This is a genomic window from Streptomyces sp. NBC_01264, from assembly GCF_026340675.1.
Classification (GTDB): Bacteria; Actinomycetota; Actinomycetes; order Streptomycetales; family Streptomycetaceae; genus Streptomyces.
The window spans coordinates 170920-227377 of the sequence record NZ_JAPEOX010000004.1 but is presented as its reverse complement, the minus strand read 5'-3'; the positions used below and the strand labels follow the sequence as shown (position 1 = coordinate 227377).

Below are 56458 nucleotides of genomic sequence, written 5' to 3'. Positions count from 1 at the left end.
TTCGGGCCGGCCGGTTCGGCATCGGCCGCCGACTGCGAGGACACCGGCCCCGGCACCTCCGACGCGTCCGCCGGCGGCGGTACCGCCACCGGCACGCTGCACGAGCAGCAGGTCAAGTACGCCAAGGACATCGACGAGGCCGCGAAGAAGGCGAAACTGCCCGGCCGGGCCACCCTCGTCGGGCTCATGACCGCGATGCAGGAATCGACGATGCAGAACCTCGACCACGGTGACCGCGACTCGCTGGGCCTCTTCCAGCAGCGCCCCTCCATGGACTGGGGCACCAAGGCGCAGATCATGACGCCCAGCTACGCCGCCGAGTCGTTCTTCCTGGGGCGCGGAACCAACGACGGCCTCGTCGACATCAAGGGCTGGGAGAAGCTCGCCCTGGGCGACGCGGCTCAGAAGGTCCAGAAGTCCGGCCACCCCACGCTCTACGCCGGGCACGAGACCGCGATGCGCAAGCTCGCCAAGGACGCCGGCCTCGACCTCGAGCGCGGTGGCTCCGCCACCGGAACCGGAGGTACCGACACCGAGCCGGTCACCAGCGAGAACGACAACTGCGGTACCACCAAACCCACCCCGGGCGGCAGCGCCGGCGGAAAGTTCACCGACGGCAAGCAGACCTGGAACCTCAACAACCCGCGCTCCGTCGAGGATGCCATCGCCTGGGCCAAGAGGAACGCCGGCCCCTACTCCAGCAAGACCTGGTACCAGCGCTGCCTGGCCTACACCTCCATCGTGTACGGCTGGAGCTTCTCCGGCGTCAATTACGCGATTGATCATTACCAGGTCGTGCCCGCCTCCATGCGGCACGACGGCGACCGCAACCCCCCGGCCGGGGCCCTCATGTACTGGGACACCGGACACCGGGCCGGACACATCGCGGTCTACCTCGGCGACGGCAAGGTCGCCTCCAACGACATCCTGCGGCCCGGCTACATCGACATCGTCGACGCCGAGCTCTTCGAGACCAAATGGGGCGCCAGGTACATCGGCTGGACCCCGCCGACCTTCCCCCGGGCCGGATAGCTGCAACGAGGCGCCGTAGTCGGCACCTCAGACGAGACGGATGCCCCAGGCGGCATCTCACCTGGTCAGCGTCGTGCAGCAGTGCCAACTACGACGCCTCGTCACAGCGCCTCTGCCCGGCCGCCCGCACCGCGGCCGGGCACCAGTCTCACTCGCCCCCACCCCTCACCGCCGTTGCTGTGCAGCGGCACGCACCAAAGCAAGGACCGGCCATGCCCACCAGCGCCGCACCCGCCACCCGCACCCCCGACACCAAAACCACCACCTACGGCGACGTCCTGCGCACGGCGTACGTGCTTCGGCTCCTGACCGGCGCCGTCGTCGGTCACCTTCCGGTCGCCATGGCACCCCTGGCCATCCTGCTCGCCGTCCGTGCCGCTGGCGGTTCGATGCAGCAAGCCGGACTCCTGGCCGCCACGTACGGACTCACCGCCGCCATCGGGCAGCCCCTGTGGGGCCGGATGCTAGACCGCCGCGGACACCTCCTCACCCTCACCCTCACCGTCACCGTCTCCACAGCCGCCTTCGCCGCGCTGGCCGGCATGAACTCGGTCACCTCCCCGGTTGCCGCCGCCGCCATCACTGCCCTGGCCGGCCTGTTCACCCCGCCGCTGGAAGCCGCCCTGCGCGTGCTGTGGCCGGCCGTCGTCCCTCGGCCCGAGCAGCAGCGCGCTGCCCTCGCCCTGGATGCCTGCGCGCAAGAGGTCGTCTTCATCGCCGGCCCGCTGCTGGTTCTCGCCCTCGACGCCGCCAGCGGATCCGGACTCGTCATGGGCGCCACGACGTTCCTCGGCCTGTTCGGAACCGTGTGGTTCGCCACCGCCCGCCCCTCCAGAGAGCATCGGCCCGCACCCACCACGCACGCCGACTGGCTCGGTCCGCTGCGCGCCCCCGGGCCGCGCATCCTGGCCGCCGCACTCCTGGGCGCCGGCGTCGCCATCGGGGCCCTCAGCGTCACGGCCCTGGCCCTGGCCGAACGACACCACACCCCGGCGCTGTCCACCCTCATCCCCGCCGCACTCGCCGTCGGCAGCCTCACCGGCGGACTCCTCTACGGCCGCCGCACCTGGCCCGGCTCCCCTGCCGGCCACCTTCTCGGCGCCGCCACGGGCCTGTTCGTCGGACTGCTGCCCACCCTCACCGTTTCCGGCCCGAGCGGCGCCGTGTTCAGCGCGCTGCTGCCCGGGGTGTTCCTCGCCCCGCTCCTCGTCGCCTGCTTCGCCAGCCTCGACCACCTCGCCCCCCGAGGCACCCTCGGTGAAGCCTCCGCATGGCTGATCGCCTGCCTCGGCCTCGGGCAGGCCGCCGGAACCGCGCTGGCCGGAGCCGCCGGAGATGGCGGCCCGCTCGGCCCGGCCACCGTCACAGTCACCGGCGCCGCGTTCGCGTCCCTCGTCCTTGCCGTCACCCGGCGCCGCCTCGCCCAGCACGCCCACACCCCCGCCCCGGCCACCACCGCCGAGGCCAGCGGCCGGGAGTGCGTGCGTGCCCGCTGATCGCAGTCCCGCCCATCCCGACGCACAACCCCCGACCGAAAGACCGAGCACGAGGTGACCGTGACCGACCGCACCCCCACGACCTACAGCGCCGTCCTGGGTACCCGGCACGTCGCCCGCCTTCTGATCGGCACCCTCGTAGGCCGGCTCCCCAATGCGATGGCCCCGATCGCCATCGTGCTGCTTGTCACGACCGGAGCGGACGGAAGTCTGGCCTTCGCCGGAGCCCTGAGCGCGCTGTACGTCCTGAACTCGGCCCTCTCCCAGCCGGTGAAGGCGAGCTTGCTGGCCCGCTACGGCCAAACTCGCATCTCCAGCCCCGCTGCCTGCATCAACGCCGGCTGCCTGCTCGCCCTCACCGCCACCGGCACTGGCGCGCACCCCGCGCTCGTGACGGCCCTCGTCGCCGGGGCCGGACTGTGCACCCCGCCGCTGGAGGCCGGCCTGCGCGCCCTATGGCCGACCATCTTGCGCACCCCCGACCAGCGACGAGCAGCCCTCGCCCTCGACACCGGCGCCCAGGGAAGCCTCTTCGTCGCTGGCCCGCTGATCGCGGCGTACCTCGCCAGCGCGTACGGCCCGCCCACCGCCCTCATCGCCACCGCGGTCCTGGGACTCGCCGGCTCGGCGGTCGTCCTGACCGCCGCCCCCTCCCGCATCTGGCGGGCAGAGCCGCCGAACGGGACCTCCGGCACCCGCAGCCCTCTGCGCGACGGGGGTCTGCGCCTGCTCTTCCTCGGCTTGGCCGGCATCGGCTTCGGCGTGGGCGCCATGAACGTATGGGCCGTCACGATGGCCGACACCCACCACATGGATCTGCTCACCGGCTTGATCCCCGGCGCCTTCTTCACCGGATCCTTCCTCGGCGGACTCGCCTACGGGCGCCTCACCTGGCCCGGCTCGACCACAGCCCAACTCCTCACCGGAGCAGCCGCCTTCACCAGCGCGTGGCTGCCGATCCTGATGCTGCCCGGGCCGTACGCGGCCAGCGCCCTGGCCGTGCTGCCCGGCCTGTTCCTCCCCGTCGTCATCGCCTCCTCCTACATGACCGCGGACACCCTTGTCCCGGCGGGCGCCCGCCCGGGCACCTACGCCTGGCTCATCCTCAGCTACGGCGTAGGGACCTCCGCTGGTACCGCGACCGCAGGACTACTTGCCGGCCAGCCCCTCGCCGGGGCTGCACTGCCCGCCATCGCATCGGCAGCCGCGGTCGTGGTCCTGGCCACCGCCCGATCGCGCCTCCGCCCCGGCGCACCGGTCATCCCCGGCCACACGACGTCTCGGTACGGCCCCGTGCCCAGTGAGCGATGACCACCCCCAGCCGCCGCGGTCCGAATGCCCAGGGCCCGTCACGCCAGAAGAGCGTGGCGGGACAACCCCTGTCACGGAAGCCGTACCGGCCGCTCGGCACTGTCCTCCAGGGAATCCAGCCCCACTCAGCCGCCCCCACCATCAGGCGGACGAACCTGGCCGTTGGCCCACGCCCCTGCCGCCGACGCGGCTACGGTGAGAACAGAGAGCCCGGCGCGCATCCCCCCGTGTGTGCGCCGGGCTCCGCCGTCTCCCCGCCCCGAACGGTGAGCTCGCACGCCCAAACCCGACAGGCTGCGCAGACTCCTGCACTATGCTCGAACGAGCCCTGTGCACCGGCGGATTCGCCGACCGGGGCGTGGCAGGTGCCGGCAGGCCCCTGAGGATCGCAACGTGACAGTCAGGCCGCTGCGCGCACCCCTGGACGGGTGGGCGTACCGGCCAGTCCGCGTACACGCATCCGCGCATCGGGAGCACATCCATGGCCTTCCTCGCCTTCTTCCTCGCCCCCCACGACTACGACGACCTGCCTGCTCTGCTGAGGGACGCGACGATCCGACGTCAGCGACGGGAGGACCCCGGGGCGTGGAGCCTGGACCGGCTCGCCCTGGAGCACCACGTGCGCGTCGCCGCCGTCCGCGAGGCGCTCGCGCAGGGCGACCACCCGATCCTCGACCGGATCACCCCGGGCTGCCTCCTTGGCCGCTACATCGGCATCTCCGCGTGGGTGGACGGCCGCCTCGTGGACGGCACCACCGGGAAAGCGACGGACATGGCCCTGTCTCCCGGCTTCTCGTGGCCGCCGCTCGCCGTCATCGACTGGATGCAGCGCCTGCAGCGGGACATCCGACGGCTGCGACCGGCGCAGCAGGGTGTGGTTCGCGCGGCCCTGCGGTCCACGCACGCTCTGATGGACGGCGCGGACCTCCTCAACCGAACGTTCCGCCAAGAGGAGTTCAGCCGCGCCGTGCACGCGGACGCCGTGCAGCGCAGTGCGCTGGACCGTGCCGGGTCGGCGGAGAGCGTCCGTACGTCGGAGCGCAGTGTCCCGCTGGTGACGCGGACCTCCGAGGCAATGATCCGGGCGACCGGATGGGACTCCGAGCGGCTGAGCCGACTCGCCGTGCGGGACATCGCGCTGCTGGGCGGCGGACAGACCGTGGAGCTGAGCCACGCCCACGGCGGTTCCTCCACGCATCAGGTGGGATGGCGGACTGGGGCCCTCGTGTCAGCCCTCACCGCCGACCGGGCGGGGGATGAGCTGCTGCTGGACAACACCTTCGACCTCAAGGTGGGGACGGCTTCCTAGACCGCGTCCGGGGACGGCGCCGGTCAGGCCCGACCGCGCGGTCGGCGCAACTCGGCACCCTGGGACGCCGAGGCAGCGCCCGGCCAGGATGCCAGCGCGATCCGGCGCTCCGGAGCAGTGTGATCCGGCGCCGAAGCCTGCGCCCGGGAGCTGCAAGGCTGCGGCGCGAGACGGACGCGCCGGTGGCCAGGGCGAACGTAGGGTTGCGATCATGAACCGTTCGGCGGAATGGAGTTGACCAGCCGTGATGCCCCCGTACTGCGTGATCTGCAGCGCGTCCCATAATGACCACGACTACGAGACCTTCACGCTCGTACGATTCCGTGCGATAGCGCCGCCCAGCGGCCGTGAAGGACATCCCGAAAACGCCCGCTGGTTCTGCAGAGAACACGTCCGGTACACGGAGGGCAAGACCCACATGAGCGCCATCGTGGCCATGGTCCACATACGTGCGGCGATCCGGATCAACGCCCCAAACCCCTGGCCGCTGCCCAGCATGCCCTGACAGTTCGTCGAGCCGCGGTCGAACTGGAGCGCCGCCCACATCGCAGCAGGGCCCGGGCGAACAGCCTCGGCCCGTTCGCTGCGTGTCCAATTGCCCTGTTTGCCGGACATGGCGTTCCCCCACCAGGAGCCGGAGCATCGGCAGAATGCCGGGATGAGCGAAGGCACCACTCTGTGGGCAGAGGACCTGGGGATCCACCGGCACAGCGACGTCTACGACGTGCTGACCGATCGTGAGGGAGACCGCGGCAGCCCGGCGAGCATTCTGGGCGCCGGCGAGGTGTGGAATTACGCCGGCGTCACCGAGGGGTGGCTCCGTCACGTACGCGACCAGCTGGCATCGCACGGAATCCGCTACGACGTCGACGACGACGCAGTAGCCGTCCCTGCCTCGGTGTCGGCGCGCGAAGCCGCCCTGCTGTGCGCGACCGTCGTCGACGGCTTCCCTGCCTGGATCGATCAGCTGATCAGCGAGGTGAGGGCCGGAAAGCCGGACCCAGCGCAGTGGGACGTGCGAGGTGACGCGGACTCGGGTGCGCTGTGGATCGCGATGTCACAGGAGTAGGCGCTCTCGAGCGCGTTCGTCGGCCGGTAGCAAGAGGCGTCGGTGAGCGCGTGGGCGATGTGGGGTGCGGCCTTGGTGCCGGCCGTAAAACCGGCCCCTCGGGGGCCGACCGCGGACCCCACGGCCGAAGGTGTGAACCCCCTTTGACGGCAGAGCCATCGGGTACGGCCGCGTAACCCAGCAGACAGAGTAGCCGAGCCCCGTCAGCCTGCAGGTAGTTCGCGAAAGGTCCGTCACGGGCGGCCCCGCGCTGCCGTTGCGGGCGCCCGCAACGGATTCAGCAAGTCCGCAGATCGTCCTGCCCTGAACGAGCTGGTGTGCTCAGGGCGAATGGGTTCACCGCTCACGCGCGCATCACCTGCCGAGAGCCCCTCGCGCTGTTCGGTAAGGCGTGTACCTGCCCGTCGCCGGGCCCACGGCCTTCCCGCTGGCTTCCGTACGGCCAGCCGATGTGCATGCTTTTGCCCCACTGCGCCCCGTTGTCTGATGAGGCGGGGTGCAGCTCTCGCGGCGGCAGACCGGCGTCGTCGCCCACAGCGGTCGGAAATCGCCGGACTCTATCCACAGGTCCACCCTCCCAAGATCGATTCACCAGCAGGTTTTCGCCCCGGCGCACCACGCGCTGACCGGCCGACCTGCCGTGCATCAGTGGAGGCTGATCTCACCCATGCGTAAGACCCGTACACGCGTGCTGCGGAGCGTCATGGCGACCGCCGCGCTCGTCGCTGCTTCGGGGGCGCTGGCCGCGCCCGCTCTCGCCGCGACCGACACCCCCGGGCCGAAGGTCTCCGCTACGGCCGCGGACACCGCCTCGCCGAGCCCGGAGACGGCGACCCCCCCGGCCGCCGAGAAGCCGAGCCCTGGACCGACTGGTGAGCCGGGCACGGACCCGACCAAGCCCCCGACGACCGATCCGACGGGGCCGCCGACCACCGACCCGACCGAGCCGGGCACCGACCCGACGACCCCGCCGACGACGGACCCGACGACCCCGCCCACGACCGATCCGACGGACCCGCCGACGACCGACCCCACCGACCCGCCGACCACCGACCCCACCGACCCGCCGACCACCGATCCGACGGACCCGCCGACGACGGACCCGACCGATCCGCCGACCACGGACCCCACGACCCCGCCTACGACGGACCCCACGAAGCCGCCGACCACCGATCCCACGACCCCGCCCACGACGGACCCGACGAAGCCGCCCACCACCGACCCGGGGGCGGACCCGTCTACCGGAAGCGGCGGCTCGCAGTCCGGGGGTTCGGGCTCGGGCGGTTCGGGCTCCGGAGGATCCGAGGGCAAGCCGGACGGGGCGAACCAGTCCGGTGCCAAGGGCGGCTCGGTCGAGCAGATCAGCGCGAGCGACACCGTCACGCCGGCCGGGAGCCTCGCGCACACCGGAGCCGACGGCAACTCGCAGCTCGCTCTCGCCGCCGGCGGACTGCTCGCGGCCGGCCTGGCGACGGTGGGCGCCGTCGGGTACGGCAAGCGCCGCGCCGGCCGCCACTCCGCCGGCCAGGCCTGACAGCCCCACGCACACCGGGACGCCGTGAAGCGCCCCGACCCGGTGGCCCGCGTACCTGCGGGCCACCGGGTCCTACCCGAAGGGACCTCGAACGCCATGGCCGCACTGAAGAAACTCGCCACCGTCGCCCTGTCCGTCTCCCTCCTGACCGGCGGCGCCGCCGTCCTGGCGCCGGCCGCGTCCGCCGCAGGCAGCGACTGCTCCACCTACGACCAGGGCGCCGAAGTCGACGGCAACGGCATCAACTTCCGCAGCGGACCGTCGACTTCGTACGCGAGCAAGGGACTCGTCTACAACAAGGACCAGCTGGCCCTCTACTGCAAGAGCGGGTCCTGGTACAAGGCCAAGCTCACCAAGCGCTCCAAGGGCGGGCTGAAGGCCGGCACCACGGGCTGGATCCGCCAGGACATGATCAAGTTCCACCTCGCCGGATAGCTCCGGCTCGGCTCCGGCCGCCGCCCGTCGGCGGCCGGACCCCCGGCGGCCCCCTCCTGTCTCCGCGCAGGGTTCACCCACCGCGGGATCGCGGCCCCCCACACCACCCCTCGCCCTGCGAAAGGCGCGCCCTGCCATGACTTCCCTGACCCCTGCCGCGACCGCGTTGACGGCCCTGCTCGCCCACCGTCACCGCCCCGCGCTCGGCGCCTTCCTGCCGGCCGGGTTCCCCAACTGGACGGGCGGCCTCGACACCCTGCGCGCGTTCACCCGCAACGGTGCCGACTTCCTGGAAGTCGGCGTCCCGCACCACACGCCGACGCTCGACGGGCCGGACATCAAAGAGGCGTACGCCCAGGCCCTGGGCCAGGGCGCCCGCATGGCCCACGTCTTCTCCACCATCCGCCTCGCCGCATCCACCACCAGCGCACCCGTCGTCGCCATGAGCTACTGGTCCCCGGTCCTGGACTTCGGTGTCGAACGGTTCGCCCAGGACCTGGCCCAGGCCGGCGCCGCAGGCGCGATGATCCCCGACCTCCCCGTCTCCGAGGCGGACGGCTGGCTCGCGGCCGCCCACGCAGCAGGCATCCACACCCCGCAGTTCGCCCCCCGCAGTGCCGACGACACACAGCTGGCCCGCATCGCGGACGCCGCCTCGGGGTGGGTGTACGCCCCCGCTGCGGTCGCGCCCACCGGCTTCCAGGGCGAACTTGACCTGGCCGCCCTGGACGGCTTCACCCGCCGGCTGCGGTCGATCAGCTCCCTGCCCGTGGTCGGAGGCATCGGCATCAGTACCCCCGAGCGAGCCGCGATCGTCGCTCCGTACGTCGACGCCGTAGTGATCGGGTCCCCGCTCATCCGCCCGCTCCTGCAGGCCAGCGGAGCCGCCGGCCTTGACGGGGCGCTCGGCGTGCTCAGGGCCTTCGCGAAGGCTCTGCGCACGCCGACCGCCGCGCGCACCCTCACCGCGTGACCGACACCAGCGGCGCGGCTCTCTCACACCGGGCCGCCGCACGAACCTGACAGAGGGACAGCCGAGTTGAACCACCGCATCCGAGGCGCCGGCCCCGCCGTCGCCACCCTCCTCCTCGCCGTTACCCTGAGCGGCTGCTCCGCCCTCGCCGGAATCGAGGCCGCCGACGACGCCAAGGCGCCGGCCCTGGCCTCCGGGCCGGACGGCAGCGCCCGGGCCGCGCTCATCCGCCTGGCCGTGCGTGCCCCCGCACCGATGGCCGGCTACGACCGCGAAGCCGGGTTCGGCCCGGCCTGGTCGGACGACACCAGCGCTCCCGGATCGGGAAACCACTGCGACACCCGCAACGACGTACTCCGCCGCGACCTGCACGAGCTCACCTTCAAGGGGACCTCGACGTGCGTGGTCGCTACCGGAACGCTCAAGGACCCCTACACCGGGCGGCAACTGCGCTTCGTGCGCGGCCCGCAGAGCGCAAGGGTTCAGATCGATCACGCCGTGGCGCTGGGCGCGAGCTGGCGCGCGGGCGCCCGACAGCTCACCCAGCCCCAGCGTGAAGCCCTCAGCAACGACCCGCTGAACCTGCTGGCCGTGGACGGGCCGTCGAACGCCTCCAAGTCCGACAGGGACGCCGACACCTGGCTGCCGCCGGACCGCGCCTTCCACTGCCGGTACGTGGCCCGCCAGATCGCCGTCAAGACCAAGTACCAGCTGTCGGTCACCGCGCCCGAGAGGAACGCGATGAGTCAGGTGCTCGCCACCTGCCCCGACGAACCGTTGCCCGCCGCCACCACGCAGGGCGTCGCCCTGCCGAACCTCCCGTAGAGAAAGGGGACCGCCGTGCACCCGCAGCAGCGCCGCATCCCGCCCGGCCGGAGCGAGCCGCCCGTCCGCCGCCCCCGTCCCGCGCCCCTGTCGCCCAAGCCCGAGTGGAAGAACCTGTTCGTCGAGCCCGACGAGCGAGCGTCTGCTCCGGTCGGTGAGGACCCCGACGACGAGCCGGGCCCGGGTGAGTTCCCACGCCGCCCCGGCGGCGCCTGACCCGCCCGCGCACCCGCAGAGGGAGCCGCAGCCGCGGTGGCGGCTCCCACCCCGATACACCGACCTCTGGAGTCTCACCGCGCCCAACCCCCATGGGAGCCGCATGTCCAGCCTCTCCGTCCCGCCCCGCAACCCCTCCTCTCCGGCGTGGTCGCCGCCCACCGTTCCCCAGGTGCTCGCCGCCGTGGCGGACGGCCGTCAGCCGCCGCAGTCCGCTGGCCGCGGCTTCCGTGTCCTTCGCGCGCTGCTGAGCCTCGGCGCCCACACCGAGCACCAGCTCGCCGACATCGCCCGCGTCGCCGAACTGCAGCCGTCGCACGCCGCGAAGCTCCTCAAGGCCGCAGCCCTGGAGGACCTCGTCGAACACGGCACCCGCCGCGGCACCTACCGGCTCACCCCTGATCCGGCCCTGCTCACCGCGCCGGTCACCACCGCGTCGACCACGCCCCGCGTCCGCGGCGTCCTGCAGCACCTCCAGGCGGAAACCGGCCTCGCCGTGGCATGGCACGAACCCCGCTGCCGCCCGGGCCTGGGCCTCCACCTCGACCTCGTCGACCTGCTGTGCCCACAACCGGAGCTCCGCGCGGCCGCCGCCCAGCAGACCGACCCCCGCCACACGGCTGCCGGGCGCACAGCCCTGGCCTACCTCCCCGCAGACCTCGCCATCGACGCCGAGGACCGATCCCTGATCCTGCCGGCGGCCACCCGCGAAGCCATCCACTCCAACCGGATCGCGCTGCGCCGCTGTCCGGGCATCTGCACGCTGGCCACCCCCGTACTCCACGGCCGCCACCTCACCGCCGTCCTCAGCATCACCGGCCCCGACCACCTCTTCCAGGACCCCCTGCGCACCCAGGAGTTCGCCGTCCTGCTGCGCCGCGCGGCCACCCCCACCGCGCCCTCCCGCCGCACGGCCTGAACCTTCCACTCCCCGAGCGCCCGAAGGACTGCAGCGATGACCACCTGCCCCACTACCGCGCCCCTCGCGAACGGCACCAGCACCGACCACCCCGTGCCGGGCCTTCCCTTCGTCGCCGACACCGACCTCCGTGGCATCCTGTCGGACCCGCACGCCGTCTCCGCAGGACCGTTGGAACTGTCCGACCAGCACCGCGACGACGTCACGTGGATCGTGCGCGTCCATCCGCAGTTCGGCCGGACGGTGCTCCTCTACGAGAACGGCAGCGGATCCGGGTGGATCGACTGGGAGGACGACCCGCCGCTGCTCACCCGCGCAGGTGGCTACGCATGGGACGGCACCGCCTGGTTCAGGCCCGCTCAGCTCTGGGACGACACCGCCGGCGCCTTCGAACGGCACCGTGTCCCCCAAGCGGTCACCGTCTCCGCCGCCGACCTGCTCCGCGAGACCGGACCGGACGCCGCTCTCGGCCGCGAGTACACCACCGTCTCCCTCTCAGCAGAACGGCCCGACCCGGCGAACTGGGCGCACGACCTGGCCCGCTGGGCAGCCGGGCGCAGCCGGTCACCCCGCAGGCCGGACCTGGGGGACTGCGTCGTGACGCTCACCGCGCCGGAACTGGCCGGCGGCCAACTCGTCGGCACCCCCGGCTTCGCGGCCATCGCCGGCATCAGCTCCTCCACGCTGCGCGCCTACAACTCCCGCGGTCTGTGCCGGGTTCCGCAGCCCCAGGCCGTCGTCGGCGGGCGGCCGTTGTGGTCCCGCCCCGTCGCCCACGACTGGGCCGCACAGCGTCTGCGGCCCGCCCCCGGCGACCACGGCGCCGGCCGGACGCGGCGGGCCGACACCCTGCCGGCCGGAGCGGAGGGACTGCGGGCCCACCTCGACCAGCTCTTTTTCGCCGCCCTGTGGCGCCACCCCGGCCGCCGTAGCCGGTGGGTGCTGCGACACCGTTCCCCCGACGCCGTCCACGAGGTGGCTGCCGACCTCGCTCACCTCGCCGCGATCCGCCTGCACGACACGGTCCCCACCCAGGCCCTGGCCGCGCTGGTCACCGACGCAGCCCGCGCCGACCTCGCCGCCGGCAACGGGCTTTCCGAGCCCGTCGAGCAGCTTCTCGGCTGGCTCACCGCCCACCATCCCGACGTCGGACGGCAGACCGCGGCCGGCATCGCGGAGCAGGCCCGCAGCAGCCCGGGCGGCGCCGGCAGGCACGCCGAGCAGGCACCGTACGCCGCCCTTCCAGGCGACGGGGAGAAGCCCGCGTCCTGCGGAGCGGAACGGGCGTGACCCGGTCGCCAGGCCCGGCGGCCGCGGCTCCCGTGGGCGAACCACGCACCCCGGACATAGTTGAATGCCGGACCTTGTCCGGGGTGCACCGAAACGACGCCCGCGCCTCTGACCTGCACCTACCGTCAGTTTCAGCCCGTCACCCCGGGGTGACGGCACCACCGAAGAGGAGAAGCCCATGCGCCCCTGCCGCAACAGCTCCGACCGACCGCACCGCCAGCGTCCCCACCGTTCGCGCCCCGCGTAAGCGCGAACAACCTCACACCGAAGGCGGCCGCGCCCCTGGGACGGCCGCCTTCGGGCTGTCCCCCCCCACACGACGACCGCAGGCCGGGCCTGCAGGGAGACGCTGCATGGCCACCGCACACGCACCCGCAACCGACGCCGTCCCATCCGTGCGTACCGCCCGCTCAGTCGTATGGATCCTGATCGGGAGCTCCCTGGTCGTGAAGGCCGGTGGATTCTGCTGGGACTTCCTCGGCTACTACGTCGCCACCGGGGTGTCCGGCTCCGGCCACGGCACCACCGCCGCCGGCGCCGCGCTGACCGTCTTCGGCGTCGGCTGGTGCCTCGGTCAGGCCTCCGCCGGCGTACTCACCGACCGCCTGGGACAGCGCACCGCCCTGACGGCCCTGATGATCGTGTCGGCTCTCGCCTGCTTCGCTCTCACCCTGGCCACCTCACTGCCCGCACTCCTTGCCGTCGCCCTGTGCCTGGGGCTGACCATGGAGGCCCACCGGCCCGCGGTATCGGCCGCCATCAACGACACCATCTCCTCGGAGGCCGGGCGCACCCGGGCCCAGGCCTGGCTCTACTGGTCGGCCAACGTCGGCATCGCCGTGTGCGGCGGCGTCGGCGGCTACCTCGCCCACCATCACGGCTACCGGCTCCTGTTCGTCGTCAACGGCATCGTCTGCCTCGGCTTCGCCGTCGTCGCCCGTCGCACTCTGGCACCGCGGGCCAAGAAGGAAGACGAGGAACAGGCGGTCAGCTACCGGCAGATCCTGGCCGACCCCACCCTGCGCTGGATCACCGTGGTCGCCGTCTGCTCGATGATCTGCGCCTGGGGCCTGGTCTCGGTCCTCCCGCTCCTGATGACGAGCGATCATCTCCCGACGACGAGCTACGGCGTCGCCATGGTCGCCAACACGGTCGCGGTCCTGGTCCTGACACCGCCCCTGATGCGGCTGCTGGTCGGGCGCGGCGACACCATCCGGTTCCCGTTCGTCCCCGTCCTCGCGACCGGCTCGGCGATCCTCGGACTCGGCATGACCGTGGCCGCCTTCCAGCACACCGTGATCGGCTACGCCGTCGCGGCCGTTCTCTTGGTCCCGGGGGAGATCTGCTACAGCGTCGCGCTCGGCGCCTACATCTCCAGCGCCGCACCGCCCGGAGCGACCGGCCGCTACCAGGCGATCGTCAGCGGAGCCACCGCACTTGCCTCCCTGCCGCCCCTCGGGATCGCGCTCGCGCTCGATGCCGGCGGGCGCCCGCTGGTCGCCTCGATCCTCGCAGCCAGCGCGGTGACCGCCGTCGCCGCTTGCTACCCCCTCGCCCGGACCATGCGCCCCCATCCCGCCCCGACCACAACCGAGCCCCTGGAGGAACCCGTGACCGCGAACTTCGCCAACGTGCCCTGGCCGGCCCCCGCCCCGACGCCGCCCGCCACCGGAGCCGGGACCCGCGAGACCCCGCAGCCCGCCGACGAGCCGACCCGCCGCACGGAAGCCGTCGCACCGAGCGAGTGATCGGCGCGACGCCGGCACGCACCCCGATGGCCCCGACCACACCCCATGTGGCCGGGGCCATCTTCGTTTCCGGCCCCCTCACCTCAACAACGACCATCCCGGACCCGCCCTCACCACGACAGGACAAGGGGACACGATGACCACCCAGCACCCGATCCTCTGCCCGCAGTGCGCCCTCGACCGGATCGAGCCGCACTTCACCGGGCCGATCCACTCGCCGGCCGCCCTCACCGCCTTCACCTGCACCCGCTGCGGCCACCTCTGGCAGGCCTTCGAAACACCGGAGTTCCCCGCCCCGGACTACCACCAGGCCTACGGCACTGCCCCCGACCTCGCCGAGGAGGAGCTCGTCCTGGGCCTGTGGGCCGAGGGCATCAACACGCGCGCACGAGCCGCCAAGGCGAACAGCGGCCGCGCCGTCGACAGCGGCGGCTACCGGCTGTTCTACCTGCGCCAGGCCGCCTACCTCGATCGAGCGGCCCGGGAGATGGAACTCGCCCTGTACTGCAACCTGGTCACCCCCAAGGAGGCGGAGGCCGCGACATCCGCTGCTGTGGAGAGCGCGGCCCTGCTTCTCCACCTCGATCTCGACCTCGGCCAGGTCCACGTCGAGGGGCCCTTCAGCCCCTCCTGCTCGGAGTGGCAGGCACCCGGCGGATGGCGGGCGTACGTACGACAGGAGTACACGGCCTGGCAGGAGTGGGAAGCGGGCGCCCGCCGGCGCCGGGCGTGAGGGACTGGCCGCCCGCCTCCACCCGGCGTGGGACCATGCCCGCGAACAGCGGCCGGCGTTCCGACCCCGACAGCCACGGTCAGCGCCGTCTCCCCTGCCGCCGGACACGGAGGAGACGAACATGCTCATCTGGATCAACGGGCCCTTCGGCGGCGGCAAGAGCACCAATGCCGCGTTGCTCCACCAGCAGCTCGAGGGCAGCGTCATGATCGACCCGGAAGACGTCGGCTTCCTGCTGCGCAAGAGCCTCGCCGACCACCCCAGCCGACAGAGGGACTTCCAGGACTACCCGATGTGGCGCACCCTGGTCGCCGGCGTCTGTACCGAGATGGACCGCCACACGGCGGGGGGCCCGGTCATCGCGCCGATGACGCTGCTGCGTCGCGAGTACGCCGACGAGATCTTCGGGCTACTCCAGCGGGCGGGCGTCAACATGCACCACCTTCTCCTGCACGCCCACTCCGACACCGTCAGGGCCAGGATCGAGACGAGCATGGAGTTCCCCGACAGCGAGGAGCGCAGCGAGCGGGTCCGCGCGTTCCGGCGCCGCAAACTCGCTGACTACGAGCAGGCGTATGCGGCCTGGCTGAGGAGGAGCGCCGAGGTGATCGACACCAGTGCGCTCAGCCCCGGCCAGGTCGCCGACCAGGCGCTCGCCATCCTGCGCCGCCCGTGAGCAGCGGCGGGGAATCCCGTCTGGTCCGCGATGCCGCCGATGCGGACTCGTTCGGGCCGCAACGGTCTGGACAAGCCGTCCCGCCCGGCCGCACGAATTCTCGTCGCTGGTCGCCGGTGGCGCCGGGAGTCTGCTGCACACGCTGCTGCAGTTCGGGATCCAGGGCGCGGCGCCGTCGCCGCCCCTGACGATCACCGCGGGGATGGCACACTGTCGGGCTCAACTAGCTGACCGTGCACGGGAGATGAACTGATGAACGCCACCCCCGACGTCGTCGCCGCAGTCCAGGAGCGCGCGGGCGGATGCCTGTGCGGGCGGGTCCGCTTCACCGTCAAGGGCGAGGCTGTCTACCCGCACACCTGCAGCTGCCGGCACTGCAAGAAGCTCGGCGGCGGGCCGATGATGTGGTGGGCCGGCTTCGTCCCCGAGGACGTCACCTGGACCAACGGCGTCGAACCGACCTGGTTCACCACGTTCGAGGGCGAGGCCCATCGGGGCTTCTGCCCGAGCTGCGGCAGCCGTCTCGCGGCGATCGACAGCGACGTCCCCGAGCTCGGCATCGTCGTCACGGCCCTGGACGACACCAGCGGAGCCGACCTCGTCCCCGTCAACCAGTCCTTCCGCGGCGACGCCGTGCACTGGCTGGCCCAGGTCCCCGACACCCAGAACAGCCCCGTGTGCTGACCCCGCGAGGCCGCCGTCAGAACAGAGCCTGCTGCCTCTCGCGCGCCTTCGGGGCGTCGGCGTCCAACGCGGCCTCGGGGGCCGGCGCGAGGCCCGCGGCGTCGTCCGGCTCGCGCACCGGGCCCGCTGACGGCTGCGCGGCGGGCGCCGCGGCGTTCTTGGAGCAGGGGCAGCGGCACCACCAGACGCACGGCTCACCACCGGGCCGGACGATGACCTTGGCGACGCAGCGGCCCCGGAGGCCGTGAACCCAGTCGGTGTTGTTGTCGACGTGCGGTCCGCCCCGCTGCCGGTGGACGCACCGGTCGCACCTGCCGGCCAGGCAGTTCCAACAGGTACCCCGCTCGCACATGGCCCAGCGCGCGAATCCGAAAGCGTACTTGCGTTCGATCTCGTGGAAATAGCCGGGCCACGCATGCTCGCGCACCCACGCGCCTTCCTCCTCGGTCATCGCGGAGGGGTTCGGCACCGGATCGGTGATGCCCATGATCAGGGCGCCGTGCAGGTTCAGTAGCGCCATGTCCCACACGCGACGCTTCTCTTCGGCGGTGAGCGTGCGCTGCGGACGGCGGATAACGGAAGGGGAGACGGCGCTCCGGTCCCGCTGCCCAGCGTCAGCCCGCGCGCGGGGTCGGGGGCGAGGGAGGGTCCGTTCGGCCTCCGGTACCCGCGCGTCCGGCAGTTCCGCGGTGGCCGCCGCGGGCGCGGGATCGACGAGGAACCCGTCCGCCGAATCGGGGCCGGGAACGATGGAGGCCGGGCGAGGCGTGGGGACGCCGGGGCACGGGCCTCCATCGTCCTCCCACCGGCCGTCCGCCTCCGTCTGCGCGCGGGCCTCCTGCTCAGCCAGCGTCACCGGCCGCCGGTACGCCCGCAGCGCACTGAGGTCGAGGGGCGGAAGGTGCCGTGCGGCGTCCTTCTTCCCGTCGCTGGACATCCACGACCGGGCGCAGCGGGCGTACCGGGCCTCGTACGCGCTCCGGTCGTCGGCGTACAGACCCTGCGGGTACAGGCGGGCCAGCTCCAGAGCGACCCGTCCCTGCGGGCTGAGGATGAGCAGACGGGCGCCGCTTTCCCGGCGGACGGCGGTGAGGAAGCGGGCGGCGTGCAGAGCCCGTGTCCGCACGCGGCTGAGTCGGCGGCCGCCGTCCAGAACATCCTGCTTCGGGGCCTGGCGGGCCTGGCCGTTGCGCCAGTACAGGCGGCCGGTCGCGGCGGACTCCATCACCCGTACGTGCCCGGCTGTCCACCCGAGTTCCGAGACGTACTGCTCGGCGAAATGGCGGTTCATGAAGGTCTGATTGCGGTTGTCGGCGTCCATGCCGGTGGCGGCCCGGGCCTCATCCTCCTCGCAAGCCTTCTCCCGCCGGGCGGCGCGTTCCTTCTCAGCGCGCTCCTGCTCGGTGAGTGGGCGCTCCAGCTCCGCTCGCAGCGGCGCCGCGGTCGTCTCGGTGCCCGCCGCGGCCTGGGCGCGTACGGCCGCGTCGACCGCTCGCGCGGCGTAGTTCGCAAGGGTGGCCACCGATATTCCGTCGGCCTCCCATTCGCCGGCCCACCGGGCGAACCGCTCGGCCTCCTGCGCCTCGTGGTGGGCCGCGTGCATCGCGACCTCCAGCTGCGAGGCCTCGCGTGCCACCGCGCGGGACACGGCGTGCATCGCGGTGTCGGCCGCAGCGACCGCGAGGCCGGCGGCCCGCGCGGCGGCCTCGACGTACACCTGCGCCGGCAGGGTCCTGCGACCCGCGGTGACGCTGTTCTCGGACATGGGATCCCTCCAACGGTCGAAGTGGTTCACTACGTGCTGCCCGGGTGCGTAGGTGAGGGCGCCCCCAGGCCGGGTGCGGGGCCGGTCAGCTGCCGGAGCGCGCGTAGTTGTGGAAGTCGTCGCTGACTGCGAACGTGAACGGCTTCGTGACGGGCGAGCACACCCAGGTGCTCACTGCTCCGGGCACCTCCTGCTCCCCACTGAGCCAGCGGTGGATGTCCGGCGTGACCTCGAAGAAGTTCCCGGCGTCGTCCTCGGCGAAGAACTCGGAGTTACCGCCGAACCCGAATTCGTCGGCGTAGTCCCAGAGGCAGACCAGGTACGGTCCGCCCGCGTCGCTGATCCGCCCGAAGACAGCCCGCACGTCCTCGGCGGTGTAGCCGTCCTCGAACCGTCCTCGCAGGTCTGCGAGTTCGCGAACGAGGGAGTCCGGGTCCGTCGCGGCCTGCCCGGTGTGGGGGGCATCGGACTGGGAAGCCGCTTCGGCTGTGCCGTCGGCGGTGAGGCGAGGGCGGGTGGTCGTCCGGCAGGTTGCGGTCGTCGTACGGCTGCCGGATCGCGGTGTGCTGGTCATCAGGTATCTCCTTCGTGGTCCGCGGGCCGAGGCGGGAGGCAGGTCCGGACCCTGCGGTCGTGCAGGTGGGGGGAGGCCGACGGGGTCAGTGCGTAGGGCGGAGGACCAGTGCGGGAAGGTGCGCGGGGATCGTTCCGTCCTCGTCGGAGTCGATCGGGCCGCCGAAGGCCTCGCCGGACGAGGCACGGGCCGGGTCCGGCCGGTAGTAACCGGCCTCCACGCGAGGGGAAGCGGGCGATCCGGCGCCCTGGCGGGGGAATTCGGCCGAACGGATCGCGACGATCGCCTCGTCGGGGAGGTCGATATTCGCGAGCGCCGCGCGGAGTTCGCCCAGGCTGAGACCGACCACCAGGGCGGGAAATGCGCAGGTCCAGTCCTGGGCCAGGCGGGCATCGTGGATCGGGGCCCCGTCGACGACGAGCTCGGCCGCCTCTTCGTCCGTCACCGGTGCCAGGTCGCGCAGGCGGCCCTGGCGGGCGCCCAGGGTGTACGTCCCGCCGTCGGTGTACCACAGGCCGGCCTTCATCCCGAGGGTGTCCTCCTCCAGGTGCAGCAGCTCTTCGGCGGCCACGTCGGCGAAGGTGGTGTGACCGCCGACCACGAGCGCCCGGACATCGACAGCCACCGTGTTCTTCTCGTCGTACATCTCGCGGGGTTCTCCTTCGATCGTTGGAAACGGGTCACGGGGAGGGCGGTCTTCAAAGTCGCCTCCGGCGCAGGAAGCGGGGTCGGAAGGTGGTGATCACGACTGGGCCCGGCTGGTTGATGGCGGCCGGTGAGGCGTCTGCCCCGCACGCCAACAATCACTAATTTACCCGCATAGGGACATGATGTCAAGTTTTACGCGTCATGCTCGCCAGGGTGGGCGCTCCGGCCACACCTGGGCGCAGCAGACGCGGCTATCTCGGCGGCGCCCCCTTCGACCTCGACGGCCGCGGACGCCCCCATCGGCTCGACCGGAACCTCCTGGGCGACCTACGTCCCTGCCACGGCGGACGCACGGCTTGGTGGGGGTCTGGGTGCGGGACGCAGGAGGCGGGGAGAGGGTCAGACCGGGCCGCGCGAGCCCGGGGGAGCTGCCGCAACAGCGCGCAGCGCGACGGCGGTACGGGGGCGGACCAGTTGCTGGACCACTTCGGCGGCCCAGGCGGAGAACGCGGCGGGCGGCTGGTACCCGCTCGCCGCCATCAGGGACCACAGCTCAGCGGTGGCCATCAGGACCTTGGGGACAGCGGAAGCCGTGGGCGGCGGGCGGAAGCCGACGGCGGAGCCGACGTCGCGGACGAACCACAGCACCTGGCCGTCCTTCACCCGTACGCGCAGATGGGCGCTTCCGAAGCGCACCGTGGTCGTACGCCGGCGCCCGCGCGCACCCCAGGCGGGTGGCACCGGCCGGGCGGAAGGGGAGGGCTGCGCGGGGAGGTGTGCCGTCACTGGAGGACGGTTCCGGTGCGCAGGTCGACGGTCAGGCGGTCGCCGTGGTCAGGCCGGTCGGTCCCGGCAAGGTCGGCGAGCAGCCCGGAGACGTCGTCGTAGCCGAGGTCGACGCGGCTGACCGTCCCGTCCAGGTGCCGGAGCGCGACCTCGTACTCCTTCCAGAAGATGCCGTTGTCCCAGTCCCAGGTGCCGAAGGTGACGGCCACGACCGGCCAGCGCGAGTCGGTCTCTCCCTCGGCGACGATCTGGCGGGCGCGCCGGCGCAGCACGGTGAGCAGCCGTGCCGTGTACTTCGCGCTCTGGCGCCGGAGGCACATCGACTCGACGGCGAACAGCTGCGCCGCGTCGAGCGTGTCGAGGAGCCGGCCCAGTTCGGCGTCGAAGTCCGAGGTGCCGACGAGCGGGAGCAGGGCGCCCGGCGTGGGGGCCGGTGCGGGGGCGAGGGCGAGGGTCATTCACGAGCCTTCCGGCAGGGGGCATGGGTGCGGGGTGACTTGAGGCGGCGGGGCGGGTCAGCGGGACGTGGTGCGGCCCTTGCGTCGCACCGTCATGCGCTGCTTGACCTGCTGCTGGGTGGGCTGGGTCCACTGGTGCCAGCCAGCGGCGCTGGTCCACCGCTGCATGTGCTCGTGGTGGTCGATGCCGCAGTGCCGGCAGGCGCTCGGGGGCGTCGTGCTGGGCATGGTGGACTCCTTCGGATGCGCCCTTCAGGCGGCGAGTGCCAGATGCGTCAGGTAGGCGGTGGCGGCGTCGTCCCCGAGGTAGTGACGGATCGCGTCGCCCCGGCGCCAGATCAGGGGGCCTTCGGCCTGCTCGCGACGGGCGGCTTCCTCAACGACCTCGGCGAGGCTGAACTTGTCCTTGAAGCGGTGGCCGATCCGGGACTCGAGGTCGAGGTACGTCTGGGGCGTGGGGAGGCCGAGAACCCAGCACAGCCGTACGGCCCGTACGAGGACGTCGAATCCCGCCAGGACGCAGAAGATGCAGCTGAGGCGGGGGATAAGGGTGTCGTAGACGGGGTGGTAGGCGAGCGCGGCGTCCGTGATCTCCTGCCAGATTTCGGTTTCCGAGAGGTGGAACACCGGGTGCCATGTCAGAACGAGACGCCGCCCGTTGCTGGCACGGTGATCGATGGCCAGCTCGTGCTTCTTGCGGCGTGAGGGCGACTCGGCGGCCCGGATCCCCAAGCAGTTGAGGATGACCGCCTGCTCGCTGAGGCCGAGTTCGTCGACGATCTGGGTGAAGAACTTGGCGGCCTCGTCGCGCTTGAGGGTGGAGGTGCACAGCCGGTTCTGGGCGTCGGGCCACAGCCCGCGCCGCTCGACCATCCCGAGGAACCCGATGTCGGCCTTGACGACGACGAAGCGCAGTCCGTAGCGCTCGGCCTGCTGCTGCGCGAGCTCCCGGACGCCGGGCCACTCCGCTTCCTCACCGATGTCGGCGTGCACGACGACAACCTTGTCCAGACAGCCGGCTGCCTTCGCCCACTGCACCACGCGGTGCAGCATGACCACCGAGTCCTTGCCAGCGCTGCTCTGCACGAGGATGGCGTGGGCCGTCTCGACGAGCTCCAGTGGCATGGCGAGGAACTCGCCCAGGATGTCGGCGGCCAGCCGGGCGCGCCCGGCCCTCCTGCGCGGCTCAGCCGATCCGTGCCGGCCGGCACGGCAGGCCACCTGCTCGCCGAGCCGGGCGTCGGCCCGACGGGTTCCCGTGAACGTGCGCTGCCACTTCGCCGCGCCGGCGCTCCTGCGCCTCTCGCACTGCTCGACGGCGTCCTCGGCATCGCGAAGGGCCCGTTCGGTGTCCGTGCGCTCGGCGGCGTCGTCGTCGAGCTGGCGGCGCCGGCGGCGCAGTTCGGCCAGGGCGCGGCGCCGTTCGGCGGTGGCCTTGCGCACGGCGTTGCCGGCAGAGCGGTGCGCGGCGTCGGCGGCTTCGCCGAGCCGGATGAGCTCCAGCAGGTGCAGGCGGGTGGTGATGTCCACGGCAGGTCCTCGAGAGGTGGATGGGGCCGGCGGCGGCGCCCGGTGGGGGTCAGGACTGGGGGGCGGGATTCTCGTCCACCTCGGGCAGACCGACGAGCCGGCGGCCGAGGTTGGTGATGTAGGCGTGCTGTTCCTCGCCCGTGGCCTGCGTGCCGCCCTCGGGGAGCATCGTGACGAGGCCTTCGCGCACGAGGGAGCTCATCGTCCGCGCCGAGGTGTTGGCGTCGATCCGGCCCTCTTCGGGAGAGGTCAGCACGCTCATCAGGGCGTTGGCCTTGGGAATGCTCAGCAGGGCGAGGTTGCCCCGGCTGGTGAGCCGGTCCCAGGGGCCGGACGTGCCGGGCCTGACCGGGAGGGGCTCGATCCACTTGCGCTCACGCATGAGGACCAGCGAGCGGGAGCTGACCCCTGCGGGGAGCTCCCGGTCGGGATGGCGCAGCGCGGTGAGCATCCATTCGCGCTGGTGACTGGTCGGCGCCGGCACGCGGGGGCCGGCCGTCGTGGAGGTGGTCATGGTCGGTACTCCCGGGGGTCAGCGGTACAGGGCGACGCGCAGGTCCTCGCCGCCGTCCCAGGCCCGGCCGAGGCCGTCGAGGGCCGTGCCCACCTCGTCGTCATCGTCGAAGTCGTGGGTCTCGGTGCGGGCGCCGAAGTGGAAGGTGGCATCGTCACAGCGCCACTCGTTCGCGAAGTTGAGCTCGAAGGTCACCGCGTCGGGCAGGCTCGTGCCGGTGCGGCGGAAGTACTTCTTGAGCTGCGCGCGGAGGTTCTCGAAGTCGTCCGGGTGAGCGGAGACGGGGACGTCGTCGTCGACGCGGCGTCCGTTGCGCTGGCGCCCGCACTCGGTGCACAGCTGCTGTGAGGGGGAGTTGTCGAAGAGGCAGTCGCGCCCCTTGCACTGCCACAGCAGGCCGGCCGCGCGGAAGACCTCGCGTACGACGTCCTCCTGCTGCTCGGTTGCGGCCTTGAGAACCTGCTCGACCACGGTGTCGGTAATGGGTGTCCTCCTGGTTGCACGTACGCGTTGAGGGCGGGCCCGAACCCCCTTCTATGCGTATAAGTTTACCGCCAATGAGGCACGGAGGCAAGTTATACGCGTCAATATTGATGGGGTGGAACCCGCCCTCACGTTGGCCGGCCGGGGGCGCTCTGCGCTGCGGCGTCACTCGGGAGCGGCCGGGAAGGGGTCAGCGGTCCGTCGTACGCGCGGGTCCGGGCTGGGGGCCGGGAGGGCCGATCGGGGCTTCGGAGACCCCGGTGTGGCGGAGGTACGCGAACAGAGGGTCGGCCAGGTCCTCGTGCACACCGGCGGCGTGGTGGTCGCACAGCCGCATCCGCTGGGTGCGGCGCTCGGCGAACGTGACGGTCAGCAGCCTGGTGGCGGCCCCGGGGCACGCGCCGCGCCGGTTGGTGTAGGCGTACGAGTCGCACCCGGCGGCACGCCTCTCCCGCTTCTGGGTGTCGGTCAGCCCGTAGGTGGTCGGCATCGTTCTCCTTCTGGTGTTCGGTTAGGCGAGCGCGGACGGGCAGGGGGAGCAGGCCGTGCACAGGCCGGACTCGTCGGTGGTCAGGGGGCCGTTGCAGTCGTCGCAGAGGCCGTCGGGCCAGGTGAAGCCGAGCGCGCCCAAGCGCCAGTTGAGTTCCTCGATCATGTCGCCGCCGGAGAGGTCCTGGTCGGCGAGCTGGGTGAGGACGACCCGCATGCCCGCCATCGGGTTGGGGACGCGGGAGCGGGCCGCGGCGCGGTCGGTGACGGAGATCAGGAGGCGCACGAGGCGGTCCCGGAGGGCGGCGGCGATACGGCGGGCCATCAGGCGGCCACCTCCGCCGTGTTGAGCGTGGCGAGGAGGGGCTGCACGAAGGTCCGCGCGACGGCCGTGTCCGCCTCCCGCCAGGCGGGAGAGGACTCGATCATGCGCCACATGGCGTCCGTCATGGGCGTCAGGTCGTACAGGGGGCTGTCGTGGACGAGCTGCGGGTCGGTGGCGCCGTCGATGTCGACGAGGTGGCCGTCGGGCCGCACCGCGACGACGTGGGCGATCTGGCAGATGCACACGCCGTCCGCGACGTGGTTGCCGAGGCCGCAGTTGTCGTAGTCGTCGTCGCACTCGGGGTCGATGAACGCGGCCGTCTGCCAGCCGGTCTCCTGAGCGAGAGCGCGGGCGAGGGCGTGGCACTGCCCGTTGTTGAACGCGTCGCGGGCGGTGTCGTCGAGCTGGCCGGGCGTGACGTCGAACTGGGCGCCGTTGGCGCCGAGTACGGCAACGGGCCGGTCCTGGGGAAGCCCGAAGGCCTCGGTGAGCCGGTCGATGAAGCCGTCGAGCTTCTCGTCGGCCTCCAGCGCCTGCACGCGGCGGGTTTCCTCGTAGTCGTCCCACTCGCCTTCCATGACGCCCTCGACGTCGCTGAACGCGTTGAGGGCGATGCGGTGGCGGGCGGCCATCTCGCGGTACTCGGCGAGGATCTGGTGAACGACGGTGCGCGGCTCGGTGGAAGAGGGGGTCACACGGGCTCCTGGTGATCGGGGGCGGGGTGGTGCGCGGCCTAGGTGGGCCGCTAGGAGCGCGATGTGCATGAGTCCTCCGTGAGGGCGTCGAGCGGGTGGGGCGGAGCCTGGGGGTGGTGGGGCGCGGCGGCCGGGTGTGCGGCCGCCGCGCCGGTTCAGGAGCGGTAGGCGGCGTTGTCCTGCGCCTGGGTGGCCTGCAGGGCGCTGCCGCGCCGGGTGATGTAGACACCCAGGTCGATCGGTGTCTCACCGTCGTCGTCGGCGATCTGGACGTCTTCGAGGAAGCGGGCGCGGACAGTGCGCATCAGCGCGCCGAGCTCGTCGAACGTGGCCTCGGGTCGGCGCGCGCGTGCGATGAGGGACGCGACCGGTTCGGTCGGGCTCTGCGGGGCGCCCTCGTCGAGCCAGGCCCGGATCTGCGCGCCGAACTCCCGGCCGGGCCGGTGCACGACGGTGCCCGCGAGGCCGGGCGAGAGCGCCTTGTTGACCACGAGGGTGTGGTCGGTGTCCAGCGAGGCGACGAAGTTGAACTCGTACTCGATGCCCTCCCTGGCCACGGGCTTGCCGCCGACGCGGCGGGGGTGCTTGCGGCCCTGCTCGTCGGGCTCCAGGACGTACTCCATGGTGGAGCGCAGCGTCACCACGACGTCGCCGGGATAGGCGAAGAGCGCGTCGAGCATCCTGCGTTCGCGGGGGCGCACTTCCTTCCATCCCGCGTTGTTGCCGCCGCCGGAGCCGCGCTTGGCCGCGTCGTCGACCTGTTCGAGGATGCCGCCCGGTCCGGCCCAGAAGAGGGAGAACGAGTCGATGACGACGGTGCCGTAGCCGAGTGCGGCGCAGGTGGCCAGGGCGGCGACGAGGGACTCGGGGGAGCAGTAGGAGAGCGGCGGGCAGACGTCAAAGTCGAAGAGGTCGGCGTACTGGGACGCGTGGCCGTGCACGGCTTCGATGACCGCGGTGGAGCTGCCGAGTCCGGCGGCGATCGCCAGCGCGGTGAACGTGTGCCCTGATCCGCTCGGCCCGCCGAGAGCGATCCGTCCGCGGGTCTGCGTGCGCACCGCGGGATCGAACGGGTACAGGGGGTGGCGCAGGGGCCGCGTGTCGGGTCGGGTTTCGTGGTCCGGCGGGTGCGTCGTGATGGTGTCCGTCAAAGAGTCCTCCGGGGCACCTTGATGGATGAAAAGGGAGCGGTCCCGGTCCGGGCCGTGAGGCGCCCGGTTCCGGGACCAACACCCTCTGACGCGTATAACTATACCACGAATCTGAGCTAAAAGGGCAGGTCAGAGCCTGTTTCGCGCCTATTCGGCGTCGTTCTTCGCCTCGCTCGCGGCGGGCTCGGCAGCCTTCTTCGCGTAGTAGTTGTCCTCGGGCAGCAGACGGAACGGCTGGCCCTCCGTCGTGTAGCCGTCGGGCTCCGGGCCGGCCTGCCGCTTCTCCTTGCGGTCAGCGGCGTCGGCCTTGTGCCCCTCAAGGGTCTCGAGCCACCAGTACGGGCGCTGCAGCTCGTCGTACCCGTCGGCCTTGGGCACGCGGCCCTTGTTCAGCGACTGCTCGAAGACGCCGACGTCCTTGTACCCGAGCACCGCGGAGGCGTGAGGCGCGTAGTGCCGGAGCCGGCCCCGGGTCAGCGGGTCCACGGTCAGAGGCTTCTTCGTCTTCGGGTCCAGCGCTTCGGCGTCCTTCACCGGGTGCGGGTCGATGGTCGGCTTGACCGGCACCCAGCGCCCGGGTCCCTTGTTCTGGATCTCCTCGACTAGCTGGCCGCGCGCGTCCATGTACCCGATGGCCTTGAGGAACCCGACCACGACCCGGCGGGGGTACCGCGGGCGCGCCTCGTCCGCCTCCGGCGCGGGAACGCCCATCGCCTCGGCGACCGACCGCATCGGGTGCGGGGTCGCCTTCTCGTAGCCGCGGGCCGCCTTCCCGGTCGGGGAGCGGTGCCACTTCTGCGGCGTCGCCCGGTTCACGCCGGCTAGCTTGGCGATCTCGCCCAGGCTGAGCGTCTCGTCCCGGCCGAGGCTCTCGATGAACCAGAACGGACCGAGCTCCTCGTCCTCTCCGTCGGCCGGCGGGACGTGGCTGTTCTCCAGGGCCTGCTCGAAGGCCTCCGCCGACTGGTAGCCGAGGATCTCGCGGGCCTCTTGTGCGTAGTAGCGTTCGCGGGCCACGCCACACTCCTTTCGTTGCCGATAACTGAATCCGCGTACGAGACTACGGCAAGTTATGCGCGTCGCGTAATGGGTCGTGCTCGGCGAGTTCCCGCACGGCGCGGTGTCGGGTCCCGAACCGCGTGTCATCATTCCGCGCGGCGATGTCATCCCGATGTCCATTTCGACATGGCCGTGGGATTCACGCATTCAGCGCTGGTACTTCGCCTCTTCGTGTACAGGCCCCCTCCGGCTGCCATCACGGGTGAGCATCCGGTGACGGGCTTTCGAGCAGCTGCTCAGACCAGCGCGGTACGTCCTTCGTCCGTGGCCTCGACCAGGTCCGGCCGCTCGCCGTTCGCCGGGTGGACGACCCGCACCAGATTCTTCTGCCAGAGGGAGACCGAGGCCCCATAGAGCGCGACCTGCTCGTCTGCCCAGGCGACGCGGACCGGGTCGTCCTCCGGGGCATGCACCTCGGGCAGTACAGCCTGGGTGAGGGCGGGGAAGAACGTGGACATCGCGGTCGGGGCAGGCGCCTGGGAAACGGCGCGCAGCAGGCCCCGCTCGTGGACAGTCAGCTTCATCGCGTCAGCGTAGAAGCCCGTCCCCCTCATTGGGGTCAGGCGGAAGGAAAGGTGGGCATCGGCGAGCCTGCCCAGGTGGCTCTGGCCGCGTTCCACTGCATCAGGAGGCGGGCGGGCAGGTCCCGGCGCTCAACAACACGGACCGCCACGGGGTTGATCCGCACACCCCGCGCGCCGACCCGCTCGACGAAGCCGCGGGCCTCGAGCCGGTCCACCGCTTCGATGAACTCGCCGGGCGCCAGGAAGAACGACGGCGCGAGCAGAAACCCCAACTGGAAGTTCCTGATCTCCGGCGGCTCCTCCGGCCGGTGCAGCTCCGCCTGCTTCAGGGCCAGCCACAGCAGAACGGTGGCCTCGTAGGGGGAGGCGGACAGCTCCCGGAGAACGTCTTGGTGCAAGGACACCACCAAGGTGTTGGCCGAGTCGGGATCGAGCGGCATGAACTGTCGGTCCTGGTCCGTACCCGGCGGCAGGATTCGGAACGGAGGTAGGGGATCCATCGCGCGCCGGGCGTCCTGGATCCGGCCCCCGTGCAGCTGAGAGCGTCCGGCCCGGTCCGGTGCGCACTTCTCCCCCGGCGCGGCCTGGCAGTCGGGACAGGTACGGGTGCGGGCCTTCTCCCGCACGGCCGGGGCAACAGCTCGGCTCACGTCAGCCTGCGCCGGTTCTTGCTGCTCACCAGGGAGCCTTCCGCTGGAGTCGGGTGGTGGTGCTCAGCATGGTGGCGCTCCGCGGCGGCCAGGAGCAGCAGCTCCGTACGCCTGCGGGTTTTCGCCCGATCGTGCGAGTGCGCTGCGGCCCGTCGTTGACGCACGCCGGCGGCCCCGGCATGACCGACCCGACCGAGGCGGGCCTTGAGTCCTGCATCTCGTCTCCCCCCGATCCATGACCTGCTGAATAGCCATCTGGGGCCGGGGAAATGGACAGTTCCCCGAGACAGGGGAGGTGACACGACCACAGGATCGGGACATGAAACCGCAGCTCAGAGCGATATGTGAAGACACGGCTGACGGGAACCTACACCCGGATCGGGCCGGCCTCAGGCCCCGGCGCCCGCGGTGCGGGATCCCTGCGCGACGACGGTGTGACCGTGGGGCCCGGAGGCCGTCAGACCCTGCACCTTCAGCGCACGCAGGGCCGAATAGGCGCTGCTCAGGGAGAATCCGCGCTGCTCGGCGATCTGGCGGGCGGACGGCATTCTCGACCCTGGCGGGAACGCCCCGTCGGCGATGAGCTTCTCCAGGAGTTCCGTCAGCTGCTGGTGACGGGGCTTGGCGCGGTGAGTGGCGGGGGACGCCGGCGGCTCCGGCGGAGGAAGGGGCGTCAGGTCCAGTCCGGGAAGCGGCAGCGGCTCGGCCGCCGGCGAGGCCACGATGGCGCCCCCCGCTCCCCGGGTCAGCAGGCCTTCGCCCACCAGGAGGTCCACGGCCTCCTTCACCGTCCGCCAGCCCACCCGGTACAGCTTCACCAGTTCCCGCTGCAGCGGCAGCCGTTCACCGGGCCGAAGGTGCCCCTCCCGGATCTGGGTACGCAGCAGCTCCGCGAGGCTGGCGTGGACCTTGAGGTCGAAGGGCGACAGGCCCGGAGAGGCCCGGTCGTCCCCGCCCCGCCAGGCGAAGCCGTGGTGGAGCACGACGGCGTGCTGCCCGCGGCCGCTGCCCCGCTGCGCCTGCTCGGCGAAGGTGGCGTTCTTGGTGCCGGCGGTCACCAGGGCGGCGTCGCGGTGGGGCTGTTCGATGATCTCGTCGGTGGGGACGAGCCATACGGCCCAGGGCTGGTCGGGGTGGCCGGGGCGGATGCGGTTGGGTCCGAAGAGGTTCATGTGCGGGGTTCCCCAGGGGCGAGCGGGCCGGTCGAGGTGGGCAGTACGCCGCCCGCGGCCGGGCCCGGCCGGGCCGCGGCCGCGATCCGTTCCCTGGGGAACGTGCTGGGCGCGCGGCCATGGCCGGGGCGTTCGGGACAGCGGGCGGTACTGGGGGTCAGGCGCGCAGCCACTGCACGAACTGAGAGGTGATCCCGTCGTAGAGGTCCTCGTCACCGATCCGGTGGGGGTCGTCCGCCCGGAACAGCCCGATGTGGTCCACCGGCAGCCCGAGGTGGTCGAGCGTCTGGAGGAAGTCGACCTTCTTCCCGAAGGAGACGAAGAGCCAGAACATGTGCTGGTCGACCGCCTGGCGCATCAGCTCGAGCGTCTCGGCGCGGTCGTCGGGGTTGCCGTCGGTCTGGAAGACGACGAGTGCCGGCGCGGTGGCGCCGGAGGCCCGGTGGTGCGCCATCACCGCGCGGATCGCCGTGGCGTAGTTCGTCCGGCCCATGTGGTCCAGTCCGCGGTGTACTTCCTCGATGCGGCCTTCGTAGTTGTCGACGCTGACCACCGTGGTTCCGTCGACGTCCGTGGAGAAGAACGTCACCGGCACCGAACCGTCGTCGTCGAGGGTGCGCGACAGCCCGAGGACGCGCTCGGCCAGGTACTGCACGGTGCCGTCCGAGTAGTACTTGCGCATCGATCCGGACCGGTCCAGCACGAGGTAGACGGCCGCGCGCTCGCCCGCGAGACCGGACTTCTGCAGGCTGTGTGCCGCCTTCTTGGTGAGGTCGGCGACCGACGTCCGCGCCGGCCGTGCAACGGGAGCGGACGGTACGTCGGGGGTGGAGGAGCCGAAGAACTTCTTGAGCACGGGAGATCCGTTCGTCAGGGCCGGTGGGCGGCCGTGGGGGTGATGTGGGAGATCGTGCGGCCCTGGCCCTGTGGACAGAGTCCGGGCCCGTCGGGCGCACCGCCGCGGCGATCCGGGGCGTAGAGGTCGGCGAAGAACGCCAGGTGGTCCCCGATACCGCGGGCACCGGCGAGCGGGTGCGCGAGCGCGGGCCAGACCGTACGGGCGAGGTTCGCGTACGCCTTACCGGCGAAGACCGTCACGTCCGCGACGCCTACCGCCAGGTGGTGGGCCTGGCTCAGCAGGACGGCGCGCGGCACCTGGCCGCGCTGGCCCGCGCGCAGGTCGTACCGGAGGATGTGGTCCTGCGGGCGCAACAGCCCGAACTTCGCCGAGAGCACGAGGAGTTGGCTGTCGGGGCCGGCCTGGGTCTCGGCGGCCCGTCGGGCAGCCCGGTGGTAGCTCCCGATGTACATCTCGCCGGCAGCACCCGCGGGCGCAGCGGACTTCGTGTTCGAGCACGGGACCACCACAACCCGGGGCAGCGCCTCCCCGAGAACACGAGTCCTTCCCGCCGCGTTGATCCGGAACTGCGCCGCGCGGGTATGGGGGCCGAGCCGCCGCAGGCGGGGCCCGATCTCGCCGATGAGGCCGAGGCGTTCCAGGCCGTACAGCTCGCTGTCGGCGAGCGATGCCGGTACGTCGCCCGCAGGATGAACCGCCGCGCTGTGCAGTCCCGCGCGCTGGGCCCAGCTGAGCTCCACGGCCTGGGGCTCGCCCGCCGGCGGGCCCGTCATGCCGGACGGCCTTCGTCGACGAGGGCGACGGGCATGGGCAGGCCGTAGTGGTGAGCGAGACCTTCGACCGCATCCCGGTGATCGGCGTAGCTGCGCCCCACCTCATCTCCGTGGGCGTCGGTGACGATCAGGTTCGACGTCGGGGACGCCCCGTGCGAGGCAAGACGCACGGCCCCACCGGCGACCTGCGGCGCGTATCCCTCGAAGACCACCGAGCGGCGGAACTCGAGGAGGGCGCCCACCCGGCGCAGCCGCGCCGTGGTCTGCGGCGTGCCCGGGATGGCCGCGCGGGCCAGGACGGAGTGGCGGAACCGCCGGACGTCGGTGAACCCGCCCTGCGACACGGCGGATTCGAACGCGTCGAGAGCAGCATCGCGGCACCGGTGCGTCTCGCAGGGTGCCCCCGGGCTGGGCCGCGGGATCCACACGATCCGTACGCTCTGGCCTTCAGCGGCCGCGGAGAAGCCGGCGCAGGCCGAGTCGGCGCCGGCGAGGCCGGCGGAGCGGAGGATCTCGTCGGCGAGGCGGACGTCCCACCGCGACGCCTTCGGATACGGCTGGTAGCGGGGTGTCCGCTCGGGGATCAGGGCTTCTCGGGGCAACTTCAACTCCATGGGGCAGGCGGGCCAGGGACATCGAACACGGTCGTCAGGTTTTACGCGTCATGCGGGAGGTCGCTGAGGGCGATCGGCCAGGAGGAGTCGATGACCGTCACCTCCACCAGCCACGCCCGCGCCGGTTCCGCGCGCGGGTGCTCGTCGGCCTGGCTCGGCGCTTCGGTGGGCATCGCCTGGCACGTCTCAAGGAGCGCGCGTGCCTCGTCCCCGGTGCGGCACGCGTGCACGGCGCCCTCCAGGTCGTGCAGCTGGTAGCTACGCACCCCGCTGTGGCCGCCCGGGGGGAGAGCGGGAGGTGGCGTCGGCTGTTCGTGCCCCGGCAGCTCCCACCGCTCGATCGCCCGGTACGTCACCTCGCGAACGTGCTCAGTCACCGCGATCCGGGACACCCAGGGCCGCTCAACCGCGAGCCGGTACTCCTCGCGTACGCGCTCCCGGCTGCTCAGCCGGTGCGTCCCGCACTCGTAGAACTCCCTTCCCTGTACCTCGCGGTAGAGCGCGAGGGACCAGCGCACCTCGCGATCGGGGGCGCCCGTACCGGGTGAGGCGGCGGGGGCCTCGGCCATGGTGGTGATCGGAAAGCACGTCCTCTCGGAGATGGGGGCGACGGGGCGGTCAGCCGGCCGGGGTGTGGGCGGCGGCCCGGGCAGGGATCGCCGGCCCGGGACGAGCCGGGTGGTACGGGCCGCTGCCGCTCGTATGGCCCGCCGCAGGGCTGGGCTGCCGCCCGCGCGTGGCGGTCGGCAGCTCGGGACACCAAGAGCACCGCACGCGACGGCCCCCGGGTGCGGGATGAGGCGGCAGCGGGTGTCGTGTCAGCCGGGTGCATCGCGCGCAGGAGTACCAGCCCAGCGCGTTGAGGCCGCCCTCGGTGATCGCGTAGCGGCCGCTCGCGCTTGCCCTGGCGACGTAACCGCGGCGCACCAGGCTGTCCAGGGTCCGCGCTGTATCGGCGTCGCACCCGGCCGTCCAGCCGCAACCGGGATACCAGACGCCACCGTTGAGCCGCGCGAGGGCACCGAGGACCAGTTGCTGGGTACGGCCGAGGGGGCGGGTCAAGTGACCTCCGAGGTCATCGCGGACGACACCGCGCCGTGATGACGCGGAAAGGTTGACGCATCCATCTTCATATGGAAAGTTATACGCGTCAAGCTGAGCCGGCGGGGCCACTGGTTCCCACAGGGCGGGCCGGGACAACCGGCCCGCCCTGGCGGCCCCTGTCCACAGGTCGCCTGCGCGACATTCATGCCGCCAGCCGTACGAGCCACCTTCACCCATGAAAGCGAGACCCGCGCCGTCATGAACCTGACTGCCCGCCGGATCACGGCCACCACGTCCGCCCTCGCCGCGGCTCTCGCGCTCGGAGCGTGCGGCCCCGACTCCGGCCCGCTGGAACACGGCACCGTAAAGGACAAGCGCCACCAGGCCGAGAGGGTCACCCCGACCTACCGGGATACCTACCGCGAGACCAACTGCCGCAACATCAGCGCCAGCGCCTTCACTCTCGGCGTCAGCCGCGCCACCACGACCGGCGGTTCAGGGGGCCGTTCCTCCACCTCCGGGGGCCGCTCCTCCACCACCGGAGGAACCACGAAGGTCAAGCCTGCTCAGCCCAACTCGAAGAACCTCGATAAGGGCACCAGCGGCGGCAACAGCGCGGGAGGTGCGACCGGCGGGGGCAACACGACCCGACGCCACTGCGACCGCGAGTACACGGGTCGCGAGCAGACCGGCACCCAGCGCCACCCGGCGGTCTGGGAGGTCCTCATCCAGGACGGTAAGCGCAGCAACTGGAAGCGGGTCGACAAGGACACGTGGGACCACATCAAGCCGGGAGACAAGATCTGACCGGTAGCCGAGCCCCGCGGGAACCCCGCAGCTGTCCACAGGGGCCCCTCGCGATCACCGGACTCTGTCCACAGGCAGTTCCGCAGATCGTGAGGGTGTCCTGATCCAGAGCAGGACACCGCTGGCCGGCACACGTGCTGGCCAGCGGGCGTTCTCCTCGAAAGGCACCTACGTGACGCTTCTCCCCGCATGGGCCCTCTCCATCGGCGCCACGCTGATGGCGGTGCTCTTCCTCATCCAGATGGGCAAGGCGTGGCTCAACCAGGACTGGCCGCGGATGTGCTTCGCCACGGTCGGCGCCATCATCTTCCCCAGCATCGTGATCAACCCCGGGCTCCTCACCGACTTCACCGGCAAGCTCGCCGACCAGGTGTTGGGTGACATCGCGCCCGCAACGGAGACCCCGGCCCCTCACGCCACCCCGAGCCCGGCCCCCCACGTCGGCGCACCCGACCTGCCCTGGACCACGATCTCCCTCGTCCTCGGAGCCGTCATGACCGTGATCGCTCTGCTCCTCGCCATCAGTTCCGTCATCCGCCGCCGGCGCACGAAGCTGCGCGCCGAGCAGACGCGCGCGGATGAAGTCACGCGGCGAAGGACGGAGTTGGAGCTGCGCCACGACGCGATCCTGGAGGCCTACGGCGACTTCCAGATGAACCAGCTCCACCACCTCGACCGCCTCGCCCTGGCAGACGTCAACGTCGACCGCACCGCCCAACTCATTGACGCCCTCGACGCAACGCGGGACGCACGCATCTCCACCGCCCCGGAAGCCCTCGACGCCTACCGCACCGCGGTCACCGCACTCGAACTCGCCTGGAAGCGTGCCGACCACTACGCCCGCGCGAAAGGCGCCGACTACCTCCCCGAGGCCGAGCGCCGCAACATCGAGCAGGCCAAGGCCGCACTGGCCATCGCCCTCGACGCTCAGGGACACGCCCCCGAGCGGCAGCTCGCCCTCCGGCGCGCCCTGCGCCTGATCGAGAGCGTCATTCCCGTACCCGGTGAAGCGATCGCCGCCCTGGAAGCGAGCACTCGCCTCGCTCTGGATGCGGCCTGAACACCAGCCTCCCGGTGTCACACCCGGCTGATACAAGGAATCGACGAGAGGACACCCCTTGAGCTACATCAAGTTCCAGGACCTGCACGGGGCAGCGACCCTGCGCGGCAGCGAACGCCCCTGGCTGCTGATCCAGATGCACGACCTGGCCGCGCAGCTGCTCGCCAACCACCCCGACGCAGCCGACGCGGCCGGCGGCCTGTTCGACCTCCTGCCGACCGACCACTACCTCCGTGAGGTGCCACCGCACCTCCGCACGGGCCCGACCCGCTGGCTCCAGGGGTACGCCCGCGCCCTCCAGGACATCTTCGACGATCCGATTGTCGACTTTCGCGGCCAGACGATCCGCCCCCTGACCCTGGTCCTCAACACGGCCATGGAGGACGGCTCGGATACGGGGCGTCTCGCCGCGCGCCTCATGGGGCAGTGTGAGATCAACTGCTGGGTCGACGGCCCCAACCGGCGCTGGCTGGCCGACGTCGTGGGCACCGGCCTGGCGTCCGGCCGCTACCGAGAGGGGTGCGGATGGGAGGACCTGCAACGCTTTCTGCTCGAGCGCGACGACCTTCCCGCCGTCGCCTCGTACAGTTCCGAGTTCCCGACCCAGTGGGCAGCAGGTTTCGTTCCGCCCGGCGCCACGGCTGAGACCGACGACGGCGAGGAAGCCTGGGAGGTGCTCACCTCGCAGGAGCAGTGGAGTCATGGACTCAGCGCGCTACGAAGCCGGACGGCGGAGCAGCTGGAGATCACCCCCGACTGGAGTACGTACCGGTTCGGCTCCGAGGTCACCCTCAGGGACCTCCTGGCCCATGACCGCACCACCCGGCTGGAGCAGGCTTTCCAGCTCACCACCTGATGCCCCGCGCTGTCGGTTCCTCTCTCCGAGGATCGCGTCAGCGCCGCGGACAACGCAAAAAAGGGGCCGGCCCGCCGAAGCGGGCCGGCCCCTATCTGCTGTTCTCACACCGTGCAGTGACGGCTCAACTCGGCGGACCGTCCGGCCGCCCGGAATTCTCTTCAGGCTGTCCTGCCGCGATCTGGGCCTGGTAGCAGGCCGCTTCCAGCTCGGCGACTTGGTGGGCCACCAGAAGCGCCTCCTCCCTTCCCCGCCCGAACGCGGCCCCACGGCCGACATCCGAAACGCGCCTCCACCCCTCTCCATCGATCCACGCCCGCAGCCCGGTGAGGGCCCCGTCTGTCACACCCCACGCGTCCCCCGTCAGACCCTGCTGGACCACCACCTCGGCGTAGCCGCCGGCGCTTCCCTGCGGCAGCGGCACCCGGAACTCGGACGCCAGCGCGAGCTGTTGGCTGGCCGGCATCACCCGCGGCGCGGACGGGTCGCTGCGCACCGTCCGCGCTCGGAGCGACACTGCGGTGGGACCGTCTGCGTCGGTGGCGCTCGCGAGGATCTCGGCGTGGTCGAATGCGAGGTCAGGCAGCGCGCCCAGCGGCCACCAGAGAGCGGCCGTGGCGTCATCCCCTGCGGTCGGCGGGACAAGCGTGGGCAGGGTGGCCGTGTACGCGACGGTGACGTACCGGCCGCGAGGGTCCCTGTCCGGGGCGTCGAAAACGCCCACCTGCCGGAGATCAGCGGCGGGAACCACGATGCCGGTCTCCTCCTTCAGTTCGCGGGCCCCCGCGGCCAGACTGGCTTCCTCGGCGTCGACGTGACCTCCGGGAAGGGCCCAGCAGCCTGCGTACGGTTCCCAGCCGCGCTGGATCAGCAGGACGTGCCCGGCTGCGAGCAGAACGACGTCGGCGGTGAAGCGGATCGTCTCGGCGGTGGTGTCGTCGGTCATGTCTGCATCCTGATCTCGAAAGGCGAAGGAGGGGCCGGACCCGCGCAGCTCTACGGCGGTTCCGTCCTGGTCCGGCGGCCGAGCTGCATCGGGTGGCCGAGGGAGAGGACCACCACTCGAGCCCAGGCAGCGGACCGTAGCCCGACGGGCGCGGTGCGGGCTCCGTGATGTGCTGCGCGTCAGCCGCCGTCGGTGCTGTTCGTCCAGCGATGTCCGGCGGGGCACCGCAGGGCATGGTTGCTGAGCCGCTGGTAGGGGCCGCGGTCGTCCCAGTGGTGGGTACCGGAGCTCGCCGGAAGGCCACAATCGGGGTTCGGGCAGAGCCAGGTGGACAGCTCGTACGAGGCCAGCGGACGCGGGGCCGTGCGCTTGGGCCCGGTCACGGGTACAGGCGCGACTCCCCCGCGTCGTGGCCCGGGTTCGATCCGTACGGTGGGGCGAGGCGGGCGTGGCGCTGCACGGCGCTCCCGCACCTTCGCGATCAGCCGCATCCATGTCATCTCAGTTCCGTTCTCTACGGTGATCCGGCTGGCGCAGGCACTGCGACTCGCTGGATCGGGGCTGATGTTGTGGCGGTGAGCCGTCGCAGTGCCTCGGCGGCTCCGCGCGGCCTGCCGGCGCTCAGTCCTTGCGCCAGGTCCCCTTGACCGTCCCCTCGAACGTGCCGGTGCGGCTTCGCCTGCCGCCCCCGCAGGCGAAGCGCACGGTCACACCGATGACCACGGCGACTCCGACGACCTTGAGAACCGTGAGGGTCGCGGCCCACACAGCTGCGGCGGCCGTCGTGAGGCCGGCTGCGATCTGCGGACCGTAGAGGCCACCCGTCACCGCGACGGCGGAACCCGCGGAGAGGTAGGCACCGGCCTTGATGCGGCGCCGGTTGGCGGTGAGCCAGGAAGGCAAGCTGTGGGGTGAGGCGCCGCTGCCCGGCGCGCTGGCCGTCGTGGTTGCCGGCGCGGCGTAGTGGCGTTCGACCACCGGCGGCAGCGACGCGACCGGGAGGGTCTCGCGGATGAGTTCCGTGGTCCCGTCGGCATGGGTTCGGTGAATCTCACGAAGTGTGTAGCCGTCGGGGATGACGAAGGGCGTGATGCCCGGAGCCACCGCTGCAGGGGTGGGGGTATCCCGTGGGACGGGCGCGGGGTCGCTGTACGCCTCGTCGAGGAGCTTGCGGGCGATGGCGTCGTGCTGGGTGGTGTCGGCGGACACGAGGTGACTCCTTTGGGAGGTGAGGGGGCTTTCCGGAAGGGCGGGGCCGAGCGGACCCGCCCTTCCGGAAAGTGCCTGGGGCCGGCGGCTGGTGAGCTGCGGGCCTGGCTGCGCGCGGGGGTCGGAAGTCAGCGGGAGTCCGTCTGACGCCATGCGTTGCCGCCGAAGGACGGGTGTCGTTGACGGACCATGGTGATGTACCCGCGGCAGTGGTGGGTGGGGTGACCGGTGACGGGCCACCCCGAGGTGGTCGCGCACCAGGTGCAGCTGGGCAGGGGGCGCAGGAATCGGACGAGTCGCTGTCCCAGCAGGGTGAGCACGGCGCCGACCGACATGCCGATCAGGGTGAGGAGCAGGTCCATCGGGGCCTCTCTCAGAAGTTGATACCGCGTACGGCGTCGGCCACGGCGTTGAAGGCGTTCGTGAGGGTCGGGGCGATGCCGGTGGAGGCGAGGAAGAATCCGAAGGCGACGGCGGCCAGCGCGGGGCCCAGTCGCAGGGAGCCGCCGCGCAGCAGGATGAGGAGGATGACCGCCAGGAGGACGGCGGCGGAGACGGTGATGGCCATGTGTCAGTCCTCGTTCTTGAGCTTGTCGAGAAGGTCGTCCAGGTCGGTGGCGCGGTAGAGGACGTCGCGGGCCTTGGAGCCGTCGCGGGCGCCGACGATGTTGCGGGCCGTCATCTGGTCCATCAGCCAGAGGGCTTTCGCGAAGCCGATGCGCAGCTTGCGCTGGAGCATCGAGGCCGAGCCGAACTGGGTGCTGACGACCAGCTCGACGGCGTGGAGGAACAGGTCGAGGTCGTCCCGCTGGAGGGCGTCGAGATCGTCTTCGGCTTCCTCGTCCGTCGTCGGTGCCGCGTCGTCCCGCCACACGTACGGGGTCTTGGGCCCGCCCGGCTGGACGATGTCCTTCACGCTGGCGAACCAGGTCGTGATGGCCTGCCGGGAGGGCACCTTCTCGTCCGGGTACCGGGCAGCGAGTTCGGTGCGGCAGTCCTCGATCGTGGTGCCCGCCGGGCCGGCGTCGCGCACCATCGCGATGACCTCGTCGCGCCGCGGATGCTGCCGGGTACCGGCCGCGGTGTCCTTGGGCTTGTCGAACTTCTCCTTGTTCTGCGCAGCCTGCTCGGTGATCCGTTCCGCCTCGGCGACCGCCCGGGCGACGGCCGCCTCGATCTCGGCGTCGGCCGGAGGCTCGGCGCCCGGAGAAGCCGGCGGGCCACCAGCCGGCGGCTGCTGTCCGCCGTACTTGTTGAGGTAGTCCTGCGCGGACGGGAGGTCGCCGAGGTTGCCCGGCAGCTGCGTGCCGCCCAGGCCGCTGCCCATACCCGGCGCCCCGGTGGGCGGAGCGGAGGGGGGAGCGGCCTGGATGGTGGCGGTACTGCCGCCCGAGGCGTGCGCTGTGGCAGCGACAGCCGGGCGGTCCAGCCCGTAGGCGTCCAGGAGCCAGCCCATGCGTTCGGGGTCCGACCAGCGGTCCTCGTAGCCCCACTTGCACGCGACGGCCACGGCCTCGTCGTCGAGGTCGGGGCGGATCTTCCACCGCGCCACGGCCATCTGCTCGATGTCGTCCCGGTCCTCGTCGTCGTTGACGAACGCGATCCGGCCCTTCGCCGGCGGATCCATGGTCGGCATCTGCGGCGTCTTGCAGTAGCAGGCGCCGTTGCCGGGCAGCGCGGCAAGGTTGACCTGGTGGTAGAAGTCGGGGAAGACGTACTGGCCTTCACCGCGACGCGGGAACTTCAGCCCGATCACCGTGTCGTACTGGGACTCGATCTCCCCGCCGCCGGTATTGGGGCCGGTGCCGCGCTGGGCGACGTCGACGTAGTCGATCGCCGCCTTCCTGCCCTTCTTGATACCCCGGGTCTTGGGCTTGACGGCCGCGGGAGACCAGGCCATCAGGTCCGATCCCTCTTCGGTGATGAGGATGAGGGCCGGACGGCGCCGCTCCGGGACGATCTTGCCGCCGCGCATGGTCTTCGCCCGCTCGTCGGCAATGTCGTGCGCGGCGTTGTACATGCGCACGGCCTCGTCCTCGGTGATCGCTACCCAGTCGATGAGCGGCCGGTCGATGATGTTGCCGTTCTTGTCCTTCCACCCCTCCACCCACGGCCGGATCCAGCGCTTGGCGGTGTTGCCGCCGGCCATGTCGACCATCCAGATCACCGCGTCGATGCAGCGGGTCAGCAGGGAGATCAGCACGTGCAGCAGCACGCTCTTGCCGCTGCCCTTCTTGCCGGCGATGAACACGGAGTTCTGGCGCATCAGCAGTTCGATGGGCTCACCGGACTCCAGCATGCCCAGCGTCAGCGGCTCGTTGATGGTGATCGGGTGGTCGCCCTCGTCGAGCTCGACGAGCTCCGCCAGGACGTTGCGCGTCGATACCGACAGGAACGCCTCGTCGGCCATCTCGCCCGGCTTGAGGGTCAGCGCGCCGGGCCGGACTCCGGCCTTCATCTCCAGCTTCTTCAGCAGCGGCTGCAGGCCCTCGTAGTCGGTCTCGGTCAGCCGCAGCGTCAGCGTGAACCCGTTGTGCGCCTTGTCGCGCCTCGTCACGAAGACACCGCGGGCGCCGGCCGCCGTGAACATGTCCGCCCAGTCCGTGAGAGGCCTGGCCAGCGACGCCTCCTCGCGCTGCCACAGCTGCGCGATCTCCGGCGCGCGCAGATACCGGTCGACTGAGTAGAACGGCGCCAGGCACACGGTGACCGCGCCCACCGCCGCCGCTGAGGCCAGCGTCCACGGCGTGCCGTGCGAGGTGTAGTTCAGCCAGGCGGCGGCCGCGCCGGTCCACACGCCCGTGAAGGCCGTGTGGAACCAGCGGGCCTTCCTGCTCGCCCCCGGGCCGCCGGTGCGCATGTAGCGCGCGGCAGCGGCGGCGACCACACCACCGGCCGAGCCCAGCCCCAGCAGGTCCAGCGGGACGGTGTGACCGAGGTCCTCGACGGTGCCCAGTCCGACACCGCCGAGGTAGATGACCCCCGAGGTGAACAGCGGTGTGGAGAACACGCCGTGCACCCAGGGGGTGACCTCGCGGTCCTTCGAGCGGGACATGGTGGGGAACTCCTTCAGTTCGTGGGCAAGACCGGGGAACGGGGGCGCGCAGGCGCGGTCGGTACTACGCGTTGCGGGACTGGTCCCACTTCGCCCCCTGGTACGTCGGGTTCTCCAGGTTGTGCAGCTGCTCCGCGTGCACGACGCGGTACATCAGGTGGACGCCCTGGATCGCGCCTCCCAGGTCACGGAAGCGCTGCGCCGCGTCCCGGTGCATCTCGGTGACGGCCGGGCTGACGCTGAACTCGGACTCGGTGACTGCGGCGACCGTCTCCATCAGCACGTAGAGCTCCTCGGCCAGGGGCGCCAGGTGCTCGATGGTCATCTCGTAGCCGGCCATCGAGCCGGCGGGGTGCATCTGGATGTGGGCTCCGGCGTCCCGGACCGCAGCGGACGCGAACAGCAGCGGCATCGCGTGGACCAGCGGGTTGGCCCAGGCATACGTCGGCATGATGTGCGCCCAGTTCACGCTGACGTCCCACTTGCGGCCCTGCCAGGTGGGGTTCTCGATGTTCTCGAGCTGCGCGGCGTGGATCTGCCGGTAGAGCCCGTGGGCCGAGTCGATGAACTGCCCCAGGGCCAGGAAGTGCCTGCTGATTACGCGGAACTGGTCCGGGATGTTCGGGTCCACCTTGAAGTCGTCCTGGGTGACGGTCGCGACGCGGTGCATCAGCTCGAACATCGCGTAGTTGACCTGTCCGAGGTGCTCGATCACCGCCTCGTACCCCTTCATGGAGTCGGCCGGCGCGGCGGCGAACGCCTGCCCCGCTGTGCGGATGGCGTCGGCCGCGTAGATGAGGGGGTAGGTGTGCTGAACCGGGCTGTTGTCCACGGGTGTTCCCTTCGGTGCGGTTGCTGCGGCCGGTGACGGCACGGGGGTGTGCCCACCGGAGGGCGGGGCGGCGGGTGTGCCGGTCCCCGCAGCCGGAGCCGTCGCGGCGGCCGGCTTCGGGGTGGGCCGGGCGGTCGCGGTCCGGTAGACCCAGGAGTTCAGCCACGTCCAGGTGCGCGAGACGGTGACGAGCTTGGCCAGCGGGCTGGTCGCCCAGTACATGACCTTGGACAGCGGGCGGAACCAGTTCGGGCCTGCCGAGGAGTAGCGGACGCTGCCGAGCACGGAGTGGATGCTGAGCATCGCCCGGCCGCCCCAGCGCATGGTGTTGGCCAGGAGCTTGCCGCCGTGCTTCTTGGTCCCCCGATAGACGGCCCGGAACGGCGTCCCCGCCCGGCGCACGCCGCGCCGGAACTTCTTGCTGGTGACCTTCTTGTAGCCCCGGCCGACAGCGGCAGCGAGCTTGCGATGCGGCCTCTTCCACGTGTAGCGGCGGTGCCGAGGTGCCTTCGCCTTCCCGGTCTTCTTCTTGCCGGGGCCCTTCGGGACCGGCGTCTTGCCCTTACCGCCGCCAGAGCCCGCCTTGCCCGGGCCCTTCCCCGATCCCTTCCCGCGACGCGGGAAGGGAATGATCTTCGTCCTGCCCTTCCCGCCGGCGGAGTTCTTCGGCGCCGTCCCGGTACCGCCACGGCCCTTTCCTCCGACCTGAGAGGGTCCGTTCCGGTTCTGCTTCGGCGAGGTAGGCGCCGTGGCACCAATACCCGTTCCGCTTCCGGGAGTCCTGCGATTCAGCAGGCCGCGGCGCGAGGTCTGGGCGCCCGGCGTGGGCGGCTTGCGGTGCTTGCCGCCTCCGCCCTGGGCACCAGCCGAACCGCTGCCGGGGCGGCCGCCGAAGAGACTCCCCTTGTACGGCTTCGCAGCGCCTGACCGTGCGCTGGTCAGGCCCTTGCCGGGGGTGCGTGTAGAGGCGTTCTTGGAGCCCGAACCCGTGCGGCTGCTCGGTGCCTTCACCGAGCCCATGCCTGCGGGCTTGCGTGACAGAGCCCCAGGCGTCGGTGAGCTCTTGCCGCTGCCGGTCCGCCGGGGCGTGTGCCCGGTGCTGCTGGAACGGTTCCCCTGGCCCAGCGACCCGCCACCGCGGGCAGCCCGGCCGCCAGCGGAGCCGCCCGGACCGGCACCGCCGGCACCCCGGGCCGTGCGGCCGGCGCGGTGCCCTTTCGCCACACGCCGGCCGACCTTGATGACGAGCGCGGTGGTGGCGGTGGCGGCGGCGGCCAGAATCGCGAAGATCACGACGGGAAGACCGAACTGGTGAATCAGCCAGCACAACGAGATGAGTCCGATCAGGGCGCCCCCGGGGATGAGGACCCCGGCAAGACTCCCTTCTCCGCGGGACGTGGAGTCACGGCGCGAAGCGCGCTGAGTCTGGGGATCGGCAGCTGATGTCGAGCCCGACGCCGAGGGCTGCACGGCGCCAGGCGACGGCGCGGGCGCCGTGGCGGCCGGCAGCGCCACGTCGTAGTCGGGGGTGCTCACGGGGTGGTCCTCTCAGGGATGGTGACTGTGCGTGGTGTTCATGGCGTCAAGCCGGAGCGTCAACGTCAACGTCAAGGGCGCGCGTCAACGTCAATTTCGCTGCTCAGAGGGCCGCTCTTGGGTATCTGGGCCAGGAAGAGGAGCATCTGCGTCAAGTCCGGGCGTTGACGTTGTCGTTGACGCGCCAGCTTCACGTCACGTTGAGTTACAGAACGCTGAGGCGGGTGAGTAGCGATCTGCGGCGCCTGCGGCCGGGTTCCGGCTCATCGGCCGGCGCTGCGAGAGCTCGTAGCCGTGGGGGCAGCTGGTAGGGGAAGGTCTCCTGGAGCAGGGTGAAACCTCCCTACTCGCAGGCCGGGACGAGGGCCCTTTATGCCGGGTCAGGAATCCGAGGCAACGTCGCCCGGCGCGGCCTGCTCATCGGGCTGGTCCGCCGCGTTGATGGCCGCGATCACCGGGCCGAGATCGAGGGAGATCCGGAGGGTGAGTGGAGTCTCGCACCGGGTCTCGTGCGTGATGTAGGCGCTGCCGGGGGCGAGGGTCATGAGGTGGGCGTCGATGAGGCTCCTGGCCGCCTTGAGGGAGGTCTCGGCCTCCTGCGCGGTGGTGGCGTTCCACTGGTAGAGCGGGGGGTTGACTGCCATGTCTCGGTCTCCCTTTCGGTGTCGTCTCGGTGGTCTCGCAGTGCCGGCGGCCCGGAGGCGGTCTCTACACCCCGGGCCGCCGGTCTCACGCGTGGGTCCCGGTCCCGGTCCCGGTCTCGCGGTCTCGGTCTCAGCCGTGGGTCCCGGTCCCGGTCTCGCGGTCTCGGTCTCAGCCGTGGGTCCCGGTCCCGGTCTCGCGGTCTCGGTCTCAGCCGTGGGTCCCGGTCCCGGTCCCGGTCCCGGTCCTGGTCTCGCGGTTTCGGTCTCAGCCGTCGGTCCCGGTGGCCCGGGTCTCGGTCTCGCTGTACGTGCGGTGGCCAGCCGCGAAGAGCGCGCGGGCTTCCGCCAGGCGCTTACCTGCCGTGGACCGCGGGCAGCCAGTGATCTCCTCGGCCTCCCCAGGCTGAGACTTGGACCCGAGCTGTACGGCGAGGCCGTCACCGCGTGCCCACATGACGTCCAGCAGTCTCTGGACCTCAGAGGGCTTGTCTCGCAGTGGCGAGACCTGGCCAGCGGACATCTCGCGCGGAGACCCGCCGTCTCCTGCCCGGCGAGACCGGGTGCGGTCGGCATCGCGAGACCCGTGAGACCGGTCTCGACGGGTCTCACCGGATCCGGTCTCGCCGGTCTCCGTGCTCGTACGAGACCCGTGAGACCCGGTCTCGGCGGTCTCACGAGACCCGGTCTCACGGGTCTCGATGGTCCCGGTCTCGTCGGCGGTACGGGCGTGAGACCCGGTCTCGCAGGTCTCGTGAGACCGGAGGGTCTCGCCGATCGGCAAGGCCGCCCGGGTCTCGGTTTCAAGGATCTCGGCGGAGACCGAGACCCGCTCCAGGACTGCATAGGCCGGGATCCCGCTAGGGCTTGCCGCCCCGGAAACCGGGAGTACCCGCCAGGTCCGCGGGACTGGGGGGAGACTGCGGACGGGGACCCACTGGCCAACACCGATGAGCGCGGCGACGGCCCGGCGCAGGGGGTTCAGCCCCGAGGCGTGTCGGATCATGCCGGCCTGGGCCAGGCTCCGGTCGGCCGCCTCCCACGCCTTCTCCAGCGTGTCCAGTGCCTGGTTGTTGATGGTCAAGGACCATGCCGTCCAGGACTGTCGGGGGTAGCGCACCCAGCGGATGAGCCCGATACGCGGACGGGCCTTCGCGACCCGGCCCTCGGCCCGGGCATGTTCGCGGTGAAGCAGGGACGCGTACAGCTCCCAAAGGATCATGCCGACGATCGACATGGTCGCGAAGGCGACTGCGGCCTGAGTGGGCCGACCGTCCGGACCGCAGTGGTGGGCGTAGTTCATTGCTGCGGCGCCGGCTGCGAACACCCAGGTCATGAAGCGGTAGATGAGACCGCTGTCGCCCTGGGATCGGGACTGGTGGTACATCCACGCCGTGAACGTGGTGGTCAGCTCCCAAGCAGCGGCGAAGCCGAGAGCGGCGATCAGCCACCAGCCGAAGGCGTCCATGGCGTAGCTGGTCTGCGAGCTCCACGCGACGGCCATCGGGGCACTGATCGGCCCGACGACCATGAGGCGCCGGGCGTTGTCCCGGAAGAACTTCTGCACCCGGTCGACGACGGTGGGGCGGCCGGCCTTGCGCTGCGCCCGGCTCGTACGACGCTGCTCCGCCAGGTCGTCCTTCTCCTTCCGCTTCCTGACCCGACGGCGCTCGGCGTCGTCGTCCCGGAGGTTCCGCTTCTCCAGTTTCCGAAGCGTCGGGGACAGAGCCCGCTCCAGTTCCTCGGCGGCCAGATCCCGGTCCTGAGCGGCCTCCTTTCGCAAGGTGTCGGCGTCGGCGTTCGCCTGGACCCGGGCGGCCCTGGCGTCCTGCATGGCGGTCTCGGCCTGCGCAGTCAGTTCGCGCGCCTGGTTCTCCGCCCGGGCGAGAATGCCGGCGGCCTCCTCTCGGGCCTGGACGACCACGTGCTCGGCGAGCTTCTCCGACTCAGCGACCGCGGTACGGGCACCGGTGCGCAGACGGCCTGCCTCATCGGCGGCCGCTCGGCGGGTGTGTTCGGCCTCCTCGGCCACGTCCCTGCGCAGCAGGGCGATCTCGTCCGTCACGGCCAGCCGGATCCGGTCTGCGGTCTCCTCTGCCTGCTTGCGAAGCGCCCGGGCTGTCCCCTCGGCATGCTGGCGAAGCTGTTCCGTCTCGGCGCGTACGGAGGCGGCCTCGCTCTGGGCCCGGTCGCGGTCGGCAGTTCCGGCACGGCGGGCGCGGTCGGCCTCAGCATCGGCCTCCGCACGGATCTTCTGCGCGTCAGCGCGGCCGCTGGCCAGCGCGCCCTCCGCGTCGGCGCGGATCTGGTCCGCCTTCGCCCGGGCCTCGCCCAGGACGGCTACAGCCTGACGCTGCGCCTCGTCGAGCAGGTCGTCCGCCGAGGTCTGCGCCTGTGCGCGCACCTCCTCGGCACGCTGTGCGGCCGCGGCGAGGAGCTGCTCCGCTTTCGCGGTCGCCTCGGCGACGAGCCCCCCGGCCTCAGCCTCGCGCCGCTCGCGGAGCTCCGCGGCGGCCTCGGCGGCCTCGGCGCTCAGCTTCTCGGCGTCCGTGCGGCTGGCCTGCAGGAGCTCTTCGGAGTGCCTGCGGGCCTCGGCGAGCAGCTCGTGCGCACTCTCCTGGGTGCTGTTGCGTACCTGCTCGGCGGACTTCTCCGCATCGCTCTGGAGGCTGTCGGCGGTCTTCTGCGCCTCGTCGAGGAGTTCCCCGACGGCCGCTTCGGCCTCCTTGACGGCTTCGGCAACTCGGGCGCCGGCCAGCTTCTCCGCCTCCGCGATGATGCCGTCCGCCGTCGCGCGGGCCTCGGCCATCCCTGGCGCGGTCCCGGGAGAGGCGGCTTTCGTCGCGGCGGTGACACCGCGGCGGTTCTGCTTGCGGCCGTTCTGTGCGGCCATGACGGGCGGTTCCTTTCGGCTGTACTGGAGTGCGGGGGGAGGGGTGAGCCAGCGCGAGCCGTGGGTGCGCTCGGGGCGACACCTGGTGGCTCAGGAGGCGGAGCTTCGCGGAGGGACGTCAGGGCCGCACGCCGAATGCAGTCGACGTGCGGCCCAGGCGGAGGTCTCACACTTCGCTGGCCGGCCCTCGGAGTCAGGAGCTGCCGAGGGGGATCGGTTCCCGCCCTCCACGAGGTCCTGCGACGAGCGTCACGAGCGTCGCGAGGACGAAGCTCAACAGGAGAAGGATTCCGATGAACCAGGCGAGGTGGGCCACGGCGGACAGCCAGCCGTTGACGAACACGTCGATGGTGCTGGCGATCGTCCCGATGAAGGCGACGACGATGATCAGAATGCCCGCGCCCCGGTTCAGTTCCGGAAGGAGCGGGGCCTCGGTCTCGGCCGGCGCCTCGGTGGGGGTGCTGGACATCAGCGGACACCTCCCAGAGCCATCGCCGCACGGCGAAGGGGCTGGCGCGAGTTGTCGGACGCCGTGGTGGACGGACGGATGATCAGCGCGTCGACGAGCGGCGAGGGGCCGTGTGCCGGGCGCCGGACCTTGCCGCTGACCTCTACCTCGGTCCCGTCGAACAGGTGAGAGCAGAGGTCGAAGTAGTGATCGGAGTCGACCGAGCACAGCACCGTGTCGCCCGTCGAGCCGGTGAGGGTCACCCCCAGGACCCCGTCGAGGACGTGGAGCACGGTCACCGTGCCGACCGCGGTGACCAGCGTGCCGGTGGGCCGCTGGGTCAGGCGGCCCCAGCTGGGTCGGCCCGAAGCGGCGAGGAACTCGACGGCCAGGCGGCCGGCGCGCGGCGAGGTCGCGGCGGCGCTGCGTGTGGCCGGTCGCGGGCGGGTCTCGGTGAGGTGGACTGCTGCGGCATCGGGCATCCTGGTGTGCACGCGATCAACTCCTGTGTGAGAGACGAGTTGGTGGCTATGCGGCCCCGATGCGCCTGTCCGCGCTCGGGGCCGTGCCGGGTTCCGGGTCAGGTGGTGCCGGCCGTACGTCAGAGCACGGCGGCTGTCCGGGGGAGCGCACGGCCGACGTTGCCCGTCGGCGCCGCGCTCCCCCGGAGTCAGGCGGTCGCGTTGCGCGCCCGGTTGCGAGCGGCGCGGCGCTTCATTGCGCGGCGCTCGTCCTCGCTGAGGCCGCCCCAGACGCCGGAGTCCTGGCCGGACTCGAGCGCCCACTGCAGGCACTGCTCCATGACGGGGCAGCGGCGGCAGACGGCCTTGGCTTCCTCGATCTGCAGCAGCGCGGGACCGGTGTTGCCGATGGGGAAGAAGAGCTCGGGGTCTTCCTCGCGGCAAACGGAGTTGTGGCGCCAGTCCATGGCGGTACGTCCTTTCGGTGGAGGGCAGTGGACTCCGGTTCCAGGCGGAATCGGAGGCGGTGGAAGGGGAGGGGCCTGGTGATCTCGGCGGCTGGATGCGGCTGACCTACCTGGCGGCCCCGCCCCCGGTCACGGGGTTTTACGTGGGCTCGAGGAGGCAGCGGATCTGCTTGCCGATGGGCGAGGTGGTGACCGCGATGTCGGTGCAGAGCAGGTTCAGCAGAGGTAAGCCGCGTCCGGACTCGGCCACGTCGCTGTCCATCGCGGAGGCGGCGGGCCGGGGAAGCAGGTCGGGGGCCGGGTCGTGGACAGCGACTGCGGCCCCGGTGTCGCTGATGTACACCTCGACGACCAGGGGGACGTCGTCGCCGCAGGCGCGGATCGCGTTGCCGACCAGCTCTGAGAGGATCAGCTGCGCCGTTGCCGAGGTCTCGGCCGAGACGCCGTAGGCCAGCAAAATCTCGGCCGTCAGGCGGCGGGTGAGGCTGAGCCGCTGAGGTCCGGCGAGCATGTGCGCGACGAATCCGCGGTCGCGGTGCCTGAGGTACAGACCGGGCTCGGATGCCGGAAGCTCCGGCCGGTCGGTGACCACGTGTCCAGTCCTGCAGATCGTCCGGCCGCTCACTTCGACCCGCCGCGCTGGGCGGTCTGCTGAACGCGCCGCAGCGGCTGCTCGATCTGCGGGTCGTCCGTCTGGTCGCTGTCCTGTGCGGCGCTCAGCAGGGGCGCCGCGATGCTGGAGGTCATGGTCGTGGTCCTCTCTCGCGGTGGATGTACGACCGGCTGCGGCCCCGGGGTGCTCCGGGGCTGCAGCCGTTGAGGCGGTTGCGCGGTGTTCTGTCGGTGCCACGAGTGGCCGCGGCCGCCGACGCTCGACGTGCTCTGCCGGGCGTCGGCCGCTGCGGTTACTGGTGATCGGTGCGCGTTTCCAGCGCGCTTGACCTCAATCGGTGCGGACTGCTCACGCCCTGGGAGGTCAGTCCCTGGCGGTCCTCGCAGCGCAATGTCGCCGCACCGTTCTCTCAAGCCGGTTGCGCGATTCGTCGTAGGCAAGGCCTTTTCTCGGCCGGCTGGTCTCCACACGCCACAGCCGGTGTGCTCGCGGCTGTCGTGCTGCGGTGGATCACTCTGTGCAGTTTTCAAGATCGATCCGCCCTATTTCCGACGTCCTGGGCCCGGGGTGGGGCTGTCTCGAACGGCAGAAGAGGCGGGGTGGGACATCAACTCGAGCCTGTGGAGCGCTCGTTGCGATGCCCTCAGTGAACCAAAGTTCCACATGGAGATCAAGAGGTTCCATGGGGAACTTTGGAATGTCCACGTGGAAGCTCTAGGGTTTGCCCATCGTTGGGCGGTCAGCGCGGCTGGGCCGCCCGTACGATCAGGTCGCTAAGGAGAAAGCCAGAGGAGACGCATGACCGACGCGCCGGGCCCCGCGCAGCCCAAGTTCCAGTACCAGCGCATCGCCGACCAGCTCAGGGCTGCAATCGCGGAGGGCCGCCACCGTGCCGGCGAGCGACTTCCCGGCGAGGACGCTCTCGCCAAGGAGTACGGGGTCGGCGCGGTCACCATCCAGCGCGCAGTTGAGCTGCTCAAGAACGACGGCTTCCTCGCTGGGCGCCGCGGGTCGGGCGTCTACGTGCAGGATCTGCAGCTCCTCAGACGGCACGGCACGCCTCGTCGAACAGATGGCCAGTGGGCGGCCGGCCCGAGGATCTGGCCGGCGAACGAAACGCAGAGGCCGACCATCGATCAGGTGGAGGTCAACGAGGAACCAGCCCCGTCCGGCGTCGCTGCGGTTCTCGGCCTCCACGCCGAGGAAGACGCTCTGGTCTGCGACTGCCGCTTCCTCGTCGACGGCCGTCCGGTGAAGCTCGTCCGCACGTACCTGCCGACGCGGCTCTCCAGAGGAGGCGCGGTCGCCCGCGCCGACTCCGCGCCGGGCGACCTGCAGTCGATGCTCGCCGAACTGGGGCTCCATCCCGAGTACATCCGCGAGGAGGTCCGAGGAAGAGCACCCTTCAGCGAGGAGGCAAATCGGCTCGGAATCCCCATCGGACGGTTCGTCCTGGAGGCCTACCGGGTTGCCATCGACGGCAACGGACAGGCGATCGGCGTGGAGCAAACGACGATGGACAGCGCCTCGTATGTCGTGGAATACGCCTACGAACTGTAAAGCGCCGACGACGCCCAACTGGAGACGCGGCGGAGCGAAGAGGCCGCTTCCAAGCTGAACGTTTCTCTCCACGGTGATGCTCCCAGGACGGCAGGTCCGAGCAAGATCGGATTTGGCCTCCAGCATCCCGACCGGCGGCGGACAGCGAGAGGTCCGCCTGTGGGCCCGATGTGGGCCTGGTGTGGGCCCAGGCCCGTAATCTGCAACTCACGCCTGCGGAGGGAGTGTCAAATGGCAGCCGTGGTGCAGTGGACAGGGCGCGAAGCCGCTCTCTTGGGACAGGCAATGAGGCTGCCAATTCGCGTGTACGCGGAGCAGCTCGGGGTGAACCCGAAGACCGTCACGAAGTGGCGCAAGCACGGGCGTTCCATAAAACTCCGACCGGAAACGGCGGACATGCTGGACGCGATGAAACTGCGCTGCACGCCGGACGTGCTGGAGACCTTCCACGCCTCCCTCGCCGAAGAGGGAGACGATCCGGCGGTCGGTGTCCAGTCTGCCGAGCCGGATCCGGAAGGCACGCCCGCCCTTGGCCCGGCAACCGTGGTGAGCCACAAGTTCATCCCCGTCTACGTCGGTGAAGCCGTTCAGGCGATCACGGGCACGCCAAGAGGCCCCGGTCCCGGCGGCCTGGAACACCGATCGACCCCAGCGGCGCATCCAGATGCCTCGGCGGACTCCCAACTGCACCTTTACGACTGCGGCGTTGTGATCGCGCACCTGGTCCAGCCCCTCCACGTACAGAGCCTCGGAGAGCTCGCGGCCTGGCGCTACCGCACCTATGCCGCCGACCTGCGCTGGGCGGACAGCCGAATCCGTGAGCTGCTCTCCGCGCAAGCCCAGACGCGTACTCCTGCACCGACCTACGTCCTGTCGGCCTATCTGCTGGAGGACTCGCCCTGGCAGGGAACCGACCTGGAGTCAGCCCTCCAGCTGCTCACCACGCCCTCGGTCCTGGTCGACCGACAGGACCCGGAGGCCGCGGTTCGCCTGGGCGATGACGTCGAACGCAAACTCCTGGTCGAGGGGTTCGAGCACGCGGACGTCATCGACTTCGGCAGCCGCGCAGTAGCCCTTGGGCTCGCCGGCTGGTCAGGCGTCGCCTACCACCCCATCGCTCCTGAGCGGGCCCTTCCCATGAGTTCCGTGGTCGCGCTCGAACTGGACGTCCAGACACTCTGGGCCCTCAGTACCTACGTCCTCGACGAGGTCGAAGCGGGCCGCGACCCCGTCATGCCCAAGGACTACGGATGGCGGTTCCTGCGCGGCGCCTACTCCCGGCTGACGGCGGCCCGCGCGCAGGAGACAGCGCAGCACCAACTGATGCGCGAAGCCATCCTCACGACCAGCCAGCTCCCCGACAGACTTCGCGCAGCGCAGGAAGCGCTGCGCGAATCCGGCATCTGAACCCCAAGAGGAGGACCTGAGTGAATCCACCCCAATCGGCCGCGCTCGTCATCGTGGACGTGCAGGCCGGCTTCATCAACGACCACAGCAAGGGCGCCGTTCCGCCGGTCGTACGACTGGTTCACGCTTGGGTAGCCGCAGGCCGACCAGTGGTCTTCACCCGGTTCTACAACCCCCCCGGCTCCCCGTACGAACGCGTGACCGGATGGACAGACCTGAGGACACCGGAGGAACAACGCATCGTGGAGGAGCTCGCACCGTACGTCCGGTCCGCCGCCGCGGTCATCGACAAGCCCAGCTCCAGCGCCCTGACCCCCGAGTTCATTCGGCTCGTCCAGACAGCCGGATGGACGGACCTCGTACTTGCGGGCATCGACACCGACGCCTGTGTCTACGACACGGCGATCGCCGCGTACCACTCAGGCATCCTGCCCTGGATCGTGACGGACGCCTGCGCATCGACCGGGGGCCTGGAGTACCACGAGGCGGCGCTCCTCCTCGCACGGCGCAACATCAGCCCTCAGCAGCTGCTGACCGCGGATGAACTGCTCGCTGGCGTGGTCGGCCCGCTGGAAGGGGCAAGCCAAGGTGCCCAGGGCGGACACTGAACCGCTGGTGCGGGTCTGTCCCAGTCAGCTGACGGCTACTGTCCTCGAGACGCCCAACACCCGCGGACCCTGGTGGCGGGCGACCTCACGGCCCCCAGATGCAGCGGATCGCGGTCGCCAAGGGGGAGGGACAACGGGCAGCTCTGATGCCCTATTACCGGAAGATCGACAAAAGAGGCTTCTTGGCCTGAGTGCGGGTCTAGCTCCAGGCCGCATCGGACCAGACGGGACGCCCATGACCTTGGAGATCACCTTGCAGATTTTGTGGCTCGGAACTTCGATCATGGAACACCGTCAGGCTTACAGCCCGCGGCTGACCGACCCGACGAACCTTGCCCAGGTCGGGGAAACGGTCCGCATCGAGGAGCACCGCTCGTACGGATACGTGCATAACATCCACCTCGCACTCCAGCTGGCCCACCCCCGGGTGGCCTTCGTATGCCACAACCAAGGGCAGGGCGGCGCCACCTCCCGCGACCTTGCCCGCGCCGCGCGCGACCTCTCCACCGGAACCACATTCGACATCGCTGTCTTCGGGTGCGGCATCAACGACGTCTGGCGTGCCTATCAGGGGCGTGATGCCGAGGCCGTGTCCATCGATGAGTACGCAGAGCACTACACGACCACCCTCACCGTCCTGGCCGCGCGGGCGCGTCACATCGTCTGCGTCTCCGAGACCCCGATCGGGCCCATCGCGGATCCGCAGACTGTCGCCGCGATGAACGAGGATCTCGCTCGCTACAACCAGGCCGCCGGCCAGCGCGCGGCCAACGCCGGCGTCCCCTTCATCGACGTCTGGACCCCGTTCACCGAGACCGCATACGCACTCGCCCGCCACCGGAGCACGGAAACGCCGATGCTGTGGAGCGACGGCGTACACCTCTCCGATCTCGGCGTCGCTCTGCTGACTCAGCAGGTCGAGGCGCACCTGCGCGAAAATCGCGTCGTCGAGCGGCTACTCCCGGAGCAGCACCAGATCCGATCCGACGGGTGATTTCGCACGGAGGGCTGGGCTCCAACCCGACTGCTTCAGTCGGTTTCGCTCCAGGACGTACCTTGCTGTCCTAGCGTGGGATGGCATGACGGTACTGATTGTGGGCGGCAGCGGGTTCTTGGGCGCTGAGCTTGTCCGCCAGGGACGTTCAGCGGGTTCGGCGACGGCCGCCACCTTCCACTCGAGCCCCGGCCAGATCGCTGGTGTGTCGTGGCACCGCCTTGATCTACGCAACCCTGCGAGCCTCAACGAAGCGCTGGATGCCATCAGGCCAAGGGCGGTCATCAACGCGAGCAGCGGTGGAGCCGAGTGGGCAGTCACGGCGGAGGGCGGGATGCGTCTGGCCCAAGCCGCGGCACAACGGGGCATCAAGCTGGTCCACGTCTCGAGTGACGCCGTGTTCTCCGGCCGCGACAACCTGTATAACGAGACGTTTCTACCCGACCCAGTAACACCGTACGGGGCGGCAAAGGCGGTGGCTGAGACGGCCGTGCGGCTACTGGGTGCGGGTGCCGTCGTCGCACGGACCTCTCTGATCATCGGCGATGGCGGGTCCGAGCACGAACGCCTGGTGCACGCTCTGGCCGCCGGCACGCGTGACGGGGCCCTGTTCATGGACGACGTCCGATGTCCCGTCCACGTCGGCGATCTAGCCGCCGCACTGTGGGAGCTCACCTTGTCCGATATGGCTGGCGTCTTTCACCTCGCCGGCCCCGACGCCGTCAGCCGTCACGAACTCGGCACCCTTATAGCGCAGCGGGACGGCCTTGACCCGTCGCTGTTGCCGACCGGCCGTCGCGCCGACAGCGGTCTCCCAGGCGGACTCCGGGTCCACCTCGACAGCCGCGTCTCCCAGAAGACCCTCGCCACCCGCCTTCGCGGAGCCCGGGAGTTCCTCCGGCGCCAGAACCCCGACCGCTGACCTCGACGGCGCAGGGCTAACGTGCCGGAGTCGCGCGTACTTCGGCAGTTGCACGGTCTTGTCCGAGCCAGGGAGCGTCTCGACAACGCAACCTGGCCGACGCCGGGATGGATGAGGTTGTCCGGAAGCGGCTCGGCCGACACTCCTGGGCCCGCCTGCTACGCGGTGAACTCCAGGAAGTTTCTGACTTCAGGTACGCCCTGATGCGCCCGCAGCTTCGTTCGGAGGTCGGCCAGGGCAGTGCTGCCGCGGGCGGAGTTCACGCCGCCCATGTGTTCGACGGCTAGGTGGGCTACGGCTACGGCCTGTTCGACTGCGTCGAGTTCGAGGTGTGCTTCGGCGGCGCGTGCCTCGTAGATCGCGGCCCCGCGGGGGAAGGAGTCGCCGTCGTAACTCTCTTGGAGCTCGGCCACGCCAGCGGTGGCGGCCTGTTGGAAGTGGTCCAGCGCGCGGGTGGGATGACCGAGGTTGAGCGCGGAGCTGCCCAGGAGTTGGTAGATCTCTCCCAGGTTGACCCAGTACAGCGACGGAAGATCCTCGGTGAGGCAGATGGCGTTGCTGTATGCGTCCAGGGCCGCGTTCGCTTCCCGGTCGGAAGCACGCAGGTCGCCCGCCCGCGCGTGGGCACGACAGGCCCGGGCGTGAAGCATCGCAAGCATCCGGGCGGATCCGGTTGCACGACCGTGAACCTTCGCGGCTTCCACCAGCGAAACTGCTTCCTGGGGTGCACCGGTTGAATACAGCTTGATCGCCCAGAAGGAGAGGGTCGTGGCCAGGACCTCGGGATCCTGGGAAGAAAGTGCGTCTTCGGAGGCGTCCGCGAAGTGGGTCTCCGCGCGATCGGGGTGCCCGCTGTCGTAGGCGGTCCAGCCGGCTGCTCGCTGTGCGTCGGCTGCGGCGGCGAGGAGACGCCGACCAGTTGCCTCGCTGTAGGTCGCGGTGCGCAGCGCTCCCGCGATCATGTCGAACTCGTTGACGGCGGCGTTGTAGACGTGGCCCGAGCCGACCTTGTCGTCGAGGTGCCGTAGGGCGATCAAGCGCTGTTCGTGAAGGGCGGCCAGGCCATCGCCGACTCTGCGGCCGGCACTGGCCGTGGCTGGGGTGCCGGGTGCAAGGGCGAGGGCCATGCCGCCGGCGGCGGCTGTGATCATGAACCGACGACGTTCCACGGTTTCACCGGCCTTTCGTGGGGCCTTCAGCGCGGTCGGGGTCGCGCGGCGCGGTGCGAGCAGTGCATCGGGAACTGCGCGATGCAGCCAGGCCGGCCAGCCGAGTTCCACAACGTCGCGCCGGGGGAAACCCAGAAAATCGGCAAGCGCGAATTGGGTGGTTCTGTCCGGCCGAGTACCGGTCTTCCAGCGGTGGAGCTTCTGCTTATGGGTTGCCATGCTGCCGAACCCCATGTGCTCATGGCGGGCCGCGATCCGTTTCAGGAACGCTTCGGCCTTACCCCCGTGATGTGCGACGAGGTAGTCGAGAAGATCCCCGACCTCGCTCAACGGTGCTCCCCTCCGCTGCTGGACCGGCTGTCCAAGTGTCCCCGGGCGAAGCCCTTCATGGGAGACCCCCGGTACAGGTGGATGACCGCTGGATGACCGCGAGGCCACTCGAGATGACGACAGCGCTCTTCCTGCCGCTGTCGACCGGCGGTCTCCTTGAGGGCGGCCAACTGGCGCGTCCGTAGAACCCGCACGGTGCGGGGCCTCGGCCGCATGAAGCCGACTTGTCGTGAGCCCGGGATGTGCACGTCGACGAGGGGGAAAAATGGCGTCTGCATGGACTGAACCAGCCGATCTCGGACGGCCGTGCACGCGCCGGGCCCATACGGCCCCCGACCGGGGGCGTCATCGGGTGACGGTGTCATCCCTCACCCGCCCGCCCGGCGGCTGGACGGATGCACCGGCCGGCGTCGAAGTCGGCCTGCTCGCACGAACGGCGTTCGCGGTCGTCTTGGCGATCAGCTCCGGCGTCGAGGACGTGCAGATGGTGTGCGGCACCACCGCGGCTGGGGAGCCATCGCGGGTTGAGGCTCTGCAGGTGCTTCCGCAAGCCGCGATCCGCCACCTCTGCGCACGGTGGGCCGACAGCTCGCCGCCGCTGACCAAGGTCGGCGGGCTCCCGGGCCTGCAGCAGCTGATCGACTCCAGCGCGCTGCCGGCGTTCCGCTTTTCGGCGGCCGGGCAGACCCCGCCCCCGGCGCTGTCTCCACTCGTCTGCTCGGTCCGCGTCGTTCCGGCGGGCTGGGAGTGGACCCTCAGCGCTCTGCCCGGAGTCGCCGACGAGGACAGGCTGTGGGCACTCGCCGGCCTAGTTGAAGCCGTACTGCACTCTCTGGCTGCTGTACCGGACCTGACCGTGGCCCAGGCCGCGGAGCAGGCCGGGCCGCTGGGCTTCGAGACCCAGGTCCTGGGGGGTACCGGACTTGCTGAAGTGACCACCGCGCTTCGCGGTTGGGGGTACGCGGTCGGGCTGCCCGTGACGGTGCACCGCGTCGAGACCGAGCAGACGCAGGCGTCGTCGGGGCCGGCTGGAGGAGGGCTCCGGCCGGCGGCGTGGGGAGCGAATCTCGTCATCCTGGAGCAGGGCCTCGGTAACCTCCCGCAGCCGAAGCACGAGGCAGCCCCGGAAGGTGAGACCGCGCTGGGGACGGGCCTGGGAGCGCTGCCGGACGGCCGCCCTATCGCGCAGACGAACGCGAACGAGACACGTGAGCTCTACGACGAGATCGTCGTCCGCAACCAGTACCTGCGACACGGCGTGCAGCTCTGCGACGGCGACAC

At 71.1% G+C, this 56458-nt stretch carries 62 protein-coding genes and 1 pseudogene (2 of these 63 running past the window's edge); 25 read left to right on the top strand and 38 right to left on the bottom strand.

Translation table 11 applies throughout. From position 1 onward, the window contains the following. From OG435_RS46515 to OG435_RS46440, 16 genes are all read left to right on the top strand, one after another. Positions 1–1032: the 3' portion of a peptidase M23 gene (locus OG435_RS46515; protein ID WP_266887591.1), read on the top strand. It extends 126 nt beyond the left edge of the window; only the last 1032 of its 1158 coding nucleotides appear in the window; its start codon lies beyond the left edge, outside the window; the stop codon is at positions 1030–1032. Between the two features lie 212 nt (positions 1033–1244). Then, a complete protein-coding gene (locus OG435_RS46510; RefSeq protein WP_266887589.1) occupies positions 1245–2528 on the top strand; it encodes an MFS transporter in 1284 nt (427 codons plus the stop codon). 60 nt (positions 2529–2588) lie between these two features. Then, positions 2589–3839 (top strand): MFS transporter, encoded by a 1251-nt coding sequence (locus OG435_RS46505; RefSeq protein ID WP_266887587.1) that lies wholly within the window; start codon positions 2589–2591, stop codon positions 3837–3839. Between the two features lie 481 nt (positions 3840–4320). Next, on the top strand, positions 4321–5148 hold the full coding sequence (locus OG435_RS46500) for a hypothetical protein (RefSeq protein WP_266887585.1): 828 nt from the start codon (positions 4321–4323) through the stop codon (positions 5146–5148). 658 nt (positions 5149–5806) lie between these two features. Then, positions 5807–6217, top strand: coding sequence for a hypothetical protein (locus tag OG435_RS46495; RefSeq protein ID WP_266887583.1), 411 nt, complete (start codon positions 5807–5809; stop codon positions 6215–6217). 667 nt (positions 6218–6884) lie between these two features. Further along, complete coding sequence (locus tag OG435_RS46490; RefSeq protein ID WP_266887580.1) at positions 6885–7751, top strand: hypothetical protein; 867 nt, start codon at positions 6885–6887, stop codon at positions 7749–7751. A 96-nt stretch (positions 7752–7847) separates the two neighbouring features. Continuing rightward, complete coding sequence (locus OG435_RS46485) at positions 7848–8186, top strand: SH3 domain-containing protein (protein ID WP_266887578.1); 339 nt, start codon at positions 7848–7850, stop codon at positions 8184–8186. Between the two features lie 136 nt (positions 8187–8322). After that, positions 8323–9159 (top strand): tryptophan synthase subunit alpha, encoded by an 837-nt coding sequence (trpA, locus tag OG435_RS46480; RefSeq protein WP_266887575.1) that lies wholly within the window; start codon positions 8323–8325, stop codon positions 9157–9159. Between the two features lie 66 nt (positions 9160–9225). Then, entirely contained in the window at positions 9226–9984 is a 759-nt protein-coding gene (locus tag OG435_RS46475; protein WP_266887573.1) for an HNH endonuclease family protein, read from the top strand. A 15-nt stretch (positions 9985–9999) separates the two neighbouring features. Further along, complete coding sequence (locus OG435_RS46470) at positions 10000–10200, top strand: hypothetical protein (RefSeq protein ID WP_266887571.1); 201 nt, start codon at positions 10000–10002, stop codon at positions 10198–10200. Positions 10201–10303: 103 nt separating this feature from the next. Further along, entirely contained in the window at positions 10304–11119 is an 816-nt protein-coding gene (locus tag OG435_RS46465; protein ID WP_266887569.1) for a hypothetical protein, read from the top strand. A gap of 36 nt (positions 11120–11155) precedes the next feature. Next, positions 11156–12409, top strand: coding sequence for a hypothetical protein (locus OG435_RS46460; RefSeq protein WP_266887567.1), 1254 nt, complete (start codon positions 11156–11158; stop codon positions 12407–12409). Positions 12410–12762: 353 nt separating this feature from the next. Further along, entirely contained in the window at positions 12763–14157 is a 1395-nt protein-coding gene (locus OG435_RS46455) for an MFS transporter (protein ID WP_266887565.1), read from the top strand. A 136-nt stretch (positions 14158–14293) separates the two neighbouring features. Continuing rightward, positions 14294–14890, top strand: coding sequence for a hypothetical protein (locus tag OG435_RS46450; protein WP_266887564.1), 597 nt, complete (start codon positions 14294–14296; stop codon positions 14888–14890). 121 nt (positions 14891–15011) lie between these two features. Next, a complete protein-coding gene (locus tag OG435_RS46445) occupies positions 15012–15566 on the top strand; it encodes an AAA family ATPase (protein ID WP_266887562.1) in 555 nt (184 codons plus the stop codon). Between the two features lie 252 nt (positions 15567–15818). Next, on the top strand, positions 15819–16250 hold the full coding sequence (locus OG435_RS46440) for a GFA family protein (RefSeq protein ID WP_266887560.1): 432 nt from the start codon (positions 15819–15821) through the stop codon (positions 16248–16250). A 16-nt stretch (positions 16251–16266) separates the two neighbouring features. Here the strand turns inward: OG435_RS46440 and OG435_RS46435 are convergent, their stop codons facing one another. The 23 genes and pseudogenes from OG435_RS46435 to OG435_RS46330 all read right to left on the bottom strand — a co-directional run bounded on the left by OG435_RS46435 (position 16267) and on the right by OG435_RS46330 (position 32381). Next, a complete protein-coding gene (locus tag OG435_RS46435) occupies positions 16267–18015 on the bottom strand; it encodes a DUF6248 family natural product biosynthesis protein (protein ID WP_266887558.1) in 1749 nt (582 codons plus the stop codon). Between the two features lie 85 nt (positions 18016–18100). Next, complete coding sequence (locus OG435_RS46430) at positions 18101–18589, bottom strand: hypothetical protein (RefSeq protein WP_266887556.1); 489 nt, start codon at positions 18587–18589, stop codon at positions 18101–18103. Between the two features lie 85 nt (positions 18590–18674). Next, a complete protein-coding gene (locus OG435_RS46425) occupies positions 18675–19235 on the bottom strand; it encodes a hypothetical protein (RefSeq protein ID WP_266887554.1) in 561 nt (186 codons plus the stop codon). 401 nt (positions 19236–19636) lie between these two features. Then, positions 19637–20023, bottom strand: a complete 387-nt coding sequence (locus tag OG435_RS46420; RefSeq protein WP_266887552.1) for a hypothetical protein — start codon at positions 20021–20023, stop codon at positions 19637–19639. Beyond that, positions 20020–20481, bottom strand: a complete 462-nt coding sequence (locus tag OG435_RS46415; RefSeq protein ID WP_266887550.1) for a hypothetical protein — start codon at positions 20479–20481, stop codon at positions 20020–20022. The genes OG435_RS46420 and OG435_RS46415 overlap by 4 nt, the downstream gene beginning before the upstream one ends. A gap of 57 nt (positions 20482–20538) precedes the next feature. After that, the gene (locus tag OG435_RS46410) at positions 20539–20709 is read right to left on the bottom strand and encodes a hypothetical protein (protein ID WP_266887547.1); all 171 of its coding nucleotides are present in this window, start codon (positions 20707–20709) and stop codon (positions 20539–20541) included. 24 nt (positions 20710–20733) lie between these two features. After that, positions 20734–22011 carry a phosphoadenosine phosphosulfate reductase family protein gene (locus tag OG435_RS46405; protein ID WP_266887545.1) on the bottom strand — a complete coding sequence of 426 codons (1278 nt, stop codon included), beginning with the start codon at positions 22009–22011 and terminating at the stop codon, positions 20734–20736. Between the two features lie 49 nt (positions 22012–22060). Next, complete coding sequence (locus OG435_RS46400) at positions 22061–22525, bottom strand: hypothetical protein (protein WP_266887543.1); 465 nt, start codon at positions 22523–22525, stop codon at positions 22061–22063. A gap of 18 nt (positions 22526–22543) precedes the next feature. Beyond that, a complete protein-coding gene (locus OG435_RS46395) occupies positions 22544–22996 on the bottom strand; it encodes a hypothetical protein (RefSeq protein ID WP_266887541.1) in 453 nt (150 codons plus the stop codon). Positions 22997–23198: 202 nt separating this feature from the next. Beyond that, positions 23199–23498 (bottom strand): hypothetical protein, encoded by a 300-nt coding sequence (locus OG435_RS46390; RefSeq protein WP_266887539.1) that lies wholly within the window; start codon positions 23496–23498, stop codon positions 23199–23201. A gap of 21 nt (positions 23499–23519) precedes the next feature. Continuing rightward, entirely contained in the window at positions 23520–23822 is a 303-nt protein-coding gene (locus OG435_RS46385) for a hypothetical protein (protein WP_266887538.1), read from the bottom strand. After that, a complete protein-coding gene (locus tag OG435_RS46380) occupies positions 23822–24517 on the bottom strand; it encodes a hypothetical protein (protein ID WP_266887536.1) in 696 nt (231 codons plus the stop codon). Before OG435_RS46380 ends, OG435_RS46385 begins: the two co-directional genes overlap by 1 nt. 155 nt (positions 24518–24672) lie before the next feature. Next, on the bottom strand, positions 24673–25575 hold the full coding sequence (locus OG435_RS46375) for an AAA family ATPase (protein WP_266887534.1): 903 nt from the start codon (positions 25573–25575) through the stop codon (positions 24673–24675). 240 nt (positions 25576–25815) lie between these two features. Beyond that, positions 25816–26685, bottom strand: coding sequence for a hypothetical protein (locus tag OG435_RS46370; protein WP_266887532.1), 870 nt, complete (start codon positions 26683–26685; stop codon positions 25816–25818). A 278-nt stretch (positions 26686–26963) separates the two neighbouring features. Further along, positions 26964–27251, bottom strand: coding sequence for a hypothetical protein (locus OG435_RS46365; protein WP_266887530.1), 288 nt, complete (start codon positions 27249–27251; stop codon positions 26964–26966). A gap of 35 nt (positions 27252–27286) precedes the next feature. Beyond that, entirely contained in the window at positions 27287–27691 is a 405-nt protein-coding gene (locus OG435_RS46360) for a hypothetical protein (protein WP_266887528.1), read from the bottom strand. A 72-nt stretch (positions 27692–27763) separates the two neighbouring features. Continuing rightward, positions 27764–27877 (bottom strand): annotated as a pseudogene (locus OG435_RS50870) (zinc finger domain-containing protein); the annotation flags it as partial. Between the two features lie 413 nt (positions 27878–28290). Further along, on the bottom strand, positions 28291–29073 hold the full coding sequence (locus tag OG435_RS46355) for a GntR family transcriptional regulator (RefSeq protein WP_266887526.1): 783 nt from the start codon (positions 29071–29073) through the stop codon (positions 28291–28293). 157 nt (positions 29074–29230) lie between these two features. Further along, positions 29231–29929 (bottom strand): VWA domain-containing protein, encoded by a 699-nt coding sequence (locus tag OG435_RS46350; protein WP_266887524.1) that lies wholly within the window; start codon positions 29927–29929, stop codon positions 29231–29233. Between the two features lie 14 nt (positions 29930–29943). Then, positions 29944–30705 (bottom strand): DUF6884 domain-containing protein, encoded by a 762-nt coding sequence (locus OG435_RS46345; RefSeq protein ID WP_266887522.1) that lies wholly within the window; start codon positions 30703–30705, stop codon positions 29944–29946. Further along, positions 30702–31307: a hypothetical protein gene (locus OG435_RS46340; protein ID WP_266887520.1), complete on the bottom strand. Its 606-nt coding sequence runs from the start codon at positions 31305–31307 to the stop codon at positions 30702–30704. The genes OG435_RS46345 and OG435_RS46340 overlap by 4 nt, the downstream gene beginning before the upstream one ends. Positions 31308–31360: 53 nt before the next feature. Next, the gene (locus OG435_RS46335) at positions 31361–31888 is read right to left on the bottom strand and encodes a hypothetical protein (protein WP_266887519.1); all 528 of its coding nucleotides are present in this window, start codon (positions 31886–31888) and stop codon (positions 31361–31363) included. Between the two features lie 49 nt (positions 31889–31937). Next, entirely contained in the window at positions 31938–32381 is a 444-nt protein-coding gene (locus OG435_RS46330) for a hypothetical protein (protein WP_266887518.1), read from the bottom strand. A gap of 240 nt (positions 32382–32621) precedes the next feature. Between OG435_RS46330 and OG435_RS46325 the strand changes: the two genes are divergently transcribed. The 3 genes from OG435_RS46325 (at position 32622) to OG435_RS46315 (ending at position 35086) form a co-directional block, all read left to right on the top strand. After that, positions 32622–33170, top strand: coding sequence for a hypothetical protein (locus tag OG435_RS46325; RefSeq protein ID WP_266887516.1), 549 nt, complete (start codon positions 32622–32624; stop codon positions 33168–33170). Positions 33171–33342: 172 nt separating this feature from the next. Next, the gene (locus OG435_RS46320; RefSeq protein ID WP_266887514.1) at positions 33343–34230 is read left to right on the top strand and encodes a hypothetical protein; all 888 of its coding nucleotides are present in this window, start codon (positions 33343–33345) and stop codon (positions 34228–34230) included. Between the two features lie 58 nt (positions 34231–34288). Continuing rightward, complete coding sequence (locus tag OG435_RS46315; protein ID WP_266887513.1) at positions 34289–35086, top strand: hypothetical protein; 798 nt, start codon at positions 34289–34291, stop codon at positions 35084–35086. A gap of 124 nt (positions 35087–35210) precedes the next feature. Here OG435_RS46315 and OG435_RS50265 read toward each other — a convergent pair whose 3' ends face one another. The 14 genes from OG435_RS50265 to OG435_RS46245 all read right to left on the bottom strand — a co-directional run bounded on the left by OG435_RS50265 (position 35211) and on the right by OG435_RS46245 (position 48321). Continuing rightward, positions 35211–36032, bottom strand: coding sequence for an NUDIX hydrolase (locus OG435_RS50265; protein WP_323188041.1), 822 nt, complete (start codon positions 36030–36032; stop codon positions 35211–35213). Positions 36033–36211: 179 nt separating this feature from the next. Further along, positions 36212–36415, bottom strand: a complete 204-nt coding sequence (locus OG435_RS46305) for a hypothetical protein (protein WP_266887511.1) — start codon at positions 36413–36415, stop codon at positions 36212–36214. A gap of 238 nt (positions 36416–36653) precedes the next feature. Next, positions 36654–37241 (bottom strand): hypothetical protein, encoded by a 588-nt coding sequence (locus OG435_RS46300; protein ID WP_266887509.1) that lies wholly within the window; start codon positions 37239–37241, stop codon positions 36654–36656. A gap of 128 nt (positions 37242–37369) precedes the next feature. Next, the gene (locus OG435_RS46295) at positions 37370–37603 is read right to left on the bottom strand and encodes a hypothetical protein (RefSeq protein WP_266887507.1); all 234 of its coding nucleotides are present in this window, start codon (positions 37601–37603) and stop codon (positions 37370–37372) included. Between the two features lie 11 nt (positions 37604–37614). Continuing rightward, on the bottom strand, positions 37615–37809 hold the full coding sequence (locus OG435_RS46290) for a hypothetical protein (RefSeq protein WP_266887506.1): 195 nt from the start codon (positions 37807–37809) through the stop codon (positions 37615–37617). 3 nt (positions 37810–37812) lie between these two features. Continuing rightward, positions 37813–40296 carry a DNA translocase FtsK gene (locus OG435_RS46285; RefSeq protein ID WP_266887504.1) on the bottom strand — a complete coding sequence of 828 codons (2484 nt, stop codon included), beginning with the start codon at positions 40294–40296 and terminating at the stop codon, positions 37813–37815. Between the two features lie 64 nt (positions 40297–40360). Further along, on the bottom strand, positions 40361–42664 hold the full coding sequence (locus OG435_RS46280) for a hypothetical protein (RefSeq protein WP_266887502.1): 2304 nt from the start codon (positions 42662–42664) through the stop codon (positions 40361–40363). Between the two features lie 380 nt (positions 42665–43044). Next, positions 43045–43308: a hypothetical protein gene (locus OG435_RS46275; protein ID WP_266887501.1), complete on the bottom strand. Its 264-nt coding sequence runs from the start codon at positions 43306–43308 to the stop codon at positions 43045–43047. Between the two features lie 265 nt (positions 43309–43573). Then, a complete protein-coding gene (locus tag OG435_RS46270) occupies positions 43574–46198 on the bottom strand; it encodes a DUF2637 domain-containing protein (RefSeq protein ID WP_266887499.1) in 2625 nt (874 codons plus the stop codon). A 193-nt stretch (positions 46199–46391) separates the two neighbouring features. After that, entirely contained in the window at positions 46392–46667 is a 276-nt protein-coding gene (locus OG435_RS46265) for a hypothetical protein (protein WP_266887497.1), read from the bottom strand. After that, positions 46667–47140 (bottom strand): hypothetical protein, encoded by a 474-nt coding sequence (locus OG435_RS46260; protein ID WP_266887495.1) that lies wholly within the window; start codon positions 47138–47140, stop codon positions 46667–46669. The genes OG435_RS46265 and OG435_RS46260 overlap by 1 nt, the downstream gene beginning before the upstream one ends. A 176-nt stretch (positions 47141–47316) precedes the next feature. Continuing rightward, positions 47317–47574: a WhiB family transcriptional regulator gene (locus tag OG435_RS46255; protein ID WP_266887493.1), complete on the bottom strand. Its 258-nt coding sequence runs from the start codon at positions 47572–47574 to the stop codon at positions 47317–47319. 139 nt (positions 47575–47713) lie between these two features. Beyond that, positions 47714–48166, bottom strand: a complete 453-nt coding sequence (locus tag OG435_RS46250) for an ATP-binding protein (RefSeq protein WP_266887491.1) — start codon at positions 48164–48166, stop codon at positions 47714–47716. Positions 48167–48195: 29 nt separating this feature from the next. After that, on the bottom strand, positions 48196–48321 hold the full coding sequence (locus tag OG435_RS46245; RefSeq protein ID WP_266887489.1) for a hypothetical protein: 126 nt from the start codon (positions 48319–48321) through the stop codon (positions 48196–48198). 664 nt (positions 48322–48985) lie between these two features. Between OG435_RS46245 and OG435_RS46240 the strand changes: the two genes are divergently transcribed. From OG435_RS46240 to OG435_RS46220, 5 genes are all read left to right on the top strand, one after another. Further along, complete coding sequence (locus OG435_RS46240) at positions 48986–49747, top strand: GntR family transcriptional regulator (RefSeq protein ID WP_266887487.1); 762 nt, start codon at positions 48986–48988, stop codon at positions 49745–49747. 231 nt (positions 49748–49978) lie between these two features. Continuing rightward, positions 49979–51154 (top strand): XRE family transcriptional regulator, encoded by a 1176-nt coding sequence (locus OG435_RS46235; RefSeq protein ID WP_266887486.1) that lies wholly within the window; start codon positions 49979–49981, stop codon positions 51152–51154. Positions 51155–51174: 20 nt separating this feature from the next. Beyond that, positions 51175–51762: an isochorismatase family cysteine hydrolase gene (locus tag OG435_RS46230; RefSeq protein WP_266887483.1), complete on the top strand. Its 588-nt coding sequence runs from the start codon at positions 51175–51177 to the stop codon at positions 51760–51762. Positions 51763–51997: 235 nt separating this feature from the next. Then, positions 51998–52756 carry an SGNH/GDSL hydrolase family protein gene (locus OG435_RS46225; RefSeq protein WP_266887481.1) on the top strand — a complete coding sequence of 253 codons (759 nt, stop codon included), beginning with the start codon at positions 51998–52000 and terminating at the stop codon, positions 52754–52756. A gap of 85 nt (positions 52757–52841) precedes the next feature. After that, complete coding sequence (locus OG435_RS46220; protein ID WP_266887479.1) at positions 52842–53678, top strand: SDR family oxidoreductase; 837 nt, start codon at positions 52842–52844, stop codon at positions 53676–53678. Positions 53679–53836: 158 nt separating this feature from the next. Here the strand turns inward: OG435_RS46220 and OG435_RS46215 are convergent, their stop codons facing one another. Beyond that, positions 53837–55177, bottom strand: coding sequence for a transcriptional regulator (locus OG435_RS46215; RefSeq protein ID WP_266887477.1), 1341 nt, complete (start codon positions 55175–55177; stop codon positions 53837–53839). Between the two features lie 538 nt (positions 55178–55715). On the opposite strand from OG435_RS46215, the gene OG435_RS46210 reads away from it, so the two are divergent. Next, positions 55716–56458: the start of an FkbM family methyltransferase gene (locus tag OG435_RS46210; protein WP_266887476.1), read on the top strand. Its footprint extends 3736 nt past the window's final position; the window shows 743 of its 4479 coding nt (coding positions 1–743); it begins with the start codon at positions 55716–55718; its stop codon lies off the right edge, out of view.

What these genes read in the sequence shown, in the direction of transcription:
- OG435_RS46510 (WP_266887589.1), top strand. Translation starts at nt 1,245, where the DNA reads ATGCCCACCAGCGCCGCACCCGCCACCCGCACCCCCGACACCAAAACC.
- OG435_RS46500 (WP_266887585.1), top strand. Translation starts at nt 4,321, where the DNA reads ATGGCCTTCCTCGCCTTCTTCCTCGCCCCCCACGACTACGACGACCTG.
- OG435_RS46495 (WP_266887583.1), top strand. Translation starts at nt 5,807, where the DNA reads ATGAGCGAAGGCACCACTCTGTGGGCAGAGGACCTGGGGATCCACCGG.
- OG435_RS46490 (WP_266887580.1), top strand. Translation starts at nt 6,885, where the DNA reads ATGCGTAAGACCCGTACACGCGTGCTGCGGAGCGTCATGGCGACCGCC.
- OG435_RS46485 (WP_266887578.1), top strand. Translation starts at nt 7,848, where the DNA reads ATGGCCGCACTGAAGAAACTCGCCACCGTCGCCCTGTCCGTCTCCCTC.
- trpA (WP_266887575.1), top strand. Translation starts at nt 8,323, where the DNA reads ATGACTTCCCTGACCCCTGCCGCGACCGCGTTGACGGCCCTGCTCGCC.
- OG435_RS46465 (WP_266887569.1), top strand. Translation starts at nt 10,304, where the DNA reads ATGTCCAGCCTCTCCGTCCCGCCCCGCAACCCCTCCTCTCCGGCGTGG.
- OG435_RS46460 (WP_266887567.1), top strand. Translation starts at nt 11,156, where the DNA reads ATGACCACCTGCCCCACTACCGCGCCCCTCGCGAACGGCACCAGCACC.
- OG435_RS46455 (WP_266887565.1), top strand. Translation starts at nt 12,763, where the DNA reads ATGGCCACCGCACACGCACCCGCAACCGACGCCGTCCCATCCGTGCGT.
- OG435_RS46450 (WP_266887564.1), top strand. Translation starts at nt 14,294, where the DNA reads ATGACCACCCAGCACCCGATCCTCTGCCCGCAGTGCGCCCTCGACCGG.
- OG435_RS46445 (WP_266887562.1), top strand. Translation starts at nt 15,012, where the DNA reads ATGCTCATCTGGATCAACGGGCCCTTCGGCGGCGGCAAGAGCACCAAT.
- OG435_RS46440 (WP_266887560.1), top strand. Translation starts at nt 15,819, where the DNA reads ATGAACGCCACCCCCGACGTCGTCGCCGCAGTCCAGGAGCGCGCGGGC.
- OG435_RS46435 (WP_266887558.1), bottom strand. Translation starts at nt 18,015, where the DNA reads ATGTCCGAGAACAGCGTCACCGCGGGTCGCAGGACCCTGCCGGCGCAG.
- OG435_RS46430 (WP_266887556.1), bottom strand. Translation starts at nt 18,589, where the DNA reads ATGACCAGCACACCGCGATCCGGCAGCCGTACGACGACCGCAACCTGC.
- OG435_RS46425 (WP_266887554.1), bottom strand. Translation starts at nt 19,235, where the DNA reads ATGTACGACGAGAAGAACACGGTGGCTGTCGATGTCCGGGCGCTCGTG.
- OG435_RS46415 (WP_266887550.1), bottom strand. Translation starts at nt 20,481, where the DNA reads ATGACCCTCGCCCTCGCCCCCGCACCGGCCCCCACGCCGGGCGCCCTG.
- OG435_RS46410 (WP_266887547.1), bottom strand. Translation starts at nt 20,709, where the DNA reads ATGCCCAGCACGACGCCCCCGAGCGCCTGCCGGCACTGCGGCATCGAC.
- OG435_RS46400 (WP_266887543.1), bottom strand. Translation starts at nt 22,525, where the DNA reads ATGACCACCTCCACGACGGCCGGCCCCCGCGTGCCGGCGCCGACCAGT.
- OG435_RS46390 (WP_266887539.1), bottom strand. Translation starts at nt 23,498, where the DNA reads ATGCCGACCACCTACGGGCTGACCGACACCCAGAAGCGGGAGAGGCGT.
- OG435_RS46385 (WP_266887538.1), bottom strand. Translation starts at nt 23,822, where the DNA reads ATGGCCCGCCGTATCGCCGCCGCCCTCCGGGACCGCCTCGTGCGCCTC.
- OG435_RS46365 (WP_266887530.1), bottom strand. Translation starts at nt 27,251, where the DNA reads ATGAAGCTGACTGTCCACGAGCGGGGCCTGCTGCGCGCCGTTTCCCAG.
- OG435_RS46360 (WP_266887528.1), bottom strand. Translation starts at nt 27,691, where the DNA reads ATGCCGCTCGATCCCGACTCGGCCAACACCTTGGTGGTGTCCTTGCAC.
- OG435_RS46355 (WP_266887526.1), bottom strand. Translation starts at nt 29,073, where the DNA reads ATGAACCTCTTCGGACCCAACCGCATCCGCCCCGGCCACCCCGACCAG.
- OG435_RS46345 (WP_266887522.1), bottom strand. Translation starts at nt 30,705, where the DNA reads ATGACGGGCCCGCCGGCGGGCGAGCCCCAGGCCGTGGAGCTCAGCTGG.
- OG435_RS46335 (WP_266887519.1), bottom strand. Translation starts at nt 31,888, where the DNA reads ATGGCCGAGGCCCCCGCCGCCTCACCCGGTACGGGCGCCCCCGATCGC.
- OG435_RS46325 (WP_266887516.1), top strand. Translation starts at nt 32,622, where the DNA reads ATGAACCTGACTGCCCGCCGGATCACGGCCACCACGTCCGCCCTCGCC.
- OG435_RS50265 (WP_323188041.1), bottom strand. Translation starts at nt 36,032, where the DNA reads ATGACCGACGACACCACCGCCGAGACGATCCGCTTCACCGCCGACGTC.
- OG435_RS46295 (WP_266887507.1), bottom strand. Translation starts at nt 37,603, where the DNA reads ATGGACCTGCTCCTCACCCTGATCGGCATGTCGGTCGGCGCCGTGCTC.
- OG435_RS46290 (WP_266887506.1), bottom strand. Translation starts at nt 37,809, where the DNA reads ATGGCCATCACCGTCTCCGCCGCCGTCCTCCTGGCGGTCATCCTCCTC.
- OG435_RS46285 (WP_266887504.1), bottom strand. Translation starts at nt 40,296, where the DNA reads ATGTCCCGCTCGAAGGACCGCGAGGTCACCCCCTGGGTGCACGGCGTG.
- OG435_RS46275 (WP_266887501.1), bottom strand. Translation starts at nt 43,308, where the DNA reads ATGGCAGTCAACCCCCCGCTCTACCAGTGGAACGCCACCACCGCGCAG.
- OG435_RS46270 (WP_266887499.1), bottom strand. Translation starts at nt 46,198, where the DNA reads ATGGCCGCACAGAACGGCCGCAAGCAGAACCGCCGCGGTGTCACCGCC.
- OG435_RS46265 (WP_266887497.1), bottom strand. Translation starts at nt 46,667, where the DNA reads ATGTCCAGCACCCCCACCGAGGCGCCGGCCGAGACCGAGGCCCCGCTC.
- OG435_RS46255 (WP_266887493.1), bottom strand. Translation starts at nt 47,574, where the DNA reads ATGGACTGGCGCCACAACTCCGTTTGCCGCGAGGAAGACCCCGAGCTC.
- OG435_RS46245 (WP_266887489.1), bottom strand. Translation starts at nt 48,321, where the DNA reads ATGACCTCCAGCATCGCGGCGCCCCTGCTGAGCGCCGCACAGGACAGC.
- OG435_RS46240 (WP_266887487.1), top strand. Translation starts at nt 48,986, where the DNA reads ATGACCGACGCGCCGGGCCCCGCGCAGCCCAAGTTCCAGTACCAGCGC.
- OG435_RS46235 (WP_266887486.1), top strand. Translation starts at nt 49,979, where the DNA reads ATGGCAGCCGTGGTGCAGTGGACAGGGCGCGAAGCCGCTCTCTTGGGA.
- OG435_RS46225 (WP_266887481.1), top strand. Translation starts at nt 51,998, where the DNA reads ATGACCTTGGAGATCACCTTGCAGATTTTGTGGCTCGGAACTTCGATC.
- OG435_RS46220 (WP_266887479.1), top strand. Translation starts at nt 52,842, where the DNA reads ATGACGGTACTGATTGTGGGCGGCAGCGGGTTCTTGGGCGCTGAGCTT.